The following is a 48,745-nucleotide window of genomic DNA, read 5'->3' as shown; positions in this document are numbered from 1 at the left end:
CTCGACAGCAAGCTAGGGAAGCTGCACGATTCCACATCAAGACTGTACGGAAACAGGATACTCTTCCTAACGCCCGTGTAGGAGGAGTTTTGGAAGTCACAGATGAGGTGCCTGTGCTTGACAGCATTACCCAAGAACCACTACTCTATATTATTAATGGAAAGAAGGGCTTTGTGGTCGTCTCGGCGGATATGCGTACGATGCCTGTTCTCGCCTACTCGGAAACCAATAACTTTAGAACCGAGGATATGCCGCCAGGAGTGAAAATGTGGCTGGAGGATGCCAAGCAGAAAGTGAAAGATGTGAAACGCCCTGACAAAACTGCACACGATATTGTCGTTAAAGAATGGCAGAAGTACCTGGATGGGAAACTAAATATTCCCAAAGATAAAGGGGGCAGAACCGCAAGCTGCTATGAGTGGTACCAGTACGGCCAGTTCATGTGCCAGAATAGCACTACTACTTATGGCCCTTTAACAAATACATCCTGGGGGCAAAGGGATTTAGCTACATTATTTCTTCCTTCCTTTGGTAATTGTTCCTGCGGAAAGAGTCTAGCAGGCTGTGGCCCGGTAGCTATGGCGCAGTTAATAGAATACCATCATCCTGATCCGAGTAGACCAAGAACTACTAGGCCAAGAGGGTTCCCAACATGTAACGCTGTAGATCAAGGAGAAATTAGTTTAGGCCAATTGATGTCTCTCTGTGGAACTGCATCAAATGCTAGCTATAATTTCTTTCTCACCTGCAACACATTCACCTATCCTTCTCAGGTTCAGAACGGACTAACCACTCTGGGTTTTTCCAACGGTGGCAATTCGACTAATTTCATATATTCTTCATTGAAAATTGAAATAGGGAATGGCTATCCGGTAATCCTCTGGGGCTCCTCCTGCACTACGTGCTTTGGTGACTACCACATCTGGATTGCCGATGGAATTGATGAGCACAGATACAGCAGTTTTAATTGCTCGACACTCCAATGCGATGAGTGGATCTACACCTATGTCAGGATGAACTGGGGATGGCAGGGGGATTACAATGGTTGGTACGGCGTCAGCTCGTTCAATCCTGCTGGTACCGAATACATGAACAGCAATCTACGTATGATCACCGGAATACGACCCTAATTATACAACCATGAAAAGTTTTGTTTTTTTATTCTTTATAGGTTTCGTTTTAGTTTCGTGCTTTGGGCCACCGGAGGGATACGACGCAGGTGGCCCCATAACTCAATATTTGCATGGACGCTGGAAGCTAGAAAAAGTGGTCACGCCTTCGGGGACCAAAACAGGTTTTCAGATCGGCTACATTGAAATCATCGAAACTGGAAATAATGGTGAGGGAAACTACGATAAAGTTTTCAGAAATGATTCACTGATTGCTACTTACGAATGGCTCCGTACCCCTTATTCTGCCAGTACGTCCAATATGACCGTTACCTTGTCCTATGTAGGATGGGTAACGCGCCATATCAGGATCAGGCGAGGGCCTGACAGAACTACATTGGAAACTACCGGCTATGTTTCCGAGATCGGAAGCGCAGAGGATTCTGTGAGGTACCATTACGTCAGAACAGAGTAAAAAATTTAGGGCTTGCAGAGATTTCTCTCGCAAGCCCTTTTTCTTTTTTCTTCAAATTACTTCATGAAAGCCATTCAACGATACTTTTTGGCTGCTGTGTTCCTGCTGTCTTTCCATCATGTTTTGGCCCAAACATACATCGCATACGATAGCACCGAAATACTAGAACCCCGCCGCGCCAAAGCCATCTATGTAGAAGCTTTGGGAAGTAGTGGCTTCGGTATGTCAATCAATTACGATATGCGCTTCAAACCCGGCCATAAGGGTTGGGGCTTCCGGGCTGGCATTGCCCAGCCTTATCAGGTAGCCGACGCTACTACCTATTACTTCCCGTTAAAAGTCAATAAAGTACATTCCGACAAACGTGTGGCCCTCGAACACGGTTTCGGCCCGGTCATAGTTTACAAACGCTGGGAATACGAAGACCTGAATTTCAACATCCACCAGCGACAGGGCTTCCACTTCTTGGCGGTTGCTAATGTGGGCGTTCGTTTTCAGCCCCTAAAAACAGGGGTAGTCTGGCGATTGTACTGGAATCCCAATTACCAAATAGGGTCAGGATCTCGCAGACCTATGCTGTTCTGGTTCAGCACGTCGCTAGGGATTGGATTCAATTAGCTTCTGTATGATCTCCTGACCTCATGCTTCCAACTTCAGCATCTCATTCATGCTGATTTCAAAGTCAGGCAGCACCGGGGCGGCGGAGCAGAGATCGTTTTCTAGGCAGGCTTGCACATGTCGTGGTGAGGTGTGAACATACACTTTTTGCTGCTCGGGCATCACCACCCAAATCACCTGCACTCCGGCTTTGAAGTACTCAGTTATTTTCCGCTCCAACTGGTTGATCAGATCATCCGTCGAGATGATCTCAATTACGAATCCGGGAATCCTTGTAAAAGCTGTTCAAAGGTAAAATAAGCGATATCCGGGCGACGCAGTTGGATGCCACTCAGGTGAACATTTTGTTCAGCGATCAAAGTCCCGTTTTCAAAATACCCCTTCTGTGAAAACAGTCTGTTCAGGACACCACAAATGAAGGCTTGCTCTTTGTTCATACCCGTGAATCTGATAATCTCCCCGTCGTTCCACTCGTATTTGAAGCCGTCGTTTGGCTCCCAGGCGAGAAACTCATCCAGCGTTTGGGGCAACGTGTCTTCGGTGGTTTGAACGGTTTGTATCATAGTTTCAATCGGCTTTTTCCAAAGATACGATTTTCAGAAAAAAATAGGAACGTATCACCGCATCCGGTTCGACTCCTTCACCAGCTTTTCGTCGCGACGGATGAAGCGGTTGGCCGCCACGTTGGCCAGCATGGCTACTACCAGTGCGTAGAATCCGATAAGATAATCGCCCGTTTCGCCTTCGTCGAATAGTTTGGCCGTTTTGTAGAACGTCTGATACACTACGGTAGCCAAAATCACGGTCATCAATATAGAATTGACCGCGCACAAAGCCGATTGCATTAATCGGTTCCTAAATTTGAAAATAGCAAAAACCGCTACCCCAATCACCAGAATCGCCATTCCGGCCACATAGTACACAGGTTGAATGCCCGTCTGCACGGGAGTGGCTTTGAAAGTCAGGCGAAAAGCGGTCATGGAAGCTTCATGAATGCCGTCCGAACCCATTTTATGCCAAAGGGGAAAAGCCAGAAATACGCCCATCGCAATGGCGACGATGGCGAGAAACAAAGTTTGAAATCGTTGTAACAAGTTAGTGGAGAGTTGATGGTGAAGAGTGGGAAGTACCCACGCTCCGATTTGAACAAGAATTTTAGGCTTTTAATATTCAGCGCGAAGTTAAGGACAACGATTATACCAGCCAACAAAATGGAGATTTTGGAAAAATGGTAAAAATGCCAATTTTCACTTTCAACTATTCACTAACTAGCGAACCGTACAAATCAAATTCTTCCGCTGAGGTAATCGTTACATCGGCAAAATCGCCCAGGCGAACGTATTGCCCGGCTGATACAAGTACCTCGTTATCCACCTCCGGCGAGTCGGATTCCGTGCGGCCGATGAAGTACCCGCCTTCCTTGCGGTCGAAAAGTACCTTGTAAGTTTTGCCAATTTTTTCCTGGTTCAACTCCCACGAAATGCCCTGCTGCAATTCCATAAGAGCATCAGCGCGCTCCTGCTTGATTTCGGCAGGTACATCATCGAACATGGTGTGTGAGTGGGTGTTGTCTTCGTGCGAGTACTGAAACGCGCCAAGGCGGTCGAAGCGCATTTTTTCCACAAACTCGTAGGTTTCGTCAAAAAGGGCTTCGGTTTCGCCGGGGTGGCCGACAATGAGTGTGGTGCGTAAAGCGATGTCCGGTACTTTTTCGCGGATCGTTTCAATCAGGGCCTCGGTCTTCTCGCGGGAGATACCCCGGCGCATGGATTTCAGTATTTCGGTGGAACCGGATTGCAGCGGCATGTCCAGGTACTTGCAGATATTGCTTCGCTCCTGCATCACGTCCAGGATATCGGTCGGAAAGCCCGCCGGGTAAGCGTATTGCAGCCTGATCCAGTCGATGCCTTCAACATCGGAGAGCCGAGCCATCAATTCGGACAGGTTCCTTTTTCTGTAAATATCCAGCCCGTAATAGGTCAGATCCTGGGCGATGAGAATCAACTCCTTAGTACCACGCTTGGCGAGCGATTTAGCCTCGGTCACCAACTCTTCGATGGACCGGGACACGTGGCCGCCGCGCATAAGCGGAATGGCGCAGAAACTGCACGGGCGATCACAGCCTTCGGCAATTTTAAGATAGGCGTAGTGCGTTGGGGTAGTTAGCAGCCGCTCGCCCACGAGTTCGTGTTTGTAGTCGGCTTTCAGGGTTTTGAGCAGACGGGGTAGTTCGTTGGTTCCGAACCAGGCGTCCACCGTCGGGATTTCCAGGGCCAGTTCATCTTTATAGCGGTGCGACAGGCAGCCCGTCACGTATACTTTGTCCACAACGCCCGCTGCCTTGGCGTCGGCGTAGCGCAGGATAGTGTCGATGGATTCCTCCTTGGCTCCATCGATAAAGCCGCAGGTGTTGATGACCACGATCTGCGCGTCGTCTTTCTTGGACTCGTGCGCCACGTTGTAGCCGTTGCCTTTCAACTGCGTGTAAAGCACTTCTGAATCCACCACGTTTTTGGAGCAGCCCAGCGTGACGATATTAACTTTATTGGTACGTATTCCTTTGGTTTTCATGGCTTCGGCTACGCTCAGCCAGACAAGGCTTCCCGTTTTTTTGTTAAATCACTTGGTATGAAGCGAAATTGGGGGGCAAAGGTCGGGAATTTTTATCGGAATAACGATAAGCTATCCTGTTTCCGAATTTGCTGGGCTTATCGTCGGAATCAAGCGTTTGTGCCTGTGCTCAGGAATGTCATTGAAAAAATCGAAGATGGCGTACGCTCCTTTAGTTTTGTCGGTGATAATTAGTTTTCGTCCGTCACGTAATTTGAAGAGGTAGTATTCACGCAGGTTTCTATGATTTTGATTGGAGAAAATGTCAACCCGCTCAATGCCTCTCTCAACAATTATGTATTCTCCCTCATCGGTATGTACGATAAGCGTACGAGCTTCGGGGTCAAAAATGAGCACACGATCTTTTGTGTGTTCCCAGTAATTAAGATCCAAAACGAGGATATAGACCGAAACCCCGAACAACATCAGTGTTAATAGTCCTAAAATACCATAAGCCGTCCAATCAGGCTGACCAGATTGATTGATAATGGGTTTTGTTAAAAGACGTATAAATAACAAACCCATGATAATAAGGAAAATGGCCAGACCTGATTCCATTGTCAAGAAGAAGTCCCTAAATGAGGTACGGTAGGTGCGCGGTTGGTAGCGGGGTTCGTAGGTTTCGTCACTAAATTTCAGGCCAAACCTTACAAAAAGTACCAGCGGCCCAACGAAGAAAAGTAGCATCGGGATTACGAGAAATGTAGTTTCGCCCGTTGTCATCACAAATTTTAGATTATTCCAAATTTATCTTCTGAACGGATTGCGGAATTGTACTATCTCCAAACTACCGCTTGCCTTTACTTGGGGAATACAAAAATCTCTGGCTCCACCTCCACATCGGTCTGAATATTTTCCAACTGAATCGTCTCGCCCGGCATCCCGTTGTAGCTGATCGTGCTGGTAAAAGGAAAGAGCAAACCGTTGACTTCGCGGTAGTCGTCCAGCAGGGTTTCTACGGAAGCGCCCTTGGTTTGCCCGCTCAGGGCGGTATTCCGCATGGCCACGGGCAAGTAGCTTTCGGGATCGAAGAAATAGTATACGGCATTCTCCTGCGACTGTCCATCTATCTTCACAGGATTCTTGGTTAGCTTGATTTTGATGGCCTCCGTACCCTCTATAGCTTCCGTCCCTTCCAGGGTTGCCACATAGCCTTTGTCATGATAATGTAGAAAAACATCAGGAAAATCAGCAACCTGCTGCTTGGTATTGGCGTTGGCCTCAGCATTCATTTTTTCCGGCTTCTGAGTCATGAAATTGGTACTCCAGCCCGTCTGGCCATCGAAGGCCATTTGCGTAGTTTCCTGGCCCTGAAATTTGATACTCACTTTTTGCTGTCCCGCCTTCGTCTGAACGATACTGACCGGAATCTCCATACCCTGCACCATTACGGTACCATTCATCCGCACATTTTGCAGGGAGTCCCAGCGGCTTCGGCCACCAGTGGCCTCATAATATTTGTCCAGAATTTCATCGACCGCCAGTGCCTTGGTTGGCTTTGGTTTCACCGCCGTTTTTTGGGCCTGGGCAACAGTGGAAAGTAGGAGAAGCGCAAAAAGTAATTTAATTGTATGCACGATTGAAGTGGTGGTTTGGTCAGAAACAGGTTATCAGGAAAATTTCCCTTTCCAGCGAGTCCCGCGCCCGCTCATCTACTGAACTAACGCTGATTTTTCAACTCTTCGTATTTTACCCAAAATTAACCAAAATCAATTAAGAATGCTCATAATTACTACATCCAACATCGAAGGAAAACCCATTACCAGGTACATAGGCATCGTCAACGGCGAGGCCATTATCGGAGCCAATATTGTAAAAGATTTTTTCGCGGGCATCCGCGATGTAGTGGGCGGACGAGCGGGAGCCTACGAACAAGGCCTGAGGGAAGCCAAGAGCATTGCCCTGCGAGAAATGTCCGAGCAAGCCGAGCGTCTGGGCGCCAACGCGGTCGTTGGGGTAGATCTCGACTACGAAGCCATAGGGCCCAACGGCTCCATGCTTATGGTAAGTGCCAACGGAACAGCCGTGGTAGTTGAGAGCCTATGAGTTGAGAAGTGCATGAGTTTTTTGCCTGGGATCAGGGGTGATATCGCGTTACCCCTGATCTTACTGATGCATTCTTAGCTCCCGGATTCATACGCTCTAAAACACTCCTTCCCAACTACCCTGCCGATAGTACTGCAGGATTTTGCGGTTCATGATATACTCGTAGGTGGAGCGGATGGCGTTGGCCTGAGCGCGGGCCAGATTGGCCTTGGATATTGAATACTCGAAAATAGTGGCCGTGCCGGCATTCAGGCGACTTTCCACGGTGGCATAGCTGGCTTCCAGGGCATCGGCCTGGTCACGGGCAGCATGGTAGCGATCCTGTGCAGCAGTCACATCCAGCAGGGCCTGTTCGATACCTTGCCGGAGCTGCAGTTTGTTCTGATCCAGTTGGTTGAGGGCAATGCGTTCCTGCACCTGTGCCAACTCCACGCGCGGGCGGGTCTGCCAGCGGCCCATAATCGGAATGTACAGGTTCAGGCCCAGCGAACCGTTGCGGGTGGCATTCAGCTGGGCAAAGTAATCCAATTGCTTGTTCGTCGAAGCATAGAAAGCTCCAAAATTAGTGGACGCACTCAGCGAAGGAAAATTTCTTCCCTTGATGGATTTTACCAGGTAGGCAAAACTCTGCCGGCGTAATTCGGCGGCGCGGATAAAAGGGAAATTTTGTTGCGTATCCTCAAAAAGGCTCTCCGCTGATAGCAGGGCGGGCTCGTCCGCACTCACGCTCAGGGGCCGAAACTCAATTTCCGGATCGGGCGGAACGTTGAGGAGCTGGAATAGCGCCAGGCGAGCCATCCGGTAGTTGTTCAGAAATGTCACTTCGTCGAATTTATCATTGCTGAGCTGCGCCCGAATCTCGTATAAGCCGTTGGCCCCCACAACGCCCGCCTTCACTTGTTTTTCCACGCGATCCACCTGTTCCTCAGAAGTGGCGACCTGCTGCTGTGCCGATTCATAAAGGGCCTTAGTAGCCAGCACCTGAACATAAGCCCGCACCATCAGCAACATTTGGGCATCGCGCACGGCCACGCTGCTTTCCAGCGAGGACTCTTTCAGGAGTTTATTCTGCCGGATCTCGTTTTGCACCCTGAATCCCTGAAAAATATTTACATCGACCCCGGCACCCACATAGCTGGAATTGTACAGCTGGTCGATGTACGCATTGGTAAAGCGGTCGATACTCCGGCCCAGGTTTACGCTTTGGCTGAGGTTGACCCCGAGTTGCGGCAACTGCTGCGACTTGGCCTGCCGCCATTGCGCCTGCGCCGCTTCGGCCTGCAACTGACCATCCCGAAAAGTAAGGTTATTTTTGGTCAAAAGCTCCGCGCACTCCTGCAAACTAAGCATCTGCTGCGCCGAGAGTGGCCGATTAAAAAAGCACAAGGCTACCAGCAACCACCCCTGTCTCGGGCGTTTCAGGATTTGAAAAAGAGTTTTAAAAAATAACATGGCTAATATTGGATACTGGATTTTAGATTTGGGCTGCAATACCTTTCGAAGGCGATCACGAAAAATTCATCATTCATCACTCATCATTGACTAAGCCATCCAGCCGTCTTTCAGCCGCACCACCCGGTTGCCGTACTCAGCGTTTTTCTCCGAGTGAGTGACCTGGATGATCGTTACTTTATCCTCCTTATTCAGTTTCTGGAAAAGCTCCATGATGTCCTCAGCCTGCTCGGAGTGGAGGTTGCCGGTGGGTTCATCAGCAAAAATGACCTTTGGCTCGTGCACAATGGATCGCGCCACGCCTACCAGCTGCTGCTGCCCACCCGATAGCTGGCTGGGGAATAGGTCCTTTTTCGCCACCATATTGAAACGGTCGAGAAGCTCGGCCACCCGGCTTTTGCGCTCCGATGAAGAAGTGCCTTTGTACAACAGCGGGGTTTCGATGTTTTCATAAACCGTGAGTTCGTCGATAAGGTGATACGCCTGAAATACGAAGCCTATCTGGTGGCGGTGGAGTTCGGTTCGCTTTTTTTCGCTGAGGCTCTGCACGGGCTCGTCGAGGAAAAGGTACTCGCCTTCGGACGGTTCTTCCAGCAAACCCAAAATATGTAGCAGCGTGGATTTGCCCGAACCGGAAGGCCCCATAATGGAGACGAACTCTCCATCCTTCACATCCAGAGAAATATTACGCAGGACATATACTTTGCCAAATCCGGCGGGATAGTGCTTAGCGATGTTTTTGAGTTGAATCATTTTTTGATGGAGACCGGGCCGCCGGAGCGGTTGAAAGTGAAAAGTTGAATGGTAGGTTTGCTTTTATCTGTTCATGCCAAATAGTGTACCATGAAACCGGAAGATTGACAGTCAGTATCTTACAAATTTCAGAACCAAAAAAATGTCCGAAATCGCACAGTAGCTGTACGGTTTCGGACGGTCGTTGTTGAACGCAAACAGCGTTCTGCCTTAAAAATTGGACTCTAATTTGTAACGTCCCTGGGCATATTTGAAATCGGGACGATTACGGAAATCAGCGTTGGAGAAGTCACCCGATCGATTAAAATCGGCGTATTTGAAGTCAGCGGAGCCGCCGAACCGGGTTTTGGCAAATTTTACTTCGTCGTTAAACTCCGCGTATTTGAAATCGGCATGGTCGCTTATGCGGGCATCGGTGAAAAATGCAGCCCCGCGGAAATCAGCGTATTTGAAGTTGGCGCTGTCGTTGAATTCGGTGCCCTCGAAACGGGCATCTTCCCGGAAGTTGGCGTACTTGAAGTTAGCCTCATACCGGAACTTGTTGTCATTAAATACCGCGATCTCGTCAAAATCAGAATACTTGAACTCAGTCTTGCCTTCAAAAGTGCAGTTTTCGAAAACTACCTTCTCTTTAAAATCGGCTGTGTACAGAGTCTGATCGTTACCCCAATTGCGGCGTTGATTGCCATCCTTTTCCAGCGTTTTGTAAGCAATGACATCACCCTTAAACGTGCAGTTCCGAAAGGTAAGCGGTACTTCCACGCGGCTTTTGTACTCATCATTAGCCATCCGCGAACTTTTCATCCGCTGCTGATTTGACAGTTCGGTAAAATCCAGGGTTCCCCGAATTACGGCATCCCTGACATCTACCTGCCGTTTGTCGTCGATTTTTCGCAGAATATCGGCAGCGTCAAGCGATGATTGAGCCTGTACTGAAAATGCGAACGCCAATACAAAGGCAGCTGCCAGAAGGGAAATACGTTTACTTTTCATGACTAATATTATTTAGGTTATCGATTCATTACACCCAATTGATGAACGAATCGCACGAAAAGTTGCGTGGTATTCCCGGATTACTCAAAAAAATCTATTTGAGCCGGCTTATTTCCAGCACCTCCACTTCGTCCACGGAAGGCGTGCTGCCGAAGCCGCAGGTAATTTTGCGTTGCGTTCCCGTCAAACGATATTTCAGGTCGATGTCGATGAAGGAGTAGGCGTCTTCAGTGCCATACTTGGGTACGGCCGCCTTGACTATCGGTTCCGTTGCCAGCGTGGGTACCAGCGTTTTGATGTCGGAAGAATCAGCGTTGGCAATCTCAAAGTGCCACTCGCAGCCGTCCACAGCCAGGTTGTTTACAATGCGGGCGCGGGTCTCGATAACCTCGCTATCGATGGCATTATCGGATTTGTTGCAGCTCACCCAAAAGAACAGGGTTGCCAGGACAATTAGGTATTTCATAGTTGTTAAGTTAAGTTGATGCGGTTTTTGAATAAAAAAATGGAGGGCTGAATAACTGCCCACACACGGATGAGTGAACGCTACCGGTGAATGTGTCGAAACCTCCGTCTTATGGTCAGACCCACACCATCACGAAAAGGTTGGAAACTTTACCGCGCTAATTCCGTAAAAGATTGGCGAACCATTCCCCTGAATGCTTCACCGTCCTTTTCTGCGTGGCATAGTCCACATGCACCAGGCCAAAGCGGGGATCGTAACCTTCGGCCCACTCGAAGTTGTCCAGTAACGACCATACGAAGTACCCGTTGACCCTTACTCCTTCGCGCTTGGCTTTGAGGAGATTCTGTAAGTAATCTCTAAAAAAATCGCGCCGTTGCGGGTCGTAAACCGCACCATCCTGAATCTCGTCGGGGAAAGCTGCTCCATTTTCGGACACGATGATTTCCTTGATGCCTTCGTATTTCCCAAACTGTTTGAGAATGTCGTACATGCCCTCCGGGGCGATCTCCCAACCCATCGCGGTGCGGGGTGCATTCACTTTCACCTCTTCGGCCCAAAGTACAGGCCGCCAAAGCGAGTGTTTCACCACGATACGGAAGTAATTCTGCAAACCGACGAAGTCGAAATCGAAGCGAAGCTTTTCTTCGTCACCGGGGTGCAGGTACTTTTTTATCTTTTTCAAAAAAGGAAAGGCGTCCACCGGGTAGCCAAGTCCCAGGCTTGGCTCGATAAAAAGGCGGTTCATCAATGCATCAATGCGCCCGGCCGCCCGAATGTCACGGGCAGAGGAGGTATGTGGTTCCACAGCTGAGCAGGAAAACGTAGTCCCGACGAAAGCATCCGGCACATTGTGCCGCACCACGCGCCCGCCTTCGGCCTGGCACAGGGCCAGGTGATGCACCACGGGAAGGAAATTGTGCAGCCCTTTCAGCCCCGGCGCGTGCTGCCCGGTGGTATAACCCAGCGCGGCCACGGCCATCGGCTCGTTCAGAATCAGCCAGTTCTTCACCTTGTGGCCGTATTCACGGGTGCAGAGATCGGCGTAGTCGGCAAACCAAGCTATGATATCGCGGTTTTTCCAACCGCCCTTATCCTGCAAAGCCTGCGGCAAATCCCAGTGATAGAGCGTAATCCAGGGCACGATACCCAATGAAAGGCACTTGTCGATTATCCGATGATAAAAATCTACGCCTTCCTGATTGACTTTCCCCGTCCCTTCCGGCAGCAAACGCGACCAGGAAATGGAAAACCGATAGGCCCCGAAGCCCAGGGCAGGCACAAATTCCAGATCTTCTTCGTAGCGGTAATAGTGCTCACAAGCCTGTTCGGCGTGGTGAGCGTTTTTAATCTTGCCGGGCCGCTTGACAAATGAATCCCAAATAGACGCGCCGCGTCCGTGCGTGGTAGTTGCCCCTTCGATCTGGTAAGCCGCCGTGGCCGTACCCCAGTGGAAGCCACGCCCAAAATCTTCTTTTACAAAAGAATTCCGGAACTGCTCAGCTTGCAGGGAAAGTACCTTCAATGTTTCGGTGGAGTCGTCAAAGGATTTCAAATCAGCACTTCGTTTTTGGGACCATACATCTGACCACGGAAAGCAAAAACGTATTCCGTCAGTGAAAGATTTCTCTAAACTTAACAATCCAGTAACATTGGAGAAAACTTAATATTGGAAATATCCCAACCTGCTGGTTTGAACTCCAAAAACTCACTCAGGTATTAGATTAGGGGCAAGAGGCGCTTTACTGAATCTCAATGCAGGAATTTGCCGACCGTGCTGATTGGGTTGAAAATCACGAAGACCGGATTTCGGCAGGTACTTTTATCAAATACGGCTAGCAAGCATACTATGGGTAGATTATTTAAGGTAGGGGCGGTAATCATACTTATTGGAGGTAGCCTGATGAGTTTCATTGCAGGTTCAGGGAATGCGCCTGAGCAAAAACCCAATATTATCGTCATTATGGCCGACGACATGGGCTATTCGGATCTGGGCTGTTATGGCGGGGAAATAAAAACTCCCAATCTGGACAAGCTAGCGGCTAACGGACTACGGTTCAGAAATGCTTACAACAGCGCGCGCTGCTGCCCCACCCGCGCCAGCATGCTCACGGGCCAGTACCAGCACAAGGTAGGGCTCGACCGCAACGGCAAGAGTTTGAACCTCAGCGGCGTGACCATCGCCGAAGCTCTCAAACCCGCCGGCTACCAGACGGGCATGGTGGGTAAGTGGCATTTGTCCGAAGCCGTGCCGTTGAAAGACAAAGAGAAGCACCTCAACTGGTTGAATCACCAGTACGACCCCGGCATTCCGTTCGCTGAGCTGAGCACGTATCCTATCAATCGGGGTTTTGAAAAGTATTACGGCATTATCTGGGGCGTTGTCGATTATTTCGACCCTTTCTCATTGGTCGACGGCGACAAGCCCGTCAAGACCGTCGCGAAGGATTATTACATCACCGATGATTTTAGCAACAAAGCGTCGGAGTACATCCAGGATTTTTCCAAAAAAGAGGCCCCGTTTTTCCTGTACCTGGCTTACACCTCGCCCCATTGGCCGATTCAGGCACCCGAGGCGGAAATTGCAAAGTACATGGACACCTACAAAGACGGCTGGGACGTGCTGCAGAAAACGCGCCGCGAACGTCAAATCAAGATGAGCCTGCTCACTGCCGCCGACAACCCGCTTTCGCCCATCGAAGGGCGTAAGTGGGCCGAACTTTCAACGGAAGAAAAAGCCTTCAACGTCAAGAAAATGGCGACCCATGCCGCGATGGTGGCTCGCATGGACGCCGGGATCGGCCAGGTGCTTAAAACGCTGGAAGACACCGGCGAACTGGATAATACGCTAATCGTTTTCATGTCTGACAACGGTGCCTCGCCCGAGATTCCGCGCGTTCCCGGCTACGACCGCCCTTCCGAAACCCGCGCGGGGGAGAAATTACTGTACGCCGATGAAATCCCCACGGCGGCCATTGGGAAAGAGATCGTCTATACAGGCATTGGGCCGGAATGGGCCAACGCCATCAACTCTCCCTTCCGCCTTTGGAAGGCCGAGTCGATCGGTGGCGGCGTACGGACATCGATGATCGTGAACTGGAAAGGCCTCAAAACGAAAAAAGGCAGCACCACCGACGAACTCACGCACGTCATGGACATACTGCCCACAATTCTTGAACTGACCAGTACGCCTTACCCTAAAGAACACCAGGGCCATAAGATCAACGAGATGGACGGGAAAAGCTTAGTGCCAATATTTATGAATAAAAACCGCCCCGGCCACCCTCAGCTTTTCTTCGAACACGAGGGCGGGCGCGCCCTGATCGAGGGGGATTGGAAACTTGTGCAACCTAAGGAGCAGGCATGGGAGCTATTCAACCTCAAAGCGGATCGCACCGAATCGAACGACTTGATGGATAAGAATCCCGAAAAGGGCAAAACTATGCTGGAAAAGTATGAGGCATGGAGCAAGCGGATGGGTATTTCCGAAAAATAAGTGCTTGAGTAGGTTAAAATTGAATAATTATGAATCGTGAGATGACAACAATGGTAATGAAGTACAATCTTCGGAAGACGTTCGAATGCTGCCGTGGATTTCAGTCTGGCATAGTACGCAATTATCTAATTGCTACAATAGGCATGGTATCATTCTTCTCACTCCCCGCCTTCTCCCAGAAAACTACCTCCCGCCCTCCCAACATCATCCTCATTCTGGTTGATGACATGGGCGTAGGCGATGTGGGCTGCTACGGCGGAAAAGTAGCACCGACACCTAATATCGACCGCTTTGCGATGGAGGGAACACGCTTCACCCAGTACTACAGCGGGTCGCCCATTTGCTCGCCATCACGGGTTGCGCTGACGACCGGGATGACGCCCGCTCGCTGGAATATCACCTCCTACCTAAGCAATAAAAAACATAACCGCACCTGCGAAATGGCGGATTTCCTCGACCCGTCCGCTCCGTCGGTGGCGCGGGCTTTACGGCAGAATGGCTACCGCACGGCCCACTTCGGCAAGTGGCACATGGGCGGCGGGCGCGATGTGACCGAAGCCCCCGGCATTCCTGAGTATGGATTCGACGAATATTCCAGTACTTACGAGAGTCCCGATCCCGACCCGCTGCTGACGGCTACCAACTGGATATGGTCCAAGGAAGACAGCATCAAGCGCTGGAACCGCACGGCCTATTTCGTAGATAAGACGCTGGAGTTTCTGGCCAAAAACCGTGAAGGAGCCTCATACATCAATCTCTGGCCCGATGATGTCCACACACCCTGGATTCCCGACGCCGAGACGATAGACGTCCATCCCCGCGATTCACAGAAACTACCCAGCCTTGAAAAAGTACTGGTGGAATTGGATACGCAGATTGGCCGCCTGATGGCGGGAATCAAGGCCCTGGGTTTGGATGAAAACACGCTGGTCATTTTCACGAGTGACAACGGCCCCCTGCCTGCCTTCGGCGATCGCCGCACGGTGGGACTGCGCGGCACCAAGCTTTCGCTCTACGAAGGTGGCATCCGAATGCCCTTCATCGTCCGCTACCCGGGCAAAGTACCCGCCGGCCGCGTTAATGAGCAGGATGTCATGGTAGCCATGGATCTGATGCCGACCTTCTGCAAGATTACCAATTCGCCTGTCCCCAGTTCCGAAAGGCTGGACGGAATTGATGTTTCAGACGCCTGGTTTGGAAAGAAATTTGCCCGCAAACAGCCCATTTTCTGGGAATACGGCCGCAACCACGAAAGTTTCGTTTACCCTCCCGACGCCGAAGACGTTAGCCCTAATCTGGCGATGCGGCTTGGAGCCTGGAAACTCACCATCAACGATGATGGCACCGATGCGCAGTTGTTCGATATTAAAAAAGATGCGCCCGAGATGCGAAACGTAGCTACGCAAAACCCGAAAATCGTGCAGGAAATGAGCCAGCAATTATTGGCGTGGCGGAAATCGTTACCTTCGCTTACTAATCGTGCACAGTGAGCTGTCTATAAAGTAAAAGTTCGCTTTCTTTTATTGACCTTACTCCGAGCGCAAGGAATCCACCGGGTTCATCAGCCCGGCCTTTATGGATTGGTAGCCGACCGTTATGAAGGCAATCGACACGGCTAACACCGCCGCCAGGCCGTATACCCACCACTCGATGTCGATGCGGTAGGCGAAATCCTGCAGCCACTGCTTCAGAAAGTAGGCCGCCACGGGCGAGGCGACAAGAATGGCCACTCCCACAAGCTTCAGAAAATCTTTGCTGAGCAAGGTGACGATACTAGTCACGCTGGCGCCTAGTACTTTGCGGACACCGATCTCCTTGGTTCTTGACTCCACGGTAAACGTCGCCAGGCCAAACAGCCCCAAACACGCGATGAAGATCGCCAGAATGGAGGCCACCGTAAATAGCTGACTATACTGCCGCTCTTCGGCGTAGGCTTTCTGGTAGTTTTCATCCACGAAAAAATACTCGAACGGATTTCCGGGAAAAGAGGATTTGTAAAGCTTTTCCAGCGTGGCCATTTTCTCGCCCATGCGGTCGGGCGTCAGACGGATGCTGTAATAACTGGTGGAATTTTGGGGATAAAAGATAATGGGGTCGATACTATTCTGCACACTCGTGTGGTGGTAGTCGGCCACCACGCCAATGACATCCAGGTACCGCTCGTCCCACTTGACCTTGGTCCGCAGGGCTTCCTCGGGTGACCGAAAGCCCAGTTCAGCAACGGCCCGCTCGTTGAGCAGCACTTTGGAATTGTCGTTCCATTCCACGGCTACTTCCTGGGGGGTAAAATTACGCCCGGCCACCAGCGGAATGCCGTAGGTTTTCAGGTAGCGGTCGCCGATGAGGGCGAAAGCGTACGCCTTCAATTCATCTTTCGGCCGGGAACCCGGCTGCGTGAAGCCCGATGTTTTGAAATTATAATAGCGGCCCGGCACACTACCCGAAGTACCGTATTCTTCCACAAAACTTTCCTGCGCCAGCGCCCCGGCGAAGGCGCTTTTACGGATGGCAATCGCACTGTCCTGCCCGATCTGCGGTCCCTGAACAACCAGCATCTGCTCGCTCTGGATGCCCAGATCCATATTTTGCATGTACTGCAACTGGCTGTAAATAACGATTGTGGCCAGAATAAGGCAAGTAGAAATAACAAACTGCCCCACGACCAGCCCTTTGCGCAGCCAAATACCTTTTGTGTTGGTAGTCACTTTGCCTTTCAGCGTTTCGATAGGCTCAAAATTGGAAAGCATCCAGGCCGTGTAGAAGCCCGAGAGCAGCGTGCCCGCCAGCAGCATTCCCAGACCGTAAGCCCACACGGGCGTTTCACCAAGCATCTCGAGCGAAACGTCCTTCCCAATCAACGCTACGAAAAACGGTTGCATCGATACGACGAGTACCAGCGCCAGTCCAAAGCCTAACAAATTGGTTAGCAGTGACTCACTCAGGAACTGGCCGATAAGGTTGCCCTGCGTGGCCCCCACCGACTTCCGCACACCCACTTCGCCGGCGCGTTTCAGGGAATTGGCGGTGGAAAGGTTAACGTAGTTGAACCAGGCGATCAGCAGAATGAGCAGCGCAATGCCCGCCAGCATGTAGACGTACTTTATGTTGCCGGTCGTTTGCAAAGATTCGTTGAGGGAAGCCGCCAGATGGATAGTGGCGGCGGGTTGCAGGCGAAACTTTACGCCAGTGTCCTCTTCGGCCACTTCCTGGCGGAGGGCATTTATTTTCGCTTCCAGCTTCCGGTAGTCCGCGTTTTCTTTCAGCAGCAAGAACGTATTGATGTACTCCGAATCAAAGTTATCGAGGTTGGCCCAGTCGTTGGTATTGAGATTGGCCGGATTTCTCAGCGTTTCAAGCGAGAAAACCATGTCGTACCGAATGTCGGACTGGTCGGTCATGTCCGCATACGTACCTTTCACGGTATAGGTAGTTTTGCCAAACTGATTGTTGAGAACCAGGAGCTTTCCCATGGGGTCGTCGTCGGCAAAATATTTGTGGGCGGCCGACTCGGATAGAAAAACCACATTGGGCTGGGCCAGACTTGCGGCCTGTCCGTGCAGCAAGGGAAAACTGAAAAAAGAGAAAAAATTCCCTTCCGCGTAGCCAATGTCCATTTCCCGGAACGGCACGTTGTCAGCCACATTTTGCACTACACCCTGCGCCACGCCTTCCTCAAAGCGGCAGTACTCTTTGATTTCGGGAAATTTCTCCTGCGCCAAAGGTGCAAAGCCTGGCACGATCTCGGGCCAGGAGTTGCCTTCGATATCCTCATTGAGGACCCGGTACATTTGGGGCAGGTTGGCGTGAAACTGATTTACGCTCTTTTCCAGACTCACATATTCCAGAATAAATACAAAAGCCGCGATGCCCAGGCCCAAACCAACGATGTTGATGAGACTGAATACGCGATTGCGAATCAGGTTGCGGTAGGCAATTTTAAGGTAGTTGAGCAGCATAGTTTTCAGTCTTATGGGGAGAAGCGGTGCGTTATCCCGGTGTCGATATTTAAAGTAAGTTAAAACCCATGCCAAACGGTTTCTTATTTGAAAACCAGTAGCTTAGACTCGAAAATGGTAAAGTACCTGTCCGAAATCGAACACTTTCGTTCGGAACCGGACACGGCCTTTTAAGCGTTTCCCCCAATTAGTACCCTTCCTGTATCCACTTTTTGCGATTCTATCATGCTTTCTCCCGCTGAACAAAACCATTACCTGCGCCAACTCACTTTACCCGAACTGGGTACTACAGGTCAGCAACGTCTGAAAGATGCGCGCGTGCTGGTAATCGGGGCGGGCGGATTAGGAAGTCCGGCGCTGACCTACCTCGCGGCAGCCGGCGTGGGTACGCTAGGTGTCGTAGATTTTGATCAGGTGGAAATCAGCAATCTGCACCGTCAGGTACTTTTCACGGTGCAGGATGTGGGACGAAACAAGGCGGAAGCAGCGGCGGAGCGATTGAAAACACTGAATCCGCACATTCAAATTCTTACGCATCCCGAAGGACTCAAGAAAGAAAATGCTTTATCTATTATCAGGGAGTACCAAATTGTGGTGGACGGCTCGGACAATTTCCCGACGCGCTATCTGGTGAACGATGCCTGTGTATTGCTGGACAAGCCTCTGGTGTTTGGTTCGATTTATAAATTCGAGGGGCAAGTCAGCGTTTTCAACTACCAAAACGGCCCGACTTACCGTTGTCTGTATCCCACACCGCCGGGAGAGGGCGAAGTACCTAACTGCGCCGAAACCGGCGTGATCGGAGTTCTACCGGGCATCATTGGTTCATTGCAGGCAATGGAAACGGTTAAGCTCATCACCGGATTGGGAGAGGTACTTTCTGGGAGCATACTGGTTTATGACGCGCTACGGACCTCGTTCCAAAAATATCAATTTGCCTCCCGTCCTGAATCCCGAAATATCACTGATTTACAGAACGACTACGGTGAAACCTGCGCCATCCCGACGGCGGGTTTAGAAGAAATCGATTACGAGGAGCTCGAACTAGTCATGCAGGAACTCGTCCCACCGCTACTGGTAGATGTACGCGAACCTCATGAGTATTTACAGTTCAACCTCGGCGGCGTCAACTGGCCTTTAAGTACCATTGAACAGCACATCCCCGAGCTTCTGGCCCGCACCAGTGTGGTGCTATGTTGCCAATCAGGCGTAAGGAGTCGCAAAGCTTACGAAATCCTGGCTCCCGCGTTACCGAACCATACGTTCAGGCAGTTGAAGGGAGGCATCGCAACGGTGAGAGACTGGAATTAATTTGGTTATAGTGCAGGTGTGTTTAATCTTGCAATGCTGATCGTAACAAACCATTTCGCTTTACCACTTTGTCCTTTTGGAACTTTGTGGCTTTGTATTTTAATAAAATGAAAGAAATCAAATCCATCCTCGCCGCATACGACCGTCTCAATTACGATACACAGCACGCCGCCCTGGCTACCGTGGTGCGGGTGGAGGGTTCGTCGTACCGCCGCACGGGCGCGCGGATGCTGGTGGTTGATGATGGCACCTGGGTGGGTGGTATCAGTGGCGGCTGTCTGGAAGGTGACGCGCTAAAAAAGGCGCGACTGGCCATCGCCCGGTCGAAACCAAGCTTGGTTACGTACGATACCACCGAGGACGATGCCCACCAGATAGGGGTAGGTCTGGGGTGCAACGGTATCATCGACGTACTGCTGACGCCCGTTTTGCCCGATGACCCGCATAGCCCGATTTCGGTTTTGCAGGAGGTTGTGGCTGATCGCCGCCAAACCAATGTGCTGCTGACCATCACCAAACTGGAAGGCGAGCTGAACGGCTTCGAAATGGGACATATCATTCGTTACGACGATCGGGAGAATCTGCGAGGATTGGGGGACAGGTCGTTCGTCGAGCGCTTGGAACAGGAAATTCAACTGGTGTTGAATACTAGAAAATCAGCGGCTGTGTCACTGGTGCTGGATGATGGTCGCGAACTGGAAGTTTTTGCTGAATTTCTGCCCCCCGAGCTGCACGTGATTATTATGGGGCATCAGTATGACGTTTTCCCGCTGGTCAAAGTAATAAAGGAAGCGGGCTGGCGTGCGACTATTGTGGCCAATCCGCAAAAAATTCACCGGGAAGTGGCCGCGCTGGTCAGCGCCGTAGTTTCGCCGGAGGATTTTTCCCCCACACTGATTGATGACTTTTCGGCGGTTATTCTTATGTCGCACGATTACAAAACGGATAAGAGCAACTTACCACTGGTACTGGACGCCCCTTATATCGGTCTGCTTGGCCCGCGGGTACGGGCCGAAAGAATTTTTACAGAATTGCGCGAGGACGGTATACTCATTTCTCAGGAAACTGGGGAGCGAATTTTTGCGCCCGTTGGCCTGGATATCGGAGCAATTACACCGGAAGAGATTGCGCTATCGATGGTAGCTGAAATCAGATCGGTGTTTTCCCAGCGCAAAGGCGGAATGTTGCGGGAGCGGTCATCCACAATTCACGAGCGTTAACGAGCCGTTTCGACCGAAAACTACCTCTTGTCAACTGTATTTTGTACTAATTCATATTGAAATAGAACAAAATTCTACAAACTCTTTCCCCTGATTTTCTCGGAAAAAGTCGTTTTCTCCCCCTTTTTTTTGCTTTTTCTCTTCTCAGTGCTCTTTTCTTGGAAAGTACCAAATCGACACGAAAACGCTTCTTAGCCGCTTTCGGCCATTTACCGACAATACCTTTGTCTTTTCATCGTTTTGCAAATCATTGTTTCGACAATTTCACAGTTTGTAGAATTATAAAAATTGCATTTTACAAAGATTGCTCTATATAATTCAATAAGAGATATTGTCATTTTCAGAGCTCACTAAGCCCTGTTAGTCAGTTTTTTATCGAATGGTAAAACTTTTTTTACACAATCACGTTACCTTTGCTGACTATTAAATTATGTAGAACGAACCTGATTATGCATGATACGATTCTTAATGATTGCCGTATCGGTAATGTCTCTGGGCGTGTTTACTTTCGATCGCACAGATACTGAAACACCTGCTACCGAAGTCACTTCGGAGCCAGCCGTAACAGCAGTAGAACCAAATTTTGATTTAAGCATTCTTGATGTGCAGTTTTGTGGCGACACCCTGCCCCTGCATCATTCCACGGTAGCGAAACGCTACCAAACCGCCGTCCGCTTTTACGATCACCCTTCTTTTGCGCGCTCCCGCGTAGGTGCCAAGAAAAAGATGAAGCAGATCGAAACCATCCTGAAAAAGCACGGTATTCCCTCCGACTTCAAGTACGTCCCCTACATCGAAAGCGCGATGAATGGCGAAGCTGTTTCGCCGCGCGGGGCTACGGGCTACTGGCAATTCATGCCCGCGACGGCACAAGGATTAGGCCTGGTCGTGAACGATCAGATTGACGAGCGGAAGGATTTGATAAAATCCACCAAAGCCGCGGCCAGGTACCTCAAATGGCTTTATAACGAGCTGGGGGATTGGACATTGGTAGCAGCTGCCTACAATGCCGGCCCGAACCGCATCATCCGCCACATGGACAAGCAGGATAAGGACAACTACTTCGCTCTGCGCCTGAACGGCGAAACGACCAAGTATGTTTACCGGCTGGTGGCCGTAAAGGAATGGGTGAACCAGCCCGAGCGCAGCAGTACCTGGGCCAAGGAAGGCACCGTAACCAAGGTAATGACCTACATGAAGCGTAAGCGCGAAGCCGCCGATGTAGCGCAGGCTTTACTGCTGGCGAGCGCGAGGTAGTACTTTGGCTATCGGCAGTCGGCTTTTTCCGTTTCTTTGCGTTACAGATGAAAACCGTACCAACTTCCCGAAAGCTTCGAGCTTTCGGGAAGTTTTCGTTGTAAAAAGCCGATGCCTATTTCAACTCCCCCATAATCTCCGCGATCGCCCGGTCGAGTTGCGGGTCCTCGTCGGCAAGCCGCTGGACGAAAGTTTGTTTGACGTAAATATCGGGCTTGACGCCCTCTTTTTCGATGTCGTCGCCATCGAGGGTGTAGCATCCCCAAGATGGAAGCCGGAAAAAGGACCCATCCACCAGCCCCTTGCCGGAAGTGAAAATAATCCAGCGGTAGGTTTCAGTACCGATGACCTTGCCCAATTTCAGAGCTTTGAAGCCTGTGGCGGTCATTTCGGCATCGGAGAGCGATTGCTCGTTTATGAGCATCACGATGGGTTTGGCAGCCACCCCAAAGTTAGGTTGCAGCGTGAACGCTCCTCCCCGGTACTTCCATTTCAGGTAGGGTTTCTGGGACAAGAATTGAAGTACCAGATCGTGGACGTTGCCGCCCGTGTTGTAGCGCAAATCTAAAATAAGAGCCTCCTTGTTATACCAGTCGCGGGTCATGTCTTTCACAAAATCTTCGTACTCGCCCATGCCCATGTTCTTCATGTGGACATAGGCGATGCGGTTCTTGCTTTTCTCGTCCACATACCGCTGATTCCAGTCCTGCCACTCATCGTAAAGATTTCCACTCAATGAGCTTTGCGGATGAAGCCTCACGGTGTAGTTGGTATCAGCCCCGGCCCGTCGGAAGGTCAGCTTCATTTCGTCATCTCGGGAAGGCTTGGTAAAGTAGTAGTCCCGGTTGCGCGTCGTATCCACGGTTTCGCCGTTCACTTCCAGTAACAGGTCGCCGGGTTTCACGCTCTTTTTTTCTTTATCCAGCGCACTGCGCTTCACGATTCGCGCCACGCGATACGGCTGAGCTGGATCGAAAAGCAGGCCACTTTCCATGGTGGCATTTTCATAAAAGACTTCTTCCTCATCGCCGCGGGTGTAGAAGCCCAGGTGCGAGGCATTCAGCTCGCCCAGCATATCGTTGAACAGGGTGCGAAAATCCTCGCGATCGGTGAGATAAGGCAGGTACTTTGCGTAATTGTCGCGCATGGCCTGCCAGTCGGTGCCGTGAAAATCGCCGCTGTAAAAATTTTCCTCCACGCCCGCCCAAGCCTCGTAGTACATCTGCCGGAACTCATCTTTCAGATTTTTGCGGAAGGTGTAATCGACGGCAATATCTTTGGTTTTGCCGCCTTCGAGGTCAAGCGTGCGGATGACGCCCCCCGCAAGCAGATAGTACGACTTATCGGCCCGCACCAGGTCGTAAGAAGAAATCCCGTCCGCCACTTTCTCAGTTTTGGGTTCCTCGAACGGTTCCAGGGTCGTGCGCCACAGGGCTTCCTTGCCTTCCTCGTGGTTCGAAACGTACAAGATGTACGTCTTGTCGTCTTTCTGAACCACAGCAACATTTTCCTGCGCCCCAAAATCCGGCCCGATTTGTTCGAGCCGCTCCATAATGTCCACCGTATCCAACGCCATCGTCACGAAAGGCTTCTCGTCCTCTTTCTTCGTATCCTTATTTTCTTTTTTCTTCTTCCCTTTCCCCTTTTCGTCTTCTTCTTTTTTGTCGTCCTTCTTATCTTCTTTTTCAAATAGTTTTTCAAACTCCTCCCCCCGGAACGGTTCGTCCATTTTGGTCAGCGGAAGGCGGTAAATCTTGGTTTTATCCGAACCGAAAGGGTAGTTTGGCTTCAACAAATCCGAAACAAAATACAGGTACTTCCCATCGGGCGACCAGGTCGGCTCGCCCTCCGACACGCCTGATTTGGTCAGGTTGATGAGCTTTTTATCCTTGATGTGATAGAGGTAAATCTCCCGTTCGAAATCGCGGTGAGCCGTGAAGGCAATGTACTCACCATTGGCGGAAAAGCTTGGGACATCATTCTGGAATGCCCAGAGTTCTTCGTTGGCTACGGTGGTACTTATCAGGGTCTTGAGATCCATTAAACGCACCTCATTCCGTCCGCTTAAGTACACAGCCTGGGTTAGCTTGTCGTTAAGCGTGAGGTGGCGGTTTCCTTGCTGGTCGGTAGTAATCTGCTTTTCCTGCCCTTTTCCATCGGCGGTTTGCGTAAACCAGTTGGCGTAGCCATTCACGGTTTGGCTGTACAGTAGCGTGAGACTGTCGGCCAGCCACTTTACTTCCAATACCCGCTCTTCGGGGCGGGTATTGAGTTGCTGAACGAATTTCCCCTCCTTGTCCGATACGAACAGCGCCCCGCGCGAAACAAAGGCCAGTTTCTTATTGTCAGGTGCGACATCGAAGGCAGAAATTTTACTCTTTACGTCAAAATCCTGCAATTTGGGCAATGTCAGGTTTTGGGGTAGAACAAGGGGGACAAGAGTTGATTGCTTGGTAGCGACATCGTACTGCCAGAGTTGGTAACCTTTCTCAAAAACTACCTTCCGGCCATCGGCACTTACCTGCGGGTGTTTGATCGCTTCGGGAAAATGGGTAAGCGGCGTTTTTTTGCCCTCTTTAAAAGTATAGAGGTTGTACTGCCCGTTGCCTTCATCCGAAACAAAATAGACGGTTCCAGAGCGGTCAATGGTGGCCCACATATCTTTACCAAGGTAGTCGGTCAGGCGTTTATAGGCTTTGGTTTTGGGATTATAATATTGAATATCAGGATTAAATTCCCCCTTGTAGCCTTTGCGCGTGGCTTGGTTATCGCTCTCCCAGGTATCGTTGAAGTAAAGGTCGCCGTTGGGAGCTTCGGCCACACTGTGGATGCGGTTGAAGTAGTGTCCGAACATCCGCCTGGGGGTACCACCGTCGAGCGCCACGGTGTAGGTAGTACCGCCATTCTGCTGGCCCGACTCGAAATATATCGTTTCGGAATCCCACGACCAGCTTTCTACCTGGTCGGAGCTGCTGTGGTAGGTCAGCTGCCGGATTGGTCCGCCGTTCAGGGGCATTACATACACATCGTCGTTACCGCCTTCGGTGGCCGAAAACGCCAGCCATTGTCCGTCGGGCGATACACGCGGTCGGGTTTCGGCGCCCTGCATGGCAGTGAGGCGCGTGGCGTTGCCGCCACTGACGGGTACTTTCCAAAGGTCCGACTCGTAGCTGAAAATGATGGTACCGCCATCTGGCGTGAGCGTGGGAAAAGAAGTAAAATAGACGTTGGAGGTCTGGGCGAAACTGGAAGCAGCCAACAGCATGGCCACCAAAAGCGTAAAAATAAGTTTCATGAAGTATGAAGGAATGAAGGTTTTCAATTCGCCCCCAATTTAGCCAATGATTTCTAACACAAACACCTTGTCAGTCTGAGTGAAGTCAGCTTTGTCAGTCTGAGCGAAGTCAGCTTTGTCAGTCTGAGCGAAGTCGAAGACCGCCCCCAATTTAGCCAATCGACTTTAAAACCCGCGTGGCTCGTCGTACCTTTGCAGATTAATGTATGTTTTAACCGAAAAAAATTAAATATGACTAAGGCAGAAATGGTGACCGATAAAGGGACGATGCAGATCGAATTTTATGACGACGATGCCCCAAAAGCGGTTCAGAATTTTGTAAATCTATCTAAAAAAGGCTTCTACGACGGCCTGACTTTCCACCGCGTGATCCCAAATTTCATGATTCAGGGTGGAGACCCTGAAGGTACGGGCCGCGGCGGCCCCGGCTACAAGATCGATTGTGAACTGGACGGCGAGAAGCAGTATCACGATCGGGGGGTACTTTCGATGGCTCACGCCGGACGTAATACGGGTGGCTCGCAGTTTTTCATCTGCCACAGCCGCGACAATACCGCCCACCTCGACCGCAACCACACCTGCTTCGGCAAGGTAGTAGAGGGGCTAGAAGTAATCGACGCCATCCGGCAGGGTGACAAGATTCAGAAGATCACGATTCAGGAAGAGGCAATAGCGTAAAGGTTCAGCATGGCTCGTTCCTGAGTAAATAAAAAGCCGCCCGATTCTTCGGGCGGCTTTTTTCGGTTAAACCGCTATCTGGATAGTTGCAGGGATCATTCTCTCCCTACCAGAAATAGGCGTACAAGAATGTGATGATCGCAATGACTACCAACGCGCCAATTGTAAACGAGCGGTGCGTTTTGAACATGGAGACGTCGATTTCGAGCCCCTTGTTCTGGCCAGGTGCCACGAAGCCAAGAACTACCATTACTGTAACGCAAATCAGGAACACGACCCCCATGCGGTCGAGGAAAGGAACCGTTTCCCAACCCGTGAAGGGTGGGAAGCCGTTGTGCATGGCCAGCGCGATCAGGAAGCCGCCCACTATGGCGAAGAGTGCCCCGGCGGAGTTGGTGCGTTTCCAGAAGAAGCCCATGACAAAAGCGGCGAAGATACCGGGCGAAAGCAGTCCGGTCATTTCCTGAATGAACTGAAAGCCGCCCTTCTTGTCGATACCCATGTAAGGAGCCACCACGATGGCTAATACCATCGCGACTACTACCACGATGCGTCCCGTGCGCACAAGCTGTGCTTCGGACTTGTTCTTTCCGATGTAGTTTTTGAAAATATCGAGCGTAAAAATCGTCGAGATACTATTTGCTTTTCCAGCCAGCGACGCCACGACTGCCGCCGTCAGAGCAGCAAAAGAAAGTCCTTTCAGTCCCACGGGCAACAGGTTCAGCAGTACCGGATAAGCTTTGTCGGGCAGTAGCATGCCGTCGGGTCCCAGCATCTCAGTCTGGAACATTCCCCGGCTGTAGAGCGAGTAGGCCGCGATACCGGGAAGTACCACGATCACGGGCATGAGTAGTTTCAGGCCAGCTGCGAAAAGGATACCATTCCGGGCAGTTTTGAGGTCGGCGCCGAGTGCGCGTTGCGTGATGTACTGATTACAACCCCAGTAGTTGAGGTTCACGATCCACATCCCCCCGATCAGTACCGTGAGACCGGGTAGTTGCGAGTAAAACGGATTGCCTTTCTCGAAAATCATGTGAAAATGGTCGTCGTGATTTTGGGTCATGGCTTTGAAACCCTCGATCATCCCCTGTCGTCCGGCATCGTCGGACACCAGGTTGAGCGCCAGGTAGGTGGTGGCCAGACCGCCCAGTATCAGGAAAAAGACCTGGATTACGTCGGTGTAGCCGATTACTTTCATCCCGCCCAGCGTGATGACAATGGCGAAAATGGCCAGCGTCCACATGCAGAAATCAAAATCCAGGCCGGAGATACCGGAAACGGCCAGCGCTCCAAGATACAGAATGGAGGTCAGGTTGACCAGAATATACAAAGCCAGCCAGAAAATGGCCATGATCAGACTGACGCTCTTGTTATACCGCTGTTCGAGAAACTGCGGCATGGTGAATATGCGGTTCTTGAGATAAATGGGCATGAAGAACACCGCGACGATAATCAGCGTGGCGGCAGCCATCCATTCATAGGTCGAAATCGCCAGACCCATCGAAAAGCCGTTACCCGACATGCCGATGAACTGCTCGGCGGAAATGTTGGAAGCGATCAGCGACGCGCCAATGGCCCACCAGGTCAGGGAACCTTCCGCCAGGAAGAAATCGGTAGTGGAAGCGGCTTCGGATTTTTTGCGATGGTAGATCCAGTATCCGTAGCCCGCAACGATTATGAAGTAGAAGAAAAAGACAACATAATCGAGCGTTTGTAATTGTTGCATCATCAGGTAGGGTTAAAGTGAAAGCAAATGGAAGGTGTCTCTTTTTAAGCGAGGGCGAAAGTACGTTTTTTGTGAAAATAATGCACGATTTTGGGCTTATCCTGCAAAAATCAATGCAATGGATAAAACGAAGGCGGTACGTGCTGCTGTGATTCTCCGGCTTTTTTCAGATTGGCATAGGTCTTTGTGAAATCGCCCCCTTCCCGCAATGTATCCAGCAAGGCATGGATGCTTCCCGGTCCAGTGAGCAGCAGCCAATAAGACACCTCCATGCCCGCCGACATATAAGCCAGCATCACGTGGCGTTGCCCCCCTCCGAAAAAACCTCGTATCGTTTTCAGATCCTTCAATTCCAGCACTTCCTGTGCCCCGTGGGTCAGGTACAGCCATTCGTCTTTGTAGCTGAGGTAGCGCTTCATCGGCTCCGATTCCTGAACGAAACGGCGGTCAAGCATCAGAGCCAGTCCTTCGTTGAACCATTGCGGAATTTGGGTGGTAGTTTTCCACCAGCCCAATCTTGTAAAAAGCTCGTCGTGGCACATTTCATGGCTGACCACGTCCACATTCAGGCCGTAGGGATTCAACACGATATAGGAATCGCCCCAGGGTGTCCCCAAACTACACCCTGCCCCCTCGTTGCTGTGGCAGTACTTCTGGTATTCAACGGGGTTACTGCACAAAATAATGGTAGCCTCCCCTACCGATTTACCCCAAAAACTGCCAATCCGTTGCCGTGCTTTCTCGATGGCTTCGTACATTCGCTGTCGCTGCACTACATTGATTTCCGCACTCACATACAGTTTCCGGTTCACCTCATCAAAATCCGAATAGGGAACCACCTGGCAATAAAATATGTGAGAGTACAAAAAGTAATAACTCACAACGGCCACGAAAGTACCTAGTAAAAGGAGTTTCAGAACTTTGAATAAACGGGAAACCAAGGAGGAGAAGTTTTTCAACAATGCGGATCATTTCTTGTTGAAGGTAAAAGTAATAAGTAGCTGTCTGCTGTCGGCCAATGGCTCGCGGCTTTTTTCAAATTAAAAATGAAGTAAATGAATTCATGCATTATTATCGGCGCTGGCATGGCCGGATTATCTGCCGCACACGAACTCGCCAAACACAGTTGGGAAGTCACGCTGCTTGACAAAGGACGGGGTGTCGGCGGCCGCATGGCGACGCGTCGTATCGACAATACCCGCGCCGACCACGGTGCGCAGTACTTCTCGGTGCGTACGCCCGAGTTTCGTCAGTTAATCGAAAGGCTGGAAGCAGAAGGAATCGTCGAAGCCTGGGATTTGGAGGAGGCGGGTATTGAGCACCCCCGCTACTTTGGTACTAACGGCATGAGTACAATTCCCAAGTACCTGGCCAAAGATCTGAATATAAAATTGCAGGAGCGCGCTACTTTGATCGAAAGCGAGGAAAAGGGTTGCCAAGTGACGACCGAAGCCGGAAGCACTTATTCGGCGGATGCGGTCATCCTCACCATTCCCGCCCCGCAAGCAGCCATTTTACTGCAAGACAGCCAACTACCCCTGAATGAAGCCGGTGAACATGCCTTTGCTGCCATTGTATATCAGCCTTGCCTGGCCGTTTTGGCTTTACTGAAAGAACCAAGCAAAGTACCCGCACCCGGCCTGGTGAAGTTTGAAGAGGGCGATATTGCCACCGTGACCGACAACCAGCAGAAGGGCATTGCGCCCGAGCAACCCACCGTTACCATCCACGCCTCGCCGGAATTCAGCTTGGCTAATCTGGAAGGCGATTTGAAACAAGCCGGACAAAAACTACTGGATCAACTTACCGACTGGATTCCCGCCGAAAATGTTGGGGAATACCAGGTCCATCGCTGGCGGTACAGTTTGGCCGACATGCGCTCCCCGGAGCCTTTCGCAGCTTTGAACACGCCTTTCCCGCTGCTCATGGGTGGTGACGGTTTCGGTATGGGTAACGTGGAGGGTGCTTTTCAATCTGGTTTGCAGATGGCACGATTCCTGGAAAGTTCAATTTGACCGCCAGGGCATGAAGCCGTGTGAATTCGATTTGGAAAGTTCGATACGGAACTTTGTTGGCGCGAGAACGGTAAATGTTGAAAGACGGCACTTTTGTTAGAGAAATATCAATCTATTTTCACATAAAATTATGAAACAGGTAACGCTCAATATCCGTGAAAATCGATATTCCTTTTTCATGCAACTAGTTCAGGCACTCGATTTTGTTCAGATTGCCGATGAACAGCATGACGCAAATCCTGGTGATTCATACAATCCTGATTTTGTTGCCAAGATTAAACAGAGCCAACAGGAATTCAAAGACGGCAATTTCACCAGTGTTCAAAAGGAAGATCTGAAAGAGTTTCTGGGATTGTAATGGCTTATCGTTTAGATTTTTCAGAACAAGCCAGAAAAGATATTTCTTACCATCGAAAAGCCGGGAACAGAGCCGTTTTGAAAAAATTGCTCACGCTTTTGGAGGAAATAGCGGATCATCCATTCGAGGGAACAGGCAAGCCCGAAATTCTGAGACATGACTTATCTGGCTGTTGGTCAAGGAGAATAAATAAAGAACATCGTCTTGTTTACGAGGTCTTTGAGAATCATATTCGAATTTTGTCGGCAAGAGGTCACTATAAGTAGATGATTACTTGGCCCTCCTGACTACGCCATCCGCGCTGCCTTCGCTTTCTGCTTTGGAAAATTTCGCTTTTTCCACCAAATCACGAACCCCGTAATGGTCATGATGCCCAGGCCGATACCGCCCAGCGCGTAAAATAGCTGGATAACGATTCCGCCATAATGCCCGAAGTGGACTTGCTCCATGAAGGCTTCGGCATTGGCTTCGAAGTCCCGGTCTTCGGCATGTTCTACTTTTACGACCTCGCCACTGGCGGGATTGATTTCTACCGACGAGGTGTACACGCCCAGCAAGCGATTGCTCTCGGGGCGCGTTCCGGCGATAACTACATTTCCGTCGGCAGCTTTGGGATACCTGATCTGGGCGGGCGTGAAATCAGAAATGGACTTCTCGGCAATCTGCAGACCACGAACCAGCGAAAGCTGCGTGTAGTCGGGCGCAGCGGGTTCGACTTGGGGCTCTTCGGCACGGGCCGCTGCGGGGGCTTCCTTGGGCTCAAACATCCGCTCCACCTTTTCCCAGTGCATAAAACTACCCGTCACGGCCATCAACAGCAGGAAAATAAAACTCAGCACGCCCGTCAGCTTGTGCAGATCAGAATTGACAAGATAGGTGTTTCGGTTCCGCACGCCAATTTTAAATACCGAAAACAAAGATTTTCGGTAGTACCAAACTCCGGTAACTACCATCAAAATCAAGGCAATGCCGACAACCAGTAAAATAGCGTGGCCGGTTTGTCCTAGTGTCAGGTGTTCATGAACGTGAAGAATTACCTTCATAAATGTTTCGTTGGGCTCGCGCTTGCCTAGCACGGCTCCGGTAGCAGGATTCTGATACACCCACCAGTTTTTGTCGCCCAGCCGCAGTTGCGTCATTGGAGCCCGGTCGGGTTCACCGGGATAAAGCAACGTGCTGCTCAGCGAAGCATCAGGAAGTTGCTGGACGAGCGATTGTATCAGCGCATCGGTGGATAGCCGCTGGCCTTCTGGATTGACCTTCACCATGTCGGCGTTGGTGGCGGTGTCGATTTCATCGTTAAAAACCAGCATTGCTCCCGTAATGCTGAGCATCAAAATGAAAAGCCCGGCAATGAGGCCACACCATTTGTGGATGGCATACACGAGGTTATCGAAATCAGAAGTCTTGGCCATTTATTTAATGGAGAATTGATGATGGATGGTTGATACTGTTAGGCAATCCGAAATTTTAATCCCAATACTGGCGGATCAAACTCTTGTTCACAAGCTGGCATCTGCCGCTTAAAGGCGCAAAAATAGGGAATGATTCATCCGGTCAAAGGATTTGAGCGATCATAGTCAGAATCTTCTGAATTATAGGAAAATTATTCTCCAACTCTAACAAAATGAACCACCTGGCCACCGCCAGCAGCCAGGATAGCTTCTAGAGAATCAGCGGCAGTCAGGACTTTTTCCGAAATAGCCAGGTGATTGGGATCTTTGCTGACATCCGCCGCGTCGGCGTAGATCTTCGCCTTGTATTTCCCCTTCCCTAAAAACGCCAGCGGAATGCTGATTTTCCGGGCGGTGCTGCTGTTAATGGTACCCATGTACCAGTCCGTGCCGCTGCGCCGGGCGGTCGTGGCAAATTTGTCAAGTTCCGCCGCCGGGACTTTGGTTTCGTCCCAGGTGGTGGGTATTTTTTTCAGAAAATCAAAGCCGGGTTGACCCAGGTACGCCTCAGGGTAGTCGGCCACCATTGTCAGGTAGCTTTCCAGCACCACATACATTGCCAGCATGTGGGCGCGGGTGCTACCCATGAGCGGACGGGTATACTGCGTCTTGAAATCGCCCGGTGGCACAGCCCGGAAGCCACCCAGGTGATAGTCAGTCGGTCCGGCCAGGCCCCGCGTGAAGGGAATGTCGAGGTCGTGGTCGGCGCTCAGGGCGCGGGGATTCCATTTGTTGGTTTCGTAGTTGAGGGTACCTTCGCGGGTTAGTTCGTTGGGATAAGTACGGCTTAGACCCGTGGGTTTGAACGACCCGTGAAACTGAATGAACAGTTTGTGCCGGGCTGCTGCCAGCAGAATTTCCTCCTGAATTTTGACCATCTCCTGATCGTCGCGATCCATGAAATCGACCATCATTCCCTTGATGCCCCACTTCTCGAATTGCGTGAAAGCTTCTTCCAACTGCCGGTGAATGGCATACCAGTGCACCCACACATGAATGCCCACCCCGCGCTCCTTGGCGTAGTCACACACCTTTTGCATATCCAGCGTCGGGACGGTTTTGGTCACGTCGGTATTTTTACCCACGGCTCCGTAACCCGCCGCGTCGCTCACGTACCAGGGAAAGCCCCCGTAGCCGATCACGGAATGGTAGCCGATGCCATTATCGGCGCAGAAGTCGATGTAGTACTTATTAGTTTCGAAGTTGATGCCCGGCGCGAAGGTCGTGTCGGGCGTGATGTCGCCATTCCACCAGTGGAAAGATGTTTTACCCGGTTTCAGCCAGGAAAAATCCTGCTTGATTTTTGAGTTGCAGAGCGAGGTGATCGTAGTAGACTCCATCAAATCGCCGATGCGGTCGCTGATGAGCATCACCCGCCACGGACTTTGGTGCGGCAGGTTGGCCTTCACTTTTATCCCGGATTCACCAGGCAGCGGCGATAGCTGGGTCGTGAGGTAGCCGTCTTTTTTCTTTAAGTACATTCCGGCGTAGTCCCGCAAATTGGCCTCGGTAATGGCCATGTACACCTTGTTCGGAAACTCGAACAGGGCGGGCATATCCATGAGCGTGTCATTTTTGACTTCACTCAGCGGCATTTTCTGGTAGTAGCCTTCGTGCGACGTGTTGTAAGTACCAAACTGCAAAGCCCGTACTTTCGGATTGCCTTGAATGTTGAAGGTACTTTTTTCATCCGTCAACTCGTAGGCGGCCCAGCTACTCTGCACGGGAAATTCGTAGCGAAAAGCCACCGCATCGTTGAACATCCGCACGACCAGATTCACTTGTCGCGAAGTTGTCCGCTCCGTCAGCGGAATCGAAACCGCCTTGCTGTAGCTGTACACGTATCCGGTTTTTCCAACGACCAGGTCGTAGTTTTCTTCGGCGTTGAAGTAGTCGGGTGTCCCTACTTTCAGCCGATTGCCGAACGCTCCGCCCTCAACGAAATTCAGCCCCAAACTCGACTCACCGATGAGTTCGGTGCCTTTGTAATTGACTTTGTAGGTCGGCGTATCACGATTTATCTGGAAAGTAAAGGTCAGGTTGCCGTTGGGAGACTTTATGGTAATGTCTTTTTGGGCGAAAGTGGGGATTAAGGAGGAAAGGAGGAGGGAGAAAAGGAGCAGTCGGGAAAGAAGGTACTTGGAAAAATGCATCAGTGGTGGGCTAGAATTGAAAAATTGCTCAAAACTACACCAATGAAACAGATATCCCAGTGCCGGAAGCAGGGGCTGGACGTAATTATTCCGTCAATCTGTCAGGCGCATGACGACGGAAAATGTGTTTTGCCCACGCTGCACGTCGATCACGTTGAAAGGCGATTTTTCGGAAGCAGCGGCAAATAAGGCCATCCATAAGATTGTGAAACCTACGACTTTATCCCAACAACCACTTAGATACTGGTTGAAAATCATAATGCACTGGCGATGATCAGATTTGGTCATAAAAGTGGCTATTTCCTATCAGCCATCGACATTTGAGTTCTTTGCTGTAGTTATCTACTCCTAGCCGTAGATTAGCTCAACCCCTTCCGCATCACCAAAAACGCCAAATCCATCTTCGGCTCCCCGAAGCGCGGGTCGTTTGTGGACGAGAGCCGGATTCCGCAAATAAGTGTATTTTTGACTAAATTTGTTTTCTTCGTTTCAAAGCAAACTAGAAAGATAACGACATGAACACCACCGACATCCGACAGGGCCTAAGCTACGTGACCAATAGCCAAGGACAGAAAACCGCGATTCAACTGGATTTGACCAACGAGGCCGTTCAGGAAATTGTGGAAGACCTCATTGACACGTTGGACGCAGCGGAGCGGCGAGACGAGCCGACCCGTCCTTTTGAGGAAGTGAAGCAGGAAATACTGCGCAGCCGTGGCGTATAAAGTCGTTATCACGGATTCTGCCGAGCGGGAGTTGAAACGACTTCCTGCCAAAATGCAGGATCGTATTTTTGAGAAAATCGAAAATCTGGCCGAAGAGCCAAAGCCACCGGGGCATAAAAAGCTTAAAAATTACACCCTGCGGGGAATCGACGCCGATGATTATTTTCGTATCCGAGTGGGTGATTACAGAGTTATCTATTCGATTGAAAACGAACAGATCACAATTTTTATCCTGAAAATTGCCCATCGGAAGGACGTCTACTGAACTAGGTTAGTTTTTCACAACCCCTTCCGCATCACCACAAATTCCAAATTCGTCTTCGGCTCCCCAAAGCGTGGGTCGTTCATCGGAAAAGGCCGCGTTTCGCCCGTGAGTGCAAAACCGCGCCGCTCGTACCACGCAATGAGTTCGGCGCGCTGGGAAATCACGGTCATTTCCACAGCGATGCAGCCGAGGGTATGGGCGTAGTTTTCGGCTTCCTGCAAGAGTTTTTTGCCAATACCCCGCGCCTGGATTTCCGGCGAAACGGTCAACATACCGAGGTACATCAGGTCGGCTTTCTTTTCGAGATAAACGCAGCCAATGAGCACGTCAGTCGCCTCGTCGCGGTGGATCAGGATGGTCGAGTCGGGCTTGGCGATGGTTTCGGCCAGGCTTGCCTCGCTAGTGCGAATGCCGCCGAGCAGGTCGGCTTCGGTCGTCCAGCCTTTGCGGGAGCTATCGCCGCGGTAGGCGCTGTTGATGAGTTGGGTAAGTTCCGGTAGGTCGGTGGTGGTAGCGGGCAGAAGTGACAAGGGAGTAGAGGCGATTGAGTGAATACAGAACGCTAAGATGCAAATGTATTCACTCAATCGGGAAATCACCACGGTCGATCCTGGATTAGAATTCAGGATTTGAAAGCCGTAATCTCAACACCGTAAAAATTCCAGGTAGATGTAGGCTTGTTGGGTTGCCAAGTGGGCCGTAGCAGCAAAAACTGGTTACGGATGGGGCTGGGAGAAACAAAGAATTGCAGAACTTTATTCCCTTTCTGGCTACTGCTGAAAGAATGATCGACGGTAGTAAGTACACCATTCATATACCCTACCAATGTCAGATTCCACTGCTCGGGCGGGCCACTCAGGTTGGGAAGGTTGATAAAGAACTCTACCAGGTAGGCGGTCTTGGTATCCTCCGTTTCAAACTCCACCTGCACCGATCCATCGGAACCCAGCCATTGCCCGTTCTGCTGCTGGGAACCGAAAAGGACCATGTTGTTATTGTTCCCGGCGGAACTTTCCGTGAGTACCATACTCGCCTGAAAAAAACTCAGGTGTGACTTCAGCTTGCCTTGTGGAGTGCCGGGCGTGAGCGAGATGCCCTGATTGACGAAGACCAGCGGGCCTTTAAGAACATCCTTCGCTGCGACGGCGTACTTTTTAACGACTGAGGAGCGGGTTGACACGCCGCCTGGGTAAGGTTTGGGCAAGGTAGCAAGCCCGATGTCTTTCAGAAGGATTGTTTTTGGATCGTCTGCTTTTTCCTGCGTTTCCATAGGTTTGAGAGTTTAGTGAATAGGGATTGGCCAACGGCAAGCTGTTCGCTGATGGCGAAGACAAAAATAATTTTCTACTCCCCAAACATTACTACCGCTCAATAAGTAATCCACTAGCAATCAATACGTAAACAAAAAAACCTCTTCACGAAGAAGAGGTTTTTAGAATCTATATCGGATAGGTGCTTTCGTTTTGTGGCTTTGCGCTTTTTTTAGTGCTTAAAATGCCTCACCCCCGTTGTCACCATCGCCACGCCGTTCGCGTCGCAGTAGGCGATGGAGTCCTTATCGCGGATGGAGCCGCCGGGCTGCACGACGGCCGTGATGCCCGCTTCTTTGGCAATCTCGACGCAGTCGGGGAAAGGAAAAAAGGCATCGGAAGCCATTACCGCACCTTGCAGGTCGAAGCCAAAAGCGGCAGCTTTGTCGATTGCCTGGCGCAAGGCATCCACGCGGGAAGTCTGGCCCGTGCCACTGGCGAGGAGCTGGTTTTCTTTGGCCAGCACGATGGTGTTTGACTTGGTGTGTTTACAGACCTTCAGCGCGAATTCCAGAGCGGTTAGTTCGGCTTCGGTCGGCTCTTTTTCCGTGACGGTTGTCATGTCGTCGGCAGTCTCTGTCACGTTATCCTTATCCTGTTGAAGTACCCCGTTCAGGATAGTCTTAAACATCTCGCCGGGCAGCGTGAGCGGCTTCCTTTTTAGCAGAATTCGGTTTTTCTTGGATTGCAGGATTTGCAGCGCGTCTTCCGAGTAGGCGGGCGCAATCAGGATTTCCATGAAAAGTTTGTTCAATTCCTCGGCCGTTTCGGCGTCCACGTTGGTGTTGGTGATAATCACACCGCCAAAGGCCGAGACCGGATCGCAGGCCAGGGCGTTGACGTAGGCTTCGCGGGCCGTATCGGCCGTCGCGATGCCGCAGGCATTGGTATGCTTGATAATGGCGAACGTCGGCCCGGCATCCTGGAATTCGTCGATCAGGCCCACGCAGGCGTCGACATCCACGAGGTTATTATAGGAAAGTTCTTTGCCGTGTAGTTTGACAAACATGGCGTCGAGATCACCGTAGAAAGTAGCGTTCTGGTGCGGATTTTCGCCGTAACGCAACGTTTGGGAAGGTAGTTTTTCAAAATCCCGCACGCTATCAAGTACCGCCGATTCGCCCTCCAAAAACCAGCGGTTAATGGCTGTATCATAATGCGACGACACACCAAAGGCCGCCGCCGCGTACCGCCGGCGATCAGCCAGGTCGGTTCTACCTTCTTTCTGGGTCAATAAATTCAGGGTATCGGCGTATTGCTCACGCGAGGAAACGATGAGCGTATCCTTAAAATTCTTGGCCGCGGCCCGAATGAGCGCAATGCCGCCGATGTCGATTTTCTCAATAATCTCGGCGGGCTTGGCACCCGACGCCACGGTTTCCTCGAAAGGATAAAGATCCACGACGACCATATCCAAAGCCGGAATGTCGTATTCCGCCGCCTGCGCCTGATCGCTTTCATCGTCGCGGCGGTAGAGAATCCCCCCGAACACGACCGGGTGCAAGGTCTTGACCCGCCCGCCAAAAATGGACGGGTAACCCGTCAGACTTTCCACCGCCGTCACCGGAAGGCCGAGTTCTTCGAGGTAGGTCTGCGTGCCGCCCGTCGAGTAGAGCTTGACGTCGTTCTTGTGCAAAAGCCGCACGAGTGGTTCGAGACCTTCTTTAGAATAGACAGAAATGAGGGCGGAAGAGATTTTTTTGTGCATTGTTATTCAATGGAAAATGAAAAATGGACGATGGATAATTACTTTCTCGGTTAAGAAACTCCTAGTTTTGGTACTGGACACGGTCCAACAACTTGGAGTTGACTATCCATTTTTAAAGTTTCAAATATAGGGCAAACCAAACGATATTATCTGCTATGCAAACTTCAATCGTTCCCCCGCAGACTGCGCCGCGCCACCGTGGCTGGCCTTTGGTTGGCAGTACTTATCCCTTTATCAACGATCCGTTGGGGTTTATGCTGCGATTACAGGAACAGCACGAGCGGCTTTCGGTGGTAAACGTATTGCGACGGGATTTGACTATTCTGCAAACGGCTGAGGACGTGAAGTACGTGTTGCAGGAAAACAACCGCAACTACCACAAAAGCGAGGCCTATAAGATCCTGGCCACCTTCCTGGGCAATGGTCTGCTGACGAGCGAGGAGGATTTCTGGCGGCGGCAGCGGAAGCTGGCCCAGCCCGCTTTTTACAAACAAAGGCTGGCCCTGATGACCGATATGATGGCGCAGGAAACCGAGGCTTTGGTCGACGACTGGAAAAAGCATGATGCTGCCCAGCCCCGGGATATCAGTAAAGATATGCTACGGCTCACGCTCAACATCGTGACCAAAGCATTATTCAGCACCGATGTAGGCGATCGCGTGGCGGGTATCTCCGCCGCGCTCGACGATATCATGCATTTCGCCGACCAAACCCTGAAAAGCTTCATTCGGCTTCCCCTCAAGTACCCCACGCCCCGGAATGTAAAGTTTCAGTCGGCAGTCAGGAAGGTAGAAGAAGTAATTTATGGAATTATCAACGGCCGCCGGGCCGAAATCCAGCGCAATCCGGACGCCAGTTATGACGATCTGCTGGATATGCTGATGCGGACCCGCGACGAGGAAACGGGCGAAACCATGTCCGACGGCCAACTACGCGACGAAGTGACGACCATTTTCATGGCGGGTCACGAAACTACCGCCAACGCGCTGTCGTGGGCACTGTATTTACTGGCAAAGCATCCGGAAGTCGCGCAGAGGATCAGGGAAGAGAGTAAGGAAGTTTTAGCAAAAAAAGGTACTTCAACTTTCGAAAAGGCGCGCGAACTAGGTTACACGATGCAGGTAGTTCAGGAGGTATTACGCCTGTACCCGCCCGCCTGGGTCATCAGTCGCCGATCACTGGCCGAAGATAAAATCGGTCCCTATGCTTTTCCGGCGGACTCTTACTTTTTGATTAGTCCTTACACGCTACACCGTCGCACTGAGTACTGGAATGAACCGGAGGTTTTTAATCCCGACCGCTTTTCGGAGGAAAATTCCAAAGACCGCCCGACCTACGCCTACCTGCCTTTCGGCGGCGGACCGAGGCTGTGCATCGGCAATAATTTTGCGTTGCTGGAAATGCAGCTGATACTGGCAATTCTGCTGCGGGATTTTGAGGTGGAGTTGCTTTCTCCGAACCAAAATATCGAACCGGAGCCGATGGTGACACTGCGCCCAAAAGGTGGGGTGAATCTTGGGGTAAAAAGGTCAACGGTGGAGGGTTAATGGCTCCGTTGCAACCTATAAGGCACATAATAGCTTATCGAGGACAATGATTTTTGCCTCTTAACCATTTACCGTTACTCCCGAAAGAAGCTGTTCCGCCAGCTTCGCCGGATTATCTTCCGTAGTTTCCTCTACATGAATCACGTTCCGCCCCCCCACACCATATTGGTAGGTCTTATCGTAGTAGGTAAGGGTAATGTCGGCGACGCTGGCAAAATCTTTTTGGTCCAGGGCAGCGATGGCAGCTTTGTGATGCTGACCGCCGAGCCGTTTTTTGATGCGGTCGGTAGCTTCATAAAGCAGATTTATATCAAAACAGGCGTATTCGCGCACTAGCCTTTCGATCCTGGTGGCCTTGTCCATATCCACCAAAACGAGCGGGGCATTTTGCATCTGTGTCCAGACATCCTGCGGAATCAGGCACCGACCGACAGTGCGGCTCTCATCTTCCACCCACACCCGGCGCGCGGGGTCAAGCTGCCGCCACTGGTTATAAATTCTATTCTCAAAATGTTCGGAACTCGGTTGTGGTAGTTGGCCAATGGCTCCGTAAGACGAACCTTTGTGGTGCGCCAGCCCTTCCAGGTCAATGACTTGTTCGCCCAATTCCCGTAGTTGGTGCAGAATTTCGGTTTTTCCGCTGCCTGTTTTACCCCCCAGAATGATAATGTTCTGGGGAATCACAAATCCGGAAAGTACCTCGTTCCGAAAAGCCTTATAGCCTCCCACCAGGATACTTACCTTCATCCCGGCGGTTTCGAGCAGCCAGCCAAACGAACCGCTGCGCATTCCGCCCCGCCAGCAATGGACCAGAATTTCTTTTTCGGGAGCAAGTATTTTCGAGGACCGCACGAAATCTGCCATCTTCGGGCCGACCAATTCCAGCCCCAAAAGCAACGCATCATCCTGACTGACCTGCTTGTAAGCGGTCCCGACCTGCGCCCTTTCCTCATTGCTGAACAAAGGAATGTTCACCGCCCCCGGAATGTGTCCCTGCGCAAACTCCCCCGGCGAACGCACATCCACGACGGGTAGTTTTTCGGCTTTTTGCAGGAAAGCGGAGGGAGGAAGAAGAGTGGGCATATTTAATTGCGAATTAGTGAATGTCGGAATATATGAATATTCTTCTGCCAGAACGTAGACTGCTGAGTCGATGGAAATATTCTGACATTCGCTGATTCCGACATTCCAAATTAAACATCAAGCTCTCGTAAGTACATCTGAATGGTATTTTCCAAACCGAAATAAAGTGCGTCGGAAATGAGGGCGTGGCCGATGGAAACTTCATCGAGCCAGGGAATGCTTTTTTGTAAAAAGCGTAGGTTGTCCAGGCTCAGGTCATGGCCCGCGTTCAGGCCCAGGCCCACGCGGCGGGCTGCTTCGGCAGCTTTGACAAAGGGAGCGACGGCCTTTTCTTTATTCTCGAAATAGTGCTCGGCGTAGGGTTCGGTATATAGCTCCACACGATCGGCCCCGCAGGCTTTGGCGCCCTCGACCATGCGCTCATCGGCATCCACAAAGACGGAGACGCGAATGTTAGCGGCCTTGAATTCGGCGATGAGGTCCGTCAGTCTGTCTTTGTTTTTGATCGTATCCCAGCCCGCGTTGGAGGTGATGGCCCCGAGCGCGTCCGGCACCAGCGTCACCTGGTCGGGGTAGTTGGCCAGGACTAAATCCACAAACTTCCGTTCAGAGGGATTTCCTTCGATGTTGAATTCCGTCGTGACGACCTTCCTTAAATCATAAACATCCTGATAGCGGATGTGGCGCTCGTCGGGACGCGGGTGTACCGTAATCCCTTCGGCGCCGAAGCGCTCACAGTCGAGCGCGACTTTAACGACGTTGGGGTTATCACCGCCACGCGAATTGCGCAAGGTGGCGATTTTATTGATGTTGACGCTTAGGCGGGTCATGGGTGGGGAAATGCTTAGTGTTTGTACCTTTGTGGCAAAGTTACGGGTATCGAACGTGAGTTGCCCGGAAAATGTTCTGGTACTCGGTTCATGCCCCATTTATTATTTGAACCCTTTATTTTAACGCTTTACATAAACGGGCAAGCTGCCCGTACCACTCTCTATGTCATTAAAAAGCAAAGTTGAATCGAATATCAAAGACGCCATGCGGGCGAAGGACCAGGATAAGTTGCGCGCTTTGCGGGCCATCAAGTCGCTGATTCTTTTGGAAGAAACCAGTGGCAACAGCACGGGCGATTTGTCGGAAGACGAAGAACTAAAACTACTCACCAAAGCGGCCAAACAACGTCGCGAAGCAGCGGAGATTTTTCACGCACAGGGCCGTGAGGATCTGGCCGCCAAGGAAGAAGCCGAGCTGGTTTTCATCGAAGAATTCATGCCCCGGCAATTGACGGAGGAGGAGGTTAAAGCCAAACTGGAAACTATCATTGCACAGGTGGGTGCTTCCAGTCCGGCGGATATGGGCAAGGTCATGGGCGTGGCAACCAAGGAATTGGCCGGACAGGCGGATGGCAAAGTCGTAGCGGGTCTGGTCAGGAGTTTGCTGGCCAAGTGAAACTACTCGATCTCTTGTTGTTGATTCCTCTTTTGTGGGGAGCAGTAAACGGATATCGGAAAGGTTTGCTCGTGGAAATCGTGGGCGTGGTGGCTTTTGTGGTCGCCATGATCGTGGGATTCAAGTTTTTGGGTTTGGGGATGGAAATTCTCGAACCGCATGTAGGTCATACGGTAGCACGGCGTATTTTACCATTTATAGGGTTTTCGGTAATTTTCTTTCCTACCGTTTTTCTTTTAAATCAATTTGGTTATTCCATCCGGCGATCGTTAAAGTACTCCTTACTAGGTACTTTTGACAGCCTGGCCGGTGCGGCGGTAGGCTTGTTTACCTGGGTGTTTGGAGCGAGTGTTTTCTTTTGGCTGCTAAGTACCATGGGCGTCGATATACCTCCGCACCGCGTCGAAGGGACTTATATTTATCCTTACATCGTTCCGGTAGCACCCGTTGTCATTACCAAAGCCGTCGAATGGCTGCCGGCCGGCAGCGAACTGATTCGGGATTGGAAGCGGGAATACCTGGATGGGGAAAAAGAACCCGAAAGTGAAAACTTCGAGTAAGGGTACCCTAACGAACCACAATTTGATCTTATACAACTTTATTCAATGATTCAGGCCAAGACTGACATACGGAAACTTTCCCTCGACCAACTAAAAAGCTGGCTGGCCGAGCGCGGGGAGGCGGGCTTTCGGGCGAAACAGATCCACGAATGGTTGTGGAAGAAATCGGCGCGCTCTTTTGCCGAGATGACCAGCCTGTCGGTACCCTTGCGGGAACTGATGGATCAGCATTTTGCCATCAACGCCCTCACGACCGATAATCAGCAACACAGCAATGATGGCACCGTCAAATCGGCCTTCCGGCTGCACGATGCGCATTTGGTGGAAGGGGTACTTATTCCGGCCACCGACCGCATGACCGCCTGCGTGAGCAGTCAGGTGGGCTGTTCGCTGAGCTGCACCTTCTGCGCCACCGGCTATATGGATCGCAAGCGCAACCTGGACGCGGGCGAGATTTACGATCAGGTAGTGGAAATCGCCCGGCAAGCCGAGCGCAAATTTCAGGCACCGCTTACCAACATTGTGTACATGGGAATGGGAGAGCCGCTGCTCAACTACGCCAATGTGATGCAATCCATCGAGCACATTACCTCGCCGTTGGGCCTGGGGATGTCGCCGAAGCGTATTACCGTTTCAACGGCCGGCATTGCCAAGATGATTAAAAAACTAGGCGACGACGAGGTGCGTTTCCGGTTGGCGCTCTCACTTCATGCCGCCAACGACGAAAAGCGCAACCGAATCATGCCCATCAACGAGTCCAACTCGCTGGATAATCTGGCCGAGGCCCTCAATCATTTCTATAAAAAAACCGGAAACCGCATCACCTTCGAGTACATCGTTTTCAACAACTTTAACGATTCGCTCGACGACGCCAAGGAGCTTTGGGAATTCACCAAGCGCGTTCCGGCCCGCGTCAATATCATCGAGTATAACCCCATCGCCGAAGCCGATTTCCGTAATACCGAAGCCGACAAACTCGACCGCTTTGCGGGTTTCCTGGAAAATCGCGGCGTCACCGTCAGCGTGAGGCGCAGCCGGGGAAAGGACATCGATGCCGCCTGCGGGCAGTTGGCTAATAAAGGGTAGTTTTTAAGTTCCTGAGTTCCAAAGTCCGCCACCGGGTGCTGCGGCTGAGTTCCTGAGTTTTATTATCTGACGAGAAAGCGAAGCCGATTATCCATTTCCCTCAGGAGCACCTGACTTTATTATGGCTGGATTCAATACCTATCGAGAAACGATTGTTTGGCAAAAGGCGATGGCCTTTGTAACAGCTATCTATAAAATAACTAGTTCGTTCCCAACATCCGAGCAGTTTACTTTGACTTCCCAGATGCGTCGCTCCGCCATCTCGATACCAAGCAATGTAGCAGAGGGTTTTGGTCGCAGAAGTACCGGGGATTTTGTTCGCTTCTTACAAATCTCAACGGGTTCACTCTACGAACTGCAAACGCAAGTCGAAATTGCGTTTAACCTACAATATGTATCCAAGGAAGACTATGATTCTTTGTTTTCGCAGAGTCGGGAAATTGAAAGATTGCTTTCTAGCTTAATTCAAAAACTCAAAGAAAAGCTATGAATTAAGGCGAAGCTCGCTTTGGTACTTTGGCACTTTGGTACTAAGCCGGGCGCCCGGTGGCGAACTGTGGAACTCTCCTTCTTAACAATTTCTTAACATACCACCCCCACAAACATTCCTTACTTTTGCGGCATTGAATATCAGCCAAAAGGCTGATTTACATTCACTGATCCTACTTGCCGTATGTTTGGTTTAGAGACCGACATTTTCCTGCTTCTGGCCTTTTGCCTGTTTGCTGCCTGCGCTTTCGAATTTGTTAATGGATTTCACGACACGGCCAACGCCGTGGCTACCGTTATTTACACCAATGCCCTCAAACCCAATACCGCCGTCGTGTGGTCGGGCTTTTGCAATTTTCTGGGTGTGTTTTTTGGAGGCATAGCTGTGGCAATGGGCATTTTGAACCTTTTGCCTACCGAACTACTCATTGATCAGAACGTCTACCATAGTATAGCGATGGTGCTGGCATTACTGTTCAGTGCCATTGTCTGGAATCTTGGCACCTGGTACTTTGGGCTTCCCAGTTCCAGCTCGCATACGCTGATCGGCTCTATTCTGGGCGTTGGCTTAGCCTTCACCTTTATGCCGGAAAACACCCGTGGTACGGGCGTCAATACCTCCAAAGCCGTCGACATTTTTATTTCCCTTTTGGCTTCACCCCTGTTCGGCTTTTCACTGGCGGTAGTGCTGATGTTTATTTTGAGAAAAACATTGGACAAACCTTTGCAGAAACTGGTGTTCAGTGAACCTAAGAAAAATCAGCCCCCGCCCACCTGGATTCGGGCAATTCTGATCGCCACCTGTACGATGGTCAGCTTTTTCCACGGTTCCAACGATGGACAAAAAGGCGTAGGCTTGATTATGCTGATCCTGATCGGCATCACACCCTCCTACTTTGCGTTGAACAACGATCTCAACCCAATGATGATTCGGGATAATATCACCCAGATTGAAACAATAGTAAATAAAGTAAACCCCAGAGTATTGTCTTCCCAGAACCAGACCGAACTGGCCGAGACCAAACGTGAAATTGCTTCGCTGCAAAACCAGCTCAGCAAGCCACTTGTGGATAACACTTTTCCGAAAGGTGAACGCCTGATCGCCCGCCGCTCAATTCTTTTAATTGACCGCAATGTAAAGGATTTGCTCAATAGCAAAAATGTCAACATCAGCCTGGCTGACGCCGCTGTGCTCAGAACGCAAATCAGCGAAAATACGGGCATCCGTCGCTTTACCGACTACGCCCCCGACTGGGTGATTCTGATGATTTCACTCTCGCTGGGCCTGGGTACGATGGTCGGCTGGAAACGCATCGTGGTCACGATTGGTGAGAAAATCGGTAAGCAGCACCTCACCTACGCTCAGGGCGCTTCGGCGGAGTTGGTGGCGGCAAGTACCATCGGGGCATCGTCTTGGCTGGGGCTCCCCGTAAGTACCACCCACGTACTTTCATCGGGTATCGCGGGTACGATGGTCGCCAACAAAGGCATCAAAAACTTACAGGGTGGCACCGTGCGCAACATCGCCATTGCCTGGATACTGACCCTTCCCGTGACGATGATCTTGTCCGCCACGCTGTATTACTTCTTCCGCTGGGTGTTCTGATCTCCCCGACAAAACCTTTGACGCTAAGCGCCGAAACTGTTATTCTCCCGCTCCGGGGTACTAATGGTTTCGGCTTTTTAATAGGCTTTCGTCAAGATTTTAGGATTATTTGTACCTTGGAACCAAGAACGGGCCTTTTGAGGTAGTTTTTGCTTTTTTTAGTTCTGAGAAAGTGTCTCAGAACAGATATTCTTGAATTCAAAAAAACGATGACCGATATTCTTGAACAAGTTTCCCGCTATGGCTATGTGAATGAAGCCGTGGCCGACGACATTGATTTAATCTCAGAAATAAACCGCCTGAAGAAGGAGAAAAATGCCGTGATTCTCGCCCACTATTATGTGGACGGCGCCATTCAGGATCTGGCCGATTACATCGGAGACAGCCTTGGCCTTTCACAGCAAGCCGCCGCCACCGAGGCCGACATGATCGTCTTCTGCGGGGTACATTTCATGGGCGAAACCGCCAAGGTGCTCAGTCCACACAAGAAGGTCGTTATTCCCGATCTGAACGCGGGCTGCTCCCTCGCTGACTCGGCTCCCGCCGACAAATTCGCCGAGTTTAAGGCCCGGCACCCTGACCACATCGTGATCAGCTATATCAACTGTTCCGCCGAGATCAAGGCCCTGACCGACATCGTGTGTACGTCGTCCAACGCGCTGCACATCGTGAACAGCCTGCCCAAAGACCAGAAAATTATCTTTGCTCCCGACGCGAATCTGGGCCGCTACGTGTCCAAGAAAACGGGCCGCGACATGGTACTTTGGGATGGTGCCTGTATCGTCCACATCGATATTTCGCGCGAAAAACTTCAAAAGCTGCGGGAGGAAAATCCCGATGCCCTGCTCATCGCGCACCCCGAGTGCAAGGAAGACGTACTGATGCAAGCCGATTTCGTAAGTTCAACTACGGGTTTGCTGAAATTTGTGCAGGAAAACGACGCCGACAAATTCATCGTCGCTACCGAAGCGGGTATTCTGCACAAAATGAAGCAGTCGGTTCCGCACAAGAAACTCCTTCCTGCCCCGGCTACCGACAACAATACCTGCGCCTGTTCGGAATGCCCGTACATGAAAATGAACACCCTGGAAAAAGTGTATAATGCGCTCCTGTACGAACAGCCGGAAATCATTGTGCCGGAAGCTATTCGCGTAAAAGCCTATGATTCCGTTGCAAGAATGCTGGAATTGAGCAAAGGGATATAAATGTGGTACGGGCCGCTGGCCCGTGAAGACCAAATCAAAAGCAGCCAGCATGAAATACAAAGTCCTGCTGTTTGTTTCTTTGCTTCTAACCGCTTGTCACCGCCCCGCCGACGACGTTTGGGAAGCAAAAGCGCGTTTACTGGCCGTTGATCGCTGGCAGCTCGAACAAATCGCGATGGACGAAGTGCCCGTTTTCAAGGACGGCAAACACATCCCGCACCTCAGCGGGGCCAGGTTCGACCGCCACATGGATTGGGTATCCTTTAAGTCCGATGGTAGTTTTGAGGGGCACTTTGTGGGCGACGATACGACGCAGCACTACCAGTGGAAAGTGTACGTACCGACGAAGGTGATCGCCCTACGCGACTCCGCTACCGGCACGGGCGGCTGGAACATCTACCCGCGTAATGTGTACGAGGATGCCTTCGAGATGGAAACCCGCAGCACGATCTACGACCCGCCGAGAGTGACGAAGCTGACTTTGCGCTATTCAGTTTTGAGAAGCGAATAATCTGGTTTTCAGTATTTTTTCCTACATTTCGTCACATGCTGAGTGTCCGAAGTGGGTGCGCCATTCTGTCAAAGACAGTTCTCGACCGTCATAAGTAGTTAAGATCACCTATCCTCACGCTTTTGGGTAAATCAGCTTATTCATTCTCCGGTACTTCCTCCCATCAACATACCCTGTCCTCCATGAAATTAGCCGTCCCCATTTTATCCGTTCTGGCTCTGGGCCTGCTCGCCGCCTGTACTTCAACGCCCGAATCTACTGTCGATTACGACGATGGCTTAGCGGCTTTCAGCGCCGACAGTCTCAAAAAGCATGTGGCCGTACTGGCATCGGACGAATTCATGGGCCGGATGCCTTTTACCGAAGGCGAAACCAAAACCATTGAGTACCTGCAGGCGCAATACAAGGCCGTCGGGCTGGAACCCGGCAATGGCGACAGCTATTTGCAGGAAGTACCTATGGTGAATATCGAGGCCACGGCAGCGCCCGCGATGCAGGCGCAAACGCCGCAGGGTACTTTGACCCTAAAAGCCTTCGATGATTATGTGATCTGGACCGACCGCACCGAACCAGATATTTCGCTCGATAAGGCCGAACTGGTATTTGCGGGCTACGGGGTAGTTGCGCCCGAGTACAACTGGAACGACTACGCCGGGCTGGATGTAAAAGGAAAAGTAGTACTGGTGATGGTCAACGATCCCGGCTTTTGGGCGGGAGATACGACTTTGTTCAAAGGCAAAGAAATGACGTACAACGGCCGCTGGACGTATAAGTTTGAGGAGGCGGCCCGGCAGGGAGCCAAAGGCTGCCTGATCATCCACCGCACCGACGCGGCAGGGTATCCTTTCGCTGTGCAGCAGAACAATTTCAATACCTCGCGCCTGCAACTCGACAATCGGGGCAAGGATATTCCCAACTGCGACGTCATCGGTTGGGTGCCGGAGTCTGTAGCGATGAAGCTTTTGCAGGCGGCGGGCAAGGACGAAAGCCTGATCAAGCAAGCCGACCAGAAAGGATTCAAGGCCGTGCCGCTGGATGTGACATTGAGCACGACCATGCAGGTGAAAACTACCTACAACAAAACGCACAATGTCATCGGCAAAATTGTCGGCACCGAGCGCCCCGATGAGGTGATCATCTACACTGCCCACTGGGATCACCTGGGCGTGGGTACTCCCGACGCTACGGGCGACTCGATCTACAACGGGGCACTCGACAACGCCACGGGTACCGCCGGACTGCTGGAACTGGCCCGTGCCTTCAAAAGCCTGAAGACCCCACCCGCCCGGACGATTGTGTTTCTGTCGGTTACCGCCGAGGAACAGGGATTATGGGGCTCGGCGTATTACGCCCAAAATCCGATCTACCCGGTCAAAAGTACCGTTGCCAATATCAATATGGACGGACTGAATCGCTTCGGCGCTACCAAAGATATGGTGCTGGTGGGCGAAGGGCAGTCGGAGCTGGAAGACTACACGCGAGAATTGATCGAAAAAGAGGGCGGGTACATTTCCCCCGTAACGCACCCCGAAGCGGGTTACTACTACCGCTCCGACCATTTCAATTTTGCCAAAGTAGGTATCCCCGCCCTGTACCTGGAAAGCGGCGCGGACGTCATCGGAAAAGGAAAAGCCTACGGGCAGAAATTGCAGGACGAATACACCGCCAACGACTACCACAAACCCTCGGACGAATACGATGCCGCGACCTGGACGATGGAAGGCGCGATCAGTGAATTGAAACTACTGTTTCAGGTAGGGAAGCGC

At 51.1% G+C, this 48,745-nt stretch carries 47 protein-coding genes (1 of these 47 only partly in view); 25 read left to right on the top strand and 22 right to left on the bottom strand.

Translation table 11 applies throughout. The features are described 5' to 3' along the window. The 3 genes from IE117_RS13305 to IE117_RS13295 all read left to right on the top strand — a co-directional run. Nucleotides 1-1,130: Spi family protease inhibitor (locus IE117_RS13305; protein ID WP_189564928.1), on the top strand; the 1,130-nt coding region annotated here is incomplete at its 5' end. A 10-nt stretch (nucleotides 1,131-1,140) separates the two neighbouring features. Further along, entirely contained in the window at nucleotides 1,141-1,584 is a 444-nt protein-coding gene (locus IE117_RS13300) for a hypothetical protein (protein WP_189564927.1), read from the top strand. Between the two features lie 63 nt (nucleotides 1,585-1,647). After that, nucleotides 1,648-2,202: a hypothetical protein gene (locus tag IE117_RS13295; protein WP_189564926.1), complete on the top strand. Its 555-nt coding sequence runs from the start codon at nucleotides 1,648-1,650 to the stop codon at nucleotides 2,200-2,202. A gap of 21 nt (nucleotides 2,203-2,223) precedes the next feature. On the opposite strand, the gene IE117_RS26415 is transcribed toward IE117_RS13295, so the two are convergent. From IE117_RS26415 to IE117_RS13270, 6 genes are all read right to left on the bottom strand, one after another. Beyond that, the gene (locus IE117_RS26415; protein ID WP_262893106.1) at nucleotides 2,224-2,421 is read right to left on the bottom strand and encodes a Uma2 family endonuclease; all 198 of its coding nucleotides are present in this window, start codon (nucleotides 2,419-2,421) and stop codon (nucleotides 2,224-2,226) included. Between the two features lie 35 nt (nucleotides 2,422-2,456). Next, nucleotides 2,457-2,765 carry a Uma2 family endonuclease gene (locus IE117_RS26410; protein WP_262893105.1) on the bottom strand — a complete coding sequence of 103 codons (309 nt, stop codon included), beginning with the start codon at nucleotides 2,763-2,765 and terminating at the stop codon, nucleotides 2,457-2,459. A gap of 54 nt (nucleotides 2,766-2,819) precedes the next feature. After that, nucleotides 2,820-3,296 carry a DUF4293 domain-containing protein gene (locus IE117_RS13285; protein ID WP_189564925.1) on the bottom strand — a complete coding sequence of 159 codons (477 nt, stop codon included), beginning with the start codon at nucleotides 3,294-3,296 and terminating at the stop codon, nucleotides 2,820-2,822. A gap of 163 nt (nucleotides 3,297-3,459) precedes the next feature. Continuing rightward, the gene (gene rimO / locus IE117_RS13280) at nucleotides 3,460-4,773 is read right to left on the bottom strand and encodes a 30S ribosomal protein S12 methylthiotransferase RimO (protein WP_189564924.1); all 1,314 of its coding nucleotides are present in this window, start codon (nucleotides 4,771-4,773) and stop codon (nucleotides 3,460-3,462) included. A 111-nt stretch (nucleotides 4,774-4,884) separates the two neighbouring features. Further along, the gene (locus tag IE117_RS13275; protein WP_189564923.1) at nucleotides 4,885-5,499 is read right to left on the bottom strand and encodes a PH domain-containing protein; all 615 of its coding nucleotides are present in this window, start codon (nucleotides 5,497-5,499) and stop codon (nucleotides 4,885-4,887) included. Nucleotides 5,500-5,612: 113 nt separating this feature from the next. After that, nucleotides 5,613-6,389: an outer membrane lipoprotein-sorting protein gene (locus IE117_RS13270; RefSeq protein ID WP_189564922.1), complete on the bottom strand. Its 777-nt coding sequence runs from the start codon at nucleotides 6,387-6,389 to the stop codon at nucleotides 5,613-5,615. A gap of 142 nt (nucleotides 6,390-6,531) precedes the next feature. On the opposite strand from IE117_RS13270, the gene IE117_RS13265 reads away from it, so the two are divergent. Next, nucleotides 6,532-6,858 carry a heavy metal-binding domain-containing protein gene (locus IE117_RS13265; RefSeq protein ID WP_189564921.1) on the top strand — a complete coding sequence of 109 codons (327 nt, stop codon included), beginning with the start codon at nucleotides 6,532-6,534 and terminating at the stop codon, nucleotides 6,856-6,858. Nucleotides 6,859-6,954: 96 nt separating this feature from the next. On the opposite strand, the gene IE117_RS13260 is transcribed toward IE117_RS13265, so the two are convergent. The 5 genes from IE117_RS13260 to IE117_RS13240 form a co-directional block, all read right to left on the bottom strand. Further along, nucleotides 6,955-8,310 carry a TolC family protein gene (locus IE117_RS13260; protein ID WP_189564920.1) on the bottom strand — a complete coding sequence of 452 codons (1,356 nt, stop codon included), beginning with the start codon at nucleotides 8,308-8,310 and terminating at the stop codon, nucleotides 6,955-6,957. A gap of 90 nt (nucleotides 8,311-8,400) precedes the next feature. Continuing rightward, nucleotides 8,401-9,063: an ABC transporter ATP-binding protein gene (locus tag IE117_RS13255; RefSeq protein ID WP_189564919.1), complete on the bottom strand. Its 663-nt coding sequence runs from the start codon at nucleotides 9,061-9,063 to the stop codon at nucleotides 8,401-8,403. Between the two features lie 210 nt (nucleotides 9,064-9,273). Further along, nucleotides 9,274-10,056, bottom strand: a complete 783-nt coding sequence (locus IE117_RS13250; protein WP_189564918.1) for a pentapeptide repeat-containing protein — start codon at nucleotides 10,054-10,056, stop codon at nucleotides 9,274-9,276. A gap of 94 nt (nucleotides 10,057-10,150) precedes the next feature. Further along, the gene (locus IE117_RS13245; protein WP_189564917.1) at nucleotides 10,151-10,522 is read right to left on the bottom strand and encodes a hypothetical protein; all 372 of its coding nucleotides are present in this window, start codon (nucleotides 10,520-10,522) and stop codon (nucleotides 10,151-10,153) included. Nucleotides 10,523-10,679: 157 nt separating this feature from the next. Continuing rightward, the gene (locus IE117_RS13240) at nucleotides 10,680-12,074 is read right to left on the bottom strand and encodes a GH1 family beta-glucosidase (protein WP_308439286.1); all 1,395 of its coding nucleotides are present in this window, start codon (nucleotides 12,072-12,074) and stop codon (nucleotides 10,680-10,682) included. A gap of 294 nt (nucleotides 12,075-12,368) precedes the next feature. Between IE117_RS13240 and IE117_RS13235 the strand changes: the two genes are divergently transcribed. Together IE117_RS13235 and IE117_RS13230 are read left to right on the top strand one after the other, a co-directional pair. Then, a complete protein-coding gene (locus tag IE117_RS13235; protein WP_229580834.1) occupies nucleotides 12,369-14,015 on the top strand; it encodes an arylsulfatase in 1,647 nt (548 codons plus the stop codon). Between the two features lie 143 nt (nucleotides 14,016-14,158). Beyond that, nucleotides 14,159-15,505 carry a sulfatase family protein gene (locus tag IE117_RS13230; RefSeq protein ID WP_189564916.1) on the top strand — a complete coding sequence of 449 codons (1,347 nt, stop codon included), beginning with the start codon at nucleotides 14,159-14,161 and terminating at the stop codon, nucleotides 15,503-15,505. A 39-nt stretch (nucleotides 15,506-15,544) separates the two neighbouring features. On the opposite strand, the gene IE117_RS13225 is transcribed toward IE117_RS13230, so the two are convergent. Then, on the bottom strand, nucleotides 15,545-17,971 hold the full coding sequence (locus IE117_RS13225; RefSeq protein ID WP_189564915.1) for an ABC transporter permease: 2,427 nt from the start codon (nucleotides 17,969-17,971) through the stop codon (nucleotides 15,545-15,547). A 225-nt stretch (nucleotides 17,972-18,196) separates the two neighbouring features. Between IE117_RS13225 and moeB the strand changes: the two genes are divergently transcribed. The 3 genes from moeB to IE117_RS13210 all read left to right on the top strand — a co-directional run bounded on the left by moeB (nucleotide 18,197) and on the right by IE117_RS13210 (nucleotide 21,759). Further along, nucleotides 18,197-19,282, top strand: coding sequence for a HesA/MoeB/ThiF family protein (moeB, locus tag IE117_RS13220; protein ID WP_189564914.1), 1,086 nt, complete (start codon nucleotides 18,197-18,199; stop codon nucleotides 19,280-19,282). Between the two features lie 107 nt (nucleotides 19,283-19,389). Then, complete coding sequence (locus tag IE117_RS13215) at nucleotides 19,390-20,502, top strand: XdhC family protein (protein WP_189564913.1); 1,113 nt, start codon at nucleotides 19,390-19,392, stop codon at nucleotides 20,500-20,502. A gap of 453 nt (nucleotides 20,503-20,955) precedes the next feature. After that, a complete protein-coding gene (locus tag IE117_RS13210) occupies nucleotides 20,956-21,759 on the top strand; it encodes a lytic transglycosylase domain-containing protein (protein ID WP_189564912.1) in 804 nt (267 codons plus the stop codon). Nucleotides 21,760-21,874: 115 nt separating this feature from the next. Here IE117_RS13210 and IE117_RS13205 read toward each other — a convergent pair whose 3' ends face one another. Next, on the bottom strand, nucleotides 21,875-25,054 hold the full coding sequence (locus IE117_RS13205; protein ID WP_189564911.1) for a S41 family peptidase: 3,180 nt from the start codon (nucleotides 25,052-25,054) through the stop codon (nucleotides 21,875-21,877). Between the two features lie 231 nt (nucleotides 25,055-25,285). On the opposite strand from IE117_RS13205, the gene IE117_RS13200 reads away from it, so the two are divergent. Next, on the top strand, nucleotides 25,286-25,732 hold the full coding sequence (locus IE117_RS13200; protein WP_189564910.1) for a peptidylprolyl isomerase: 447 nt from the start codon (nucleotides 25,286-25,288) through the stop codon (nucleotides 25,730-25,732). A 106-nt stretch (nucleotides 25,733-25,838) separates the two neighbouring features. On the opposite strand, the gene IE117_RS13195 is transcribed toward IE117_RS13200, so the two are convergent. Both IE117_RS13195 and IE117_RS13190 read right to left on the bottom strand, forming a co-directional pair. Further along, nucleotides 25,839-27,458, bottom strand: a complete 1,620-nt coding sequence (locus tag IE117_RS13195) for a sodium/sugar symporter (protein WP_189565374.1) — start codon at nucleotides 27,456-27,458, stop codon at nucleotides 25,839-25,841. A gap of 110 nt (nucleotides 27,459-27,568) precedes the next feature. Beyond that, nucleotides 27,569-28,399, bottom strand: a complete 831-nt coding sequence (locus IE117_RS13190; RefSeq protein WP_189564909.1) for a hypothetical protein — start codon at nucleotides 28,397-28,399, stop codon at nucleotides 27,569-27,571. Nucleotides 28,400-28,513: 114 nt separating this feature from the next. Between IE117_RS13190 and IE117_RS13185 the strand changes: the two genes are divergently transcribed. From IE117_RS13185 to IE117_RS13175, 3 genes are all read left to right on the top strand, one after another. Next, on the top strand, nucleotides 28,514-29,473 hold the full coding sequence (locus IE117_RS13185) for an NAD(P)/FAD-dependent oxidoreductase (protein WP_189564908.1): 960 nt from the start codon (nucleotides 28,514-28,516) through the stop codon (nucleotides 29,471-29,473). A gap of 130 nt (nucleotides 29,474-29,603) precedes the next feature. Next, a complete protein-coding gene (locus IE117_RS13180; RefSeq protein ID WP_189564907.1) occupies nucleotides 29,604-29,831 on the top strand; it encodes a DUF2683 family protein in 228 nt (75 codons plus the stop codon). After that, the gene (locus IE117_RS13175; RefSeq protein ID WP_189564906.1) at nucleotides 29,831-30,097 is read left to right on the top strand and encodes a Txe/YoeB family addiction module toxin; all 267 of its coding nucleotides are present in this window, start codon (nucleotides 29,831-29,833) and stop codon (nucleotides 30,095-30,097) included. The genes IE117_RS13180 and IE117_RS13175 overlap by 1 nt, the downstream gene beginning before the upstream one ends. A 21-nt stretch (nucleotides 30,098-30,118) precedes the next feature. Here IE117_RS13175 and IE117_RS13170 read toward each other — a convergent pair whose 3' ends face one another. Together IE117_RS13170 and IE117_RS13165 are read right to left on the bottom strand one after the other, a co-directional pair. Next, the gene (locus tag IE117_RS13170) at nucleotides 30,119-31,246 is read right to left on the bottom strand and encodes a PepSY-associated TM helix domain-containing protein (protein WP_189564905.1); all 1,128 of its coding nucleotides are present in this window, start codon (nucleotides 31,244-31,246) and stop codon (nucleotides 30,119-30,121) included. A gap of 191 nt (nucleotides 31,247-31,437) precedes the next feature. Continuing rightward, on the bottom strand, nucleotides 31,438-33,438 hold the full coding sequence (locus tag IE117_RS13165) for a glycoside hydrolase family 97 protein (protein ID WP_189564904.1): 2,001 nt from the start codon (nucleotides 33,436-33,438) through the stop codon (nucleotides 31,438-31,440). Between the two features lie 42 nt (nucleotides 33,439-33,480). Between IE117_RS13165 and IE117_RS13160 the strand changes: the two genes are divergently transcribed. From IE117_RS13160 to IE117_RS13150, 3 genes are all read left to right on the top strand, one after another. Continuing rightward, a complete protein-coding gene (locus IE117_RS13160) occupies nucleotides 33,481-33,627 on the top strand; it encodes a hypothetical protein (RefSeq protein WP_189564903.1) in 147 nt (48 codons plus the stop codon). A gap of 326 nt (nucleotides 33,628-33,953) precedes the next feature. After that, a complete protein-coding gene (locus IE117_RS13155) occupies nucleotides 33,954-34,163 on the top strand; it encodes a hypothetical protein (protein ID WP_189564902.1) in 210 nt (69 codons plus the stop codon). After that, nucleotides 34,153-34,428, top strand: coding sequence for a type II toxin-antitoxin system RelE family toxin (locus IE117_RS13150; RefSeq protein WP_189564901.1), 276 nt, complete (start codon nucleotides 34,153-34,155; stop codon nucleotides 34,426-34,428). Before IE117_RS13155 ends, IE117_RS13150 begins: the two co-directional genes overlap by 11 nt. A 14-nt stretch (nucleotides 34,429-34,442) precedes the next feature. Here IE117_RS13150 and IE117_RS13145 read toward each other — a convergent pair whose 3' ends face one another. The 3 genes from IE117_RS13145 to purH form a co-directional block, all read right to left on the bottom strand. Then, nucleotides 34,443-34,958 (bottom strand): GNAT family N-acetyltransferase, encoded by a 516-nt coding sequence (locus IE117_RS13145; RefSeq protein WP_229580832.1) that lies wholly within the window; start codon nucleotides 34,956-34,958, stop codon nucleotides 34,443-34,445. A 92-nt stretch (nucleotides 34,959-35,050) separates the two neighbouring features. Next, complete coding sequence (locus IE117_RS13140) at nucleotides 35,051-35,698, bottom strand: hypothetical protein (RefSeq protein ID WP_189564900.1); 648 nt, start codon at nucleotides 35,696-35,698, stop codon at nucleotides 35,051-35,053. Between the two features lie 212 nt (nucleotides 35,699-35,910). Beyond that, a complete protein-coding gene (gene purH / locus IE117_RS13135; RefSeq protein WP_189564899.1) occupies nucleotides 35,911-37,446 on the bottom strand; it encodes a bifunctional phosphoribosylaminoimidazolecarboxamide formyltransferase/IMP cyclohydrolase in 1,536 nt (511 codons plus the stop codon). 155 nt (nucleotides 37,447-37,601) lie between these two features. Here purH and IE117_RS13130 point away from each other — a divergent pair, with 155 nt between their 5' ends. Next, nucleotides 37,602-38,993, top strand: coding sequence for a cytochrome P450 (locus tag IE117_RS13130; RefSeq protein WP_189564898.1), 1,392 nt, complete (start codon nucleotides 37,602-37,604; stop codon nucleotides 38,991-38,993). A gap of 60 nt (nucleotides 38,994-39,053) precedes the next feature. On the opposite strand, the gene mnmH is transcribed toward IE117_RS13130, so the two are convergent. Together mnmH and IE117_RS13120 are read right to left on the bottom strand one after the other, a co-directional pair. Beyond that, the gene (gene mnmH / locus IE117_RS13125; protein ID WP_189564897.1) at nucleotides 39,054-40,076 is read right to left on the bottom strand and encodes a tRNA 2-selenouridine(34) synthase MnmH; all 1,023 of its coding nucleotides are present in this window, start codon (nucleotides 40,074-40,076) and stop codon (nucleotides 39,054-39,056) included. Nucleotides 40,077-40,186: 110 nt separating this feature from the next. Beyond that, entirely contained in the window at nucleotides 40,187-40,906 is a 720-nt protein-coding gene (locus IE117_RS13120) for a pyridoxine 5'-phosphate synthase (protein ID WP_189564896.1), read from the bottom strand. A 163-nt stretch (nucleotides 40,907-41,069) separates the two neighbouring features. Between IE117_RS13120 and IE117_RS13115 the strand changes: the two genes are divergently transcribed. From IE117_RS13115 to IE117_RS13080, 8 genes are all read left to right on the top strand, one after another. Then, nucleotides 41,070-41,522, top strand: a complete 453-nt coding sequence (locus IE117_RS13115; RefSeq protein WP_189564895.1) for a GatB/YqeY domain-containing protein — start codon at nucleotides 41,070-41,072, stop codon at nucleotides 41,520-41,522. Then, nucleotides 41,519-42,082, top strand: a complete 564-nt coding sequence (locus IE117_RS13110; protein WP_189564894.1) for a CvpA family protein — start codon at nucleotides 41,519-41,521, stop codon at nucleotides 42,080-42,082. The genes IE117_RS13115 and IE117_RS13110 overlap by 4 nt, the downstream gene beginning before the upstream one ends. Nucleotides 42,083-42,127: 45 nt before the next feature. After that, nucleotides 42,128-43,168 (top strand): dual-specificity RNA methyltransferase RlmN, encoded by a 1,041-nt coding sequence (gene rlmN / locus IE117_RS13105; protein WP_189564893.1) that lies wholly within the window; start codon nucleotides 42,128-42,130, stop codon nucleotides 43,166-43,168. Nucleotides 43,169-43,289: 121 nt separating this feature from the next. Then, nucleotides 43,290-43,658: a four helix bundle protein gene (locus IE117_RS13100; RefSeq protein ID WP_189564892.1), complete on the top strand. Its 369-nt coding sequence runs from the start codon at nucleotides 43,290-43,292 to the stop codon at nucleotides 43,656-43,658. A 183-nt stretch (nucleotides 43,659-43,841) separates the two neighbouring features. Next, nucleotides 43,842-45,263 carry an inorganic phosphate transporter gene (locus IE117_RS13095; RefSeq protein ID WP_189564891.1) on the top strand — a complete coding sequence of 474 codons (1,422 nt, stop codon included), beginning with the start codon at nucleotides 43,842-43,844 and terminating at the stop codon, nucleotides 45,261-45,263. 209 nt (nucleotides 45,264-45,472) lie between these two features. Then, the gene (gene nadA / locus IE117_RS13090; protein WP_189564890.1) at nucleotides 45,473-46,468 is read left to right on the top strand and encodes a quinolinate synthase NadA; all 996 of its coding nucleotides are present in this window, start codon (nucleotides 45,473-45,475) and stop codon (nucleotides 46,466-46,468) included. Nucleotides 46,469-46,517: 49 nt separating this feature from the next. After that, nucleotides 46,518-46,979, top strand: a complete 462-nt coding sequence (locus tag IE117_RS13085) for a hypothetical protein (RefSeq protein WP_189564889.1) — start codon at nucleotides 46,518-46,520, stop codon at nucleotides 46,977-46,979. 182 nt (nucleotides 46,980-47,161) lie between these two features. Next, nucleotides 47,162-48,745, top strand: partial view of a M28 family metallopeptidase gene (locus IE117_RS13080; RefSeq protein WP_189564888.1) — the 5' portion only. It continues 75 nt past the right edge of the window; only the first 1,584 of its 1,659 coding nucleotides appear in the window; its start codon is at nucleotides 47,162-47,164; its stop codon lies off the right edge, out of view.

It is taken from the genome of Persicitalea jodogahamensis (genome assembly GCF_014651615.1).
GTDB lineage: Bacteria > Bacteroidota > Bacteroidia > Cytophagales > Spirosomataceae > Persicitalea > Persicitalea jodogahamensis.
Note: the sequence above shows the minus strand (reverse complement) of the source record. Positions and strands in the feature narration are given on the sequence as shown.

Coding starts and splice junctions, on each gene's coding strand:
- IE117_RS13300 (WP_189564927.1), top strand. CDS start 1,141: ATGAAAAGTTTTGTTTTTTTATTCTTTATAGGTTTCGTTTTAGTTTCG.
- IE117_RS13295 (WP_189564926.1), top strand. CDS start 1,648: ATGAAAGCCATTCAACGATACTTTTTGGCTGCTGTGTTCCTGCTGTCT.
- IE117_RS26410 (WP_262893105.1), bottom strand. CDS start 2,765: ATGATACAAACCGTTCAAACCACCGAAGACACGTTGCCCCAAACGCTG.
- rimO (WP_189564924.1), bottom strand. CDS start 4,773: ATGAAAACCAAAGGAATACGTACCAATAAAGTTAATATCGTCACGCTG.
- IE117_RS13275 (WP_189564923.1), bottom strand. CDS start 5,499: ATGCTACTTTTCTTCGTTGGGCCGCTGGTACTTTTTGTAAGGTTTGGC.
- IE117_RS13265 (WP_189564921.1), top strand. CDS start 6,532: ATGCTCATAATTACTACATCCAACATCGAAGGAAAACCCATTACCAGG.
- IE117_RS13260 (WP_189564920.1), bottom strand. CDS start 8,310: ATGTTATTTTTTAAAACTCTTTTTCAAATCCTGAAACGCCCGAGACAG.
- IE117_RS13255 (WP_189564919.1), bottom strand. CDS start 9,063: ATGATTCAACTCAAAAACATCGCTAAGCACTATCCCGCCGGATTTGGC.
- IE117_RS13250 (WP_189564918.1), bottom strand. CDS start 10,056: ATGAAAAGTAAACGTATTTCCCTTCTGGCAGCTGCCTTTGTATTGGCG.
- IE117_RS13245 (WP_189564917.1), bottom strand. CDS start 10,522: ATGAAATACCTAATTGTCCTGGCAACCCTGTTCTTTTGGGTGAGCTGC.
- IE117_RS13235 (WP_229580834.1), top strand. CDS start 12,369: ATGGGTAGATTATTTAAGGTAGGGGCGGTAATCATACTTATTGGAGGT.
- IE117_RS13230 (WP_189564916.1), top strand. CDS start 14,159: ATGGTATCATTCTTCTCACTCCCCGCCTTCTCCCAGAAAACTACCTCC.
- IE117_RS13225 (WP_189564915.1), bottom strand. CDS start 17,971: ATGCTGCTCAACTACCTTAAAATTGCCTACCGCAACCTGATTCGCAAT.
- moeB (WP_189564914.1), top strand. CDS start 18,197: ATGCTTTCTCCCGCTGAACAAAACCATTACCTGCGCCAACTCACTTTA.
- IE117_RS13215 (WP_189564913.1), top strand. CDS start 19,390: ATGAAAGAAATCAAATCCATCCTCGCCGCATACGACCGTCTCAATTAC.
- IE117_RS13210 (WP_189564912.1), top strand. CDS start 20,956: ATGATACGATTCTTAATGATTGCCGTATCGGTAATGTCTCTGGGCGTG.
- IE117_RS13205 (WP_189564911.1), bottom strand. CDS start 25,054: ATGAAACTTATTTTTACGCTTTTGGTGGCCATGCTGTTGGCTGCTTCC.
- IE117_RS13200 (WP_189564910.1), top strand. CDS start 25,286: ATGACTAAGGCAGAAATGGTGACCGATAAAGGGACGATGCAGATCGAA.
- IE117_RS13195 (WP_189565374.1), bottom strand. CDS start 27,458: ATGCAACAATTACAAACGCTCGATTATGTTGTCTTTTTCTTCTACTTC.
- IE117_RS13185 (WP_189564908.1), top strand. CDS start 28,514: ATGAATTCATGCATTATTATCGGCGCTGGCATGGCCGGATTATCTGCC.
- IE117_RS13180 (WP_189564907.1), top strand. CDS start 29,604: ATGAAACAGGTAACGCTCAATATCCGTGAAAATCGATATTCCTTTTTC.
- IE117_RS13175 (WP_189564906.1), top strand. CDS start 29,831: ATGGCTTATCGTTTAGATTTTTCAGAACAAGCCAGAAAAGATATTTCT.
- IE117_RS13170 (WP_189564905.1), bottom strand. CDS start 31,246: ATGGCCAAGACTTCTGATTTCGATAACCTCGTGTATGCCATCCACAAA.
- IE117_RS13165 (WP_189564904.1), bottom strand. CDS start 33,438: ATGCATTTTTCCAAGTACCTTCTTTCCCGACTGCTCCTTTTCTCCCTC.
- IE117_RS13160 (WP_189564903.1), top strand. CDS start 33,481: ATGAAACAGATATCCCAGTGCCGGAAGCAGGGGCTGGACGTAATTATT.
- IE117_RS13155 (WP_189564902.1), top strand. CDS start 33,954: ATGAACACCACCGACATCCGACAGGGCCTAAGCTACGTGACCAATAGC.
- IE117_RS13140 (WP_189564900.1), bottom strand. CDS start 35,698: ATGGAAACGCAGGAAAAAGCAGACGATCCAAAAACAATCCTTCTGAAA.
- purH (WP_189564899.1), bottom strand. CDS start 37,446: ATGCACAAAAAAATCTCTTCCGCCCTCATTTCTGTCTATTCTAAAGAA.
- IE117_RS13130 (WP_189564898.1), top strand. CDS start 37,602: ATGCAAACTTCAATCGTTCCCCCGCAGACTGCGCCGCGCCACCGTGGC.
- mnmH (WP_189564897.1), bottom strand. CDS start 40,076: ATGCCCACTCTTCTTCCTCCCTCCGCTTTCCTGCAAAAAGCCGAAAAA.
- IE117_RS13120 (WP_189564896.1), bottom strand. CDS start 40,906: ATGACCCGCCTAAGCGTCAACATCAATAAAATCGCCACCTTGCGCAAT.
- IE117_RS13115 (WP_189564895.1), top strand. CDS start 41,070: ATGTCATTAAAAAGCAAAGTTGAATCGAATATCAAAGACGCCATGCGG.
- rlmN (WP_189564893.1), top strand. CDS start 42,128: ATGATTCAGGCCAAGACTGACATACGGAAACTTTCCCTCGACCAACTA.
- IE117_RS13100 (WP_189564892.1), top strand. CDS start 43,290: ATGGCTGGATTCAATACCTATCGAGAAACGATTGTTTGGCAAAAGGCG.
- IE117_RS13095 (WP_189564891.1), top strand. CDS start 43,842: ATGTTTGGTTTAGAGACCGACATTTTCCTGCTTCTGGCCTTTTGCCTG.
- nadA (WP_189564890.1), top strand. CDS start 45,473: ATGACCGATATTCTTGAACAAGTTTCCCGCTATGGCTATGTGAATGAA.
- IE117_RS13085 (WP_189564889.1), top strand. CDS start 46,518: ATGAAATACAAAGTCCTGCTGTTTGTTTCTTTGCTTCTAACCGCTTGT.